Source organism: Rossellomorea pakistanensis (assembly GCF_016908495.1).
Lineage (GTDB): Bacteria > Bacillota > Bacilli > Bacillales > Bacillaceae_B > Rossellomorea > Rossellomorea pakistanensis.
In genome coordinates this window covers 692,059-748,839 of record NZ_JAFBDZ010000001.1, presented here as the reverse complement: position 1 = coordinate 748,839, position 56,781 = coordinate 692,059, and the positions used below count along the sequence as shown (strand labels likewise).

The following is a 56,781-nucleotide window of genomic DNA, read 5'->3' as shown; positions in this document are numbered from 1 at the left end:
ATGTTCTTTTATCAGGTGGAGATGGGTTACTAATCAATGATAAAATTCTAGAATACATCCTCAAGAATTTACGAGATATTCCTCATGTAGAAATCATCAGAATCGGAACAAGAGCACCAGTTGTTTTCCCACAGAGAATCACAGAAAATCTTTGTAATATATTAAAAAAATATCATCCTGTTTGGTTAAATACACATTTTAATACTTCGATTGAAATTACAGAGGAGTCTAAAAAAGCTTGTGAAATGCTTGCAGATGCTGGTGTGCCTGTCGGAAACCAAGCGGTTATCCTAGCGGGAATCAATGACAGTGTCCCAATCATGAAAAAGCTAATGCATGATTTAGTAAAAATTCGAGTTCGGCCTTACTATATCTATCAGTGTGATTTATCGGAAGGAATTGGTCATTTTCGTGCACCTGTTTCAAAGGGGCTTGAAATTATTGAGGGCTTAAGAGGCCATACTTCCGGTTATGCAGTACCAACCTTTGTGTTAGATGCACCTGGTGGGGGTGGGAAAATATCACTTCAGCCTAACTATATCATCTCGCAAAGTGCTGATAAGGTAGTACTTCGAAATTTTGAAGGAGTGATCACAACCTATCCTGAACCAGAAAACTATGTAGCTGGTAAAGCGGATGCATACTTTAATGAAATCTATCCAAACACAAATGAAAAGTATAAATCATCTGGAATCTCAGGATTGATGAGAGATGAGAAACTCTCTCTAGTCCCAGAAGGGTTAAACCGTATCGATCGTCGAGAGAAATATCAGCAAGATTCTGGACATTCATCATTAAAGGATTTTAGAGAGAAGCGAGATCAATTAAAAGAGAAAAAACATAAAGCATTCCTTGAAAAAATCGAAGAAAATCAGCAAAAGGAAAAAGCAAATGAATAAGATTGTCTCTTGTGAATGGTGTAGTAGTCTTTCTGTCGAAAAAACCACAGGCTCTGTTTTTTGGGAGCTTCCAGATGGCACTAGGGCAATCGAAATTGAACAAACGCCAACTTTTCAATGCAAGGAATGTAATATGGAGTATCAGCCTGAAGAGATTGTGAGTGAGATTGAAGATCAGCTATACCTTATAGATACATCGAAAATAGGGAAAGTCATAACACATGAAGAATTAATGAAAATACCAAGGTTTCTTAAAAAAAATTATTTTCGTTTTTAATGATTCATTCTCTATAATTGTCAATTTTCCTTTACGAACGTAAAAACTTTCGCTATCCTTTTAGAAAAGATGATGGATAAGGTAGGCGTTTGGAATGAGAAAATCATTTTATCACTTTTTAATGAAATATCGTCAGCCGACAGTTAAGGATGAACTTACTGCATTTGCTAATGAAGCATATGAGGATCATGGTTTTCCTAAACAATCTTCTCAATATCATGAAATCAGTTCTTATTTGGAGATGAATGGCCATTATTTAGAGAATATGTCCATTTTTGATGAGGCCTGGGATCGATACCTTACTGAGGAAAAATAAGAAAAGCTAGAAGACCAATAGGTGACCATATGGTTGTTTAATACCTTTCAAGAAAATTATGAAGGGTACAAACGATCATTGGTCACATTTTTTATTTAATCAATCTTTTAAATTCATCAAATGTGAAGGTCATAATGGCATTCCTCGAATTGAATTCAGCCCTGTTCATCTGACTGAGAGCCGTCCAGCTCCAGCGCCAAGCCCTTCGAGACATAAGCCAAGCCATAAAGGAAGGGAAAAGGCACCCTTCCTTTATGGCTTGGCTTATGCATGTCGGGGCTGTTTGAGGCGCTTCCGCTTTTGAGTGTAAATGGTTAATAAACTAATGAGCGTTAAAGAACTATCTGCATATTATATAAAAAAGGGAAATAAAGGGGACAGGAGGAAATGAAGAAGAATAATCCTAAATTTCGTATAGGTGATACAGTCGTTGTGACAATATATGGAACGGTAGGTAAGATTACGAATATAAAACAACTCGATGGAGAGTTTTTATACGAGGTTAATGAAAGTGAAGGGCTTTTTAAAGAATATTGTCTTGTTCTATTAGAGGATTATGAAGGGCATATATTTGAACAGGAGCAAATTGATATAGAATATCATTTTCTTTTCGGGGACCTAGTGAAGGTTAAAGGATATGAACAAGATCTATTTAAGGTTGTAGGATTTAGAACAGAAATCTGGAGATATAAAGATGATGCCTGGGAGGATGTCATTTACGAATTAATGAGAATTCATGATGGTGAGTGGCTTGAAGCTGATGAAGATGAACTTACATTAATAGCTGATAGTGAGCAAGCCGATGCCTACATTCAAAAGTATGGATTTGTGTTTGCCACCCCGAAACCTAAAGCACAGAATTTATTGTCTTCTCCAGTAAAGCATAAAGGTTCTTGGGTAGATCGACAACTGGATCTTTATAATGATTATAAAACTCTCCATCGAATGTTTAAAGACACTAAATATAAGAAGAAAATGCAAACGATTTTGGAACAATTAAAAAACTACTCTGAAACGAAATCTAAAATTAGAGAAAAAGAGTAACGGTATAAATGAAAACTGGAATGGTTAGTAAACAAAAGGAAATAAACAGAAAATGAAGGACCTTCTCCATGCCCTTTATAATCATTCCCTCTGCATTGTTTAAGTCCTTCTCAACTGCCTTTATTATCGTCATACCCATTTTTTCATCCTCCTAAATAGATTATGTTTCATTCTATGCTCGTCCATGTTTGTTTATGAAAAATTATTAAGGCTTGCATATATGGTTTATTAGCATCATAAATTGAATTACAAAGGGGGCGATGTTATGCGTGAAATAGAAGTTTTTATTGATACAGAAGAAATTGCAGAATTTTTCTATCAAGAACTAATGGAACGTGGATATGTTCCTTCTGAAGAGGAACTAGAAGAGATCGCCGATATCACTTTTGAATATCTAATATCTAAAAGTATTATTGCTGAAGATTGGGAAGAAGAGAATTTGTGAACCTTACAGAATTCCTTCTACATACAGCCCATATGAAAAAGAAAAGGCTTATGTCCAAAAGGTTCGAGTACAAAAGCTGGAACCTGATAACCCAATCCGACTGTAAATACTCCAAACTTTTATACTTTCTTTTTAAAGAGTCTACCCCCTCTCCACTAAATCTAGACTTAGGGAGAGGGGGTAGGCTCTTTTAGCAGTTCGGATTATTTTTGTTTTGTATTTACACTTATAAGGGTTCTTGATTGTTTCATTTTTTATTTAACCAATTATTCTTCCTTGACTACCTATCATAAAATAGAGAATTATATTAGTGGTCAGAATGTTACTATGGTTGATAAAATAAAAATTGTAACTTTATCTAATAATGAAATAATTTCAGATTTACTCTCAAGATTGAAACCATTACGTCTTCTCATTCGTATATTCTTATATATCCTTTAGGAGGTTTAACAATGTTAAAAAAAATAATGAAAAAAGTCCTTAGCAGCAGCCATCGTTATTCGAGCAGTGATCGTAAATATAAATACAAATCTCATAAGCACAAGCATTACGGTCATCATCATTATAAGAAGAAGTATAAAAGCCGTAGTTTTTCTAGCTTTTACAGTAGTTAAAATTCATTAGGGATGATTACATCAATTTGGAAGGGTCTAATCAATAGTTTTGAAAAAAAGTATTCCTACGGTGATGCTATTGATCATTACGTAGTAGTGAAAGAGTTAGGGAAAGGGAGCTACGGGACTTCATATTTAGTAAGAGATAGGAATACGAAGCAAAGGTATGTACTTAAAAGGTTAAGACCATATAAACGCTTTTTTAATAACGGTCAAAATTTTATAGAATATGAAGCGAGTATACTCCGAAATATATCCCATTCTTCCTTTCCTTCCGTTTTTTCACAAGGAGTGGAAGGGAAATCACCATATTTTGTAATGGAATATAAAGAAGGAAAAACATTCGAAACTTTAGTATTTAAGGATAAAATGTGCTTTGATGAAAAGAGCTCAGCTCAAATTGTTTTAAAATTAATCAAGCTAGTTGGTTTCATTCATGAAAATGGATATGTTCACAGAGATTTGAGATTACCAAATATTATCTGGAATCAGGAAGAATTATCAATCATAGATTTCGGATTATGTACACGTATCCAATCAACTTCTCATATAGAAGTTCATAAGCAAAAGGACTATATGCGGGAAAGAGCAGTAACCAGTGATTTTTACGCATTGGGGCATTTTTATTTATTTCTACTCTATTCTTGTTATCATGATTTTGATCTAAAAGAGAAGTCTTGGGAGGAAGAACTAGATATTTCTTCTCGAACTCGACAAGTGTTGAGAAAATTACTTGGAATTGAGGAACCCTATAAAGATTACAAAGAAATCATAACCGATCTAAGTAGGTGAATTCCTATATTTATCCTGAAAAATTAATAAGTTCACCCAAGGAGGAAATAGCCATGTCATTCTTTAACAAGGTATTTGCAAGTATTGGAATTGGTGCTGCTACAGTAGATACTAAATTAGAAAAGTCTAATTATTTTGGAGGAGAAGAAGTCAACGGTGTTGTCATCATAAAAGGCGGAAATTCTGAGCAGCATATCGATTCAATCTATTTAACTTTATATACGACCTATATTCGTGAATCTGATGATAAAAAATATACGGATTATGCTCCAATAGAGAAGGTAAGAATATCGGAACCTTTTACCATTTCTTCGAATGAACAGAAAGAATTGCCTTTTTCATTTCAGATGCCATTTGATACACCAGTCACATATGGGAATACGAGGGTATGGGTCGCAACCGGACTTGATATAAAGAATGCAGTAGATCCTAAAGATAAGGATTATATTGAAATCCTTCCCAATAAGCTAACAGAAACTGTCTTAAGTTCGATTCAACAGTTAGGGTTTAAAATTAGAAAAGTAGAGTGTGAGCAGGCACCTAGAAGATTTCGTACTCATTATCCATTTATTCAGGAATTTGAATTTATCCCGATTAATGGTGAGTTTAGATCAAAACTAGATGAAGTAGAGGTGATTTTTCTCTCACAAGATCAAAACCAAGCAGAACTATTATTACAGGTTGATCGAAAAGCTAAAGGGCTAAAAGGGTTGCTCTCAGAAGCACTGGAAATGGATGAATCATATGTGAGGCTGTCAGTTTCAAATTCGGATATTCCGCAATTGGCAGAGAAAATCCGAGCCTCAATCCAACGATTTTCATAAATAATTTGTTTCTTCGACAAAAGCAGTCTTTTTTTGATGAAGGATTCGACAAAGCGATTATTTAATAATATAAGTACTACTTATTTGGAGGGGTACTTATGCCATTGCTTGAGAGAATCATTCGTCCTAGAGCATTTGTGAAAAAATATGATATTACCATATTTCAAACGCCTCATTACGGACAAAGTAAAGGTTATAAACAAGTGTATCGGACAACACAGGAAGGAAATACACATTCAGCTGTCCTGAATGAGGTTTTCCGGAGATTTAACGTTCCAGACCTAATGCCTGATAATTATCAGGCACGATACATCTCGACTGGAGATATTGTCTTTATTGATGAGGGCAGGAGGGGACATTTTTATTACAAGCTAATCTCAGGGGGATGGCAAAGGGTTAATCGAGTTCTTATTAGATAGCTGTATTAGTAGTTAGTCTTTAGTCATAAGTCAAGCCTCAGATAAGGGGAAAAAGTCCCCTTCCTCCGAGGCTTGGCTTATGATTGTCAGGCCTGTTCAAGGCGCCTCCGCTTTTCTAGTTACAAGTTACTTCCAGGGCTGTTTTTACGTTTTACAGCAGATTGTTCTTTGCCATGTGCTTCTTTTTCAGCAATGATTCCTTCAGCTGGAATATGATTATTTTTCTTAGGTGCATTGATTCGGCTTCGATGCTTTTTACCCATACAAGATCCTCCTTACTTTTTTATAATTTTTCCCGATCACTTTTTGATGAGCTTGGTTTTGTTCCTGAACGTGATGAAGGATTTGTTTCATTAGCATGTTGAACAGCTTGTTGTAATTTTTTACTATTATTATTTTTACCCATTTTTTGAACTCCTCCTGATTCAAGTAAAAATACACGAAATTAAGAGTTAGAAATACTTTAATAACCCTCATTTTATATTGTGACCATCCTTTAGAGATTCATGCCCCTGCTTCATTGCATTGCAATGTAAAAAAGATTACAATGATTCATGCAGGATGATGACCTTATCCACTTGAAATTTGACATACTTAGGAGGAAAAACTATGAGTATACATATTGGTGCGAAAGAAAATGAAATTGCTGAAACGGTATTATTACCAGGTGATCCTTTAAGAGCAAAATATATTGCAGAAACATTTTTAGAGAATCCTGTTTGCTACAATGAAGTTCGTAATATGTTTGGTTATACAGGTACTTATAAAGGAAAAAGAATTTCTGTTCAGGGAACAGGTATGGGAGTGCCTTCTATCTCCATCTATATCAATGAGTTAATGCAGAGTTATAATGTGCAAAATTTGATTCGTGTAGGAACTTGTGGTGCTATACAAAAGGATGTAAAAGTAAGGGATGTTATTTTAGCGATGACAGCATCTACAGATTCTCAAATGAACCGTTTAACGTTTAATGGTGTTGATTATTCACCAACAGCAGACTTTAGTTTATTAAAGAAAGCATATGATGCTGGTGAAGCAAAAGGGCTTAACTTAAAAGTCGGAAACGTCTTTACCGCAGATATGTTTTATAATGATAACGCCGAACATGAAAAATGGGCTCAATATGGTGTTCTTGCCATTGAAATGGAGACAAGCGCGTTGTATACACTTGCCGCTAAATATGGCAGAAAAGCATTATCTGTTTTAACTGTTTCTGATCATATCTTAACAGGCGAAGAAACAACTTCGGAAGAAAGACAGACTACATTTAATGAGATGATAGAAGTTGCTTTAGAAGCAGCAATTAAAGAATAGGTCATGAACAAGAGGCTGGTTCCCTGTGGATCGGCCATCTTTTTTTGTCAGAGCCTTTTTATTATAGGAATAAAATTTGTGAAGTTTATCCTGCTTACATCATTTGATTAACGTGTTATGATTAAGGATGGAACAAAATAGAGAAAAAAGGTGACATTATGAAAAAGGCTATGATTCTTTCTGCAACAACTCTACTTCTTCTTTCAGGCTGTCAACAAGTGGAAGAATGGACGGATAATTTAATGGGAGAAAAAGAGCAAGCAGAAGAGCCTGTAAAACCAAAGCAAGAATCTAAAGAACAAGTTGAAGAAAAGGAAAAACCAATAACGAAAGAACCTGAGGAAACCGTACCGCCTGAACTTCAGCTCCAGGAGCAATATTTTAATGACGTTCAAGTGGTCGATGGTAAGAAAATGATTCAAAACCCTCAAAATGTTTTGGCGCTCGTTAATAAGGAATTTGCACTAGGGGAATATAAACCCAATGATCTAGTACGTCCAAATGTACCTTTCGTTTTTGGAGAAAAAGATCTTGAGAAAGCACACCTACGTAATGAGGCGGCTAAGGCTCTTGAAAATATGTTTAATGAAGCAAAAAAACAAAATATTTATTTAACGGCTGTATCAGGATATCGCTCATATGATTATCAAAAAATGTTGTTAGAGAGAGAAATTGCTCAATTCGGAAAAGAAAAAGCCGTATTAGCAGTCGCACCACCCGGTCAAAGTGAGCATCAATCAGGACTGGCAATGGATATATCAAGTCAGAGTAATGACTTTAAAATAGATGAAGCATTTGGAAAAACAAAAGAAGGAATATGGTTAAAAGAGAATGCTCATTTATTCGGATATATTCTTCGTTATCCACAAGGGAAAGAAGATATTACACATTATCAATATGAACCATGGCACTTCCGGTATGTTGGTAAAGATGCAGCTAAAGTCATCTTTGAAAATGATTGGACTTTAGAGGAATATTTTCAAAATGTGAAAAAAATATAAAACTAACCAGTTTTGGTTGGTTTTTTATTTTTTCGACAAACAAAATATTAAAGAGTTAGAAAATTAATTTATGATAAATTGTTTCTTCGGGAATTACGCATGATAAAGAGGATTAGGGATTTTTCTTTTACTAAACTTAAAAAGCTGATAAAATAAAGAAGTTGAAAAAGATACATAGAATGGAACCTGCATCTAATAAAGAGGAGTACTTGAACAAGTACTCGCAATGAAAGTGGTGAAAGATTTGGAAGAAGATAACCAACAAAGTAACCAGAAACACGATCAGCCCCCTTCTGGTTTTATTAAAATGAAAAAGTTTCAATTCGTCATGCTCATATTCGTTCTCGTTTTTGCAACTGCCGGGATTACTACTTTTGCTTTAGCATTCGGTGATGAAAAAGCTGTAAATGTCGGTGTCACGGAAAGAAGTGAATTTGATAAGCTTTATGAAGCCTATGATTCCTTAAATAAAGAGTATTATAAGGAACTTGATAAAGAAAAGCTTGTAAATGGGGCTATTAACGGAATGCTTGATTCGCTTGAAGACCCCTACTCAGACTACATGAACAAAGAAGAGGCTAAGAAATTTAATCAAAGTATTAGTTCTTCCTTTGAAGGAATTGGTGCTGAGATTCAAGAGCGGGATGGCACTATCGTGGTTGTATCCCCAATCAAAGGTTCTCCGGCAGAAGCTGCAGGATTGAAACCGAATGATAAAATAATCGAAGTTGACGGAAAGAATATTCAAGGAATGAGCGTCACTGATGCAGTACTGCTCATTCGAGGTGAAAAAGGGACAGAAGTCACTCTTACAATCCAACGACCTGGTAGTGAGGATACAACACAAGTTAAGATTACTCGTGATGAAATTCCGTTAGAAACGGTGTACCCAGAAATGCAGGAAAATGGAATCGCCAAAATTCAAATTACGAGTTTTTCAGATGATACCTATGATGAACTTGTCAAAGCGATTGAACAAATGAAAAAAGAAGGGATGAAGGGCCTAGTTCTTGATTTAAGACAAAATCCAGGTGGATTATTAGATCAAGCCATCAAGATTTCAAACCTTTTTGTTCCTGCAGGGGAACCTATTCTTCAAATCGATGATAACAAAGGATCAGTTGAAAAGGTTATGGCGGAAGAAGGGAAAAAAGTAGAAGTTCCCGTTGCAGTTCTTATTGATAATGGAAGTGCAAGTGCTTCTGAAATATTGGCAGCTGCTGTAAGTGAAACAACAGAAATTCCTTTAGTTGGAACGAAATCCTTTGGAAAGGGTACAGTTCAAACAGCTGAAAACTTCTCTGATGGATCCAATATGAAGCTGACGTCAGCAAAATGGTTGACACCTAATGGTAATTGGATTCATGAAAAAGGAATTAAACCCGATGTTAAAGTAGAATTACCTGCTTACGCTAAATTACCATTCTTAAATCCAGAAAAGGATTTAAAGAAATCTGCCGTATCAGAGCAGGTAAAAGCGGCAGAGGAAATGCTGAAGGCTTTAGGATTTAATCCAGGAGATGTTGATGGATTCTACGACGAAAACACTGTAAAAGCAGTCAAAGAATTTCAAGATAAAGAAAAGCTTGAAGTTACAGGAGTTCTGAAGGGTGAAAGCACATTGAAGTTAATGGATCTCCTCAGAAAGAAAATGGTTGAGGATGATCCCCAAGTGAAAAAAGCAGTAGAACGTCTTCAAGAAAAAATCAAAGGAAAAAAAGAATAACCAATATACTTTTAATAAGCCTAATGAGATCAAGCACCAAGATGCTTCCCCATTAGGCTTATTTATTTTGTCAATATGGGGCATCTACCAATACTTATTCTTTCTAGTATAGATAATCGGTAATTGACCGAAAATGATTACTAATGATAAGAAGAATGAGGTGTATTAGCTTGAAGCGAATAAGATTACTTATTCAGATGGCAGCTGCGATATGGATTCTTCAAAGTTGCTCACCATTATGGGGTGACAGTTCATCACAGGAAAAGATACCTGAAAAAGATTCAAAGGAGTCTTTTGAAACAGATAAAGATCTAAAAAGCCCGTTTCCATTATCGCTTGCCCCTGAGCAAGAGCCTATAAAAGTATTAATCATTGGCTCTGATCACCGTCAAAACGATGCGGCTCGTTCTGATACCCTCATGGTTGCACAATATCACCCCCCACAACAATCTCTAAAAATACTTTCAATCATGAGAGATACATACGTGTACATCCCAGGGTATGGTAAAAGTAAAATTAATCATTCCTATTCTTGGGGCGGGGAAGAACTTTTAAAAACAACAATAAAGGAAAATTTTAATATTACCATTGATCACGTTGTCAATATAGATTTTGAGGGGTTTGTTGAGCTAGTTGATTCGATGATTCCAGGTGGGATAGAGGTTTCGTTGACAGAGAAGATGATTAATTATTGGGATTGGGATAAACAACCGGGACAACAGAGACTTCATGGTGAAGACTTATTGCAGTATGTCCGTTTTCGTGGAGATGAAACTAACGACTTTGGACGTGTAGATCGCCAACAGGAAGTAATGAAAAAAATTCAAGAAGAAGTACTAGGGAATATAAAGTCAGGTGATGGTTTGAAAACGGTTATAAATTTAATTAAAAAAGGAACGAATGTTGTTGAGACAGACATGCAAATCCATGAACTCATTCCCTATGGTGCCTCAACCATCGTCAATCCGATACAATCTGTTGAAACCTTAAGGATTCCAGTACGTAATAGCTATAAGGATGTACTAACAAACAATGCAGGATTAGTGCTTCAAATTGATAAAAATCAAAATGTAGATGCCATTAAACAATTCTTTTATTAAACCCCAAGAATATTCTAAATAGGTGTTTACAATGAACTAGTAGGTATAAAATTTCATTCTTTACTATCAAGATTTAAATATCCTTCAATTCTTGTTTTTTTTCTGTTGATTAATTCACCAATGTAGTCTTTGTAAGGACTTTTTTCTAGAGATTGAAATTCTAGGAAAAGTCCTTTTAATTGTCGGAAATGATCTTGCAGGGAGATTTCATCACTATCTGACCCACCTGATTGAACTTTCCGTAGGATTATTTCGACAAGCTTATCATTAGAGGCCTCCATCGTTTTCGTACCTTGCCTAATATAAATAGATCCGTAACGTAATTCTCCGCGGTTAACGATGGATGTATAAGGAACGTATTTGGGATCATACTCAATAATTAATACTTGGAACCTTTTAAATCTTAAATCCGCGTGTTCATCCTTGGAGAATATGAAATCTTCGGTGCGGTACTTTAAATATTTTGGTAGTAGATGGTGTAATTTATTATCAACATCAGCTTTATCTAAAAAGCTTTCCTCTTTTAATCCGACCCAGTCAATGGACCCCAAGTCATTTTGTCTTACTCCTATGATAATACATCCACCGCCTGAGTTAGCAATCGCGAGTATATGCTTAGCCATTTTTGTCCATTCAATCCACATCATTTTAAAATCAAGGTAATCGGTTTCACCGGTATTGCTTTGCCACAATTGTTTAAAAGACTCCTTTGAAGGGTTATTTAAAAATATTTTTAGATGTGCCGGAACAACTCTCTCATAATACATAATGGTCCTCCTAAACCAATAAGTACTTTAAGCCATTTCTTGTTATGATCATTGTATGCTACTTTTTCTTCCTATAATAAGAGATTCGATATTTTTAAATTGTTGTATTGTGATGATGATTCGAATAAAATGAGCAAATAGAGAGTAGGAAAGGAAGGGAAGAATGAAAAAAGAAGTCTATCTTTTATCTGGCTTTTTAGGAAGTGGAAAGACAACTTTATTGAAGAAATTTCTATTATCTTTAAAAGTAAAAGGGTTAAAGCCAGCAGTGCTTATGAATGAACTCGGGAAAACATCAATTGACTCAAATGAAGTGGATGATGACACACCATTAAAAGAATTACTAGATGGTTGTATTTGTTGTACGATACAGGAAAAATTAGAGTCACAATTACAAGAGTTATTACTAAAAGAAGACTTCGATGTGTTAGTGATTGAAACTACAGGAGCTGCTCATCCAGTAGAAGTTGTCGATTCTGTACTTTCACCGTTATTCGCTCAACATCTTTCCTTTAAAGGAATTATTACGATAGTAGATGCATTTCAATGGAAGAACCGAGATCAATTTTCACCGCAAATTCTACATTTAATGAGAGAGCAAATTCGTCATGCAAATTTGATTATCTTGAATAAAGCTGATTTATTACCAGAAATGGAGCTAGGAGCTATTGTATTTGAACTCCAGCAACTCAATGAAGCAAGTAGGGTATTATTAACAAATTATTGTGATGTATCAATGACGGAGATCCATCAACTAGTAAGAGAAGAAAGAGACGTTAACCATAGGAAAGCATCCATCGGAAAACAGCTTTCTTTAACGGCATGTGTACATACATTTGAGAATAAAATTAATTTAGAGGAGTTTGAAGAATGGTTAAGGAAACTACCTTCTACAATATACAGAATAAAAGGGTATCTGCCGGTTGTCGGGAAAAAGTATCCTTACTTGTTTCAATACTCCTATGGAATGCCATATTACATGCCAGAACAAATCAAGATGCCAGCTAATTTAGTCATCATTGGTGAAAATCTACATAAACAAGAAATTCTAGAAGGACTCAAAGGTTTAGAAAAATAAATACGGGGGATTGTAATGGTCTTTTTGTTCTTTACCTTAACGATGATATTTTTGATAGCAGGGGTTCTAGGGTTCATAGTTGGTGAAACATCTACTGAATATATGATCTCGGGTGTCATCATCTTTGGCGGATTATTGCTCTTTATTTTAACTGTTTACCATTATAGGAAAAGAAAATCTAAAAATAATGGTGATGGAGCGGGTTGGGGTGATTGTGCCTACTCCATTCCTGATTGCGATTGTATCTCCGCTAAAGGAAAAAAAGGCATGGATTGCGATTCTTTAGATTGTGATTGTACTCCAGATTGTTCTCCTTAAGCAAAAGGTGTAAATGATGAAAGAATTCATACTTGATATCTTCACACTTCGATTTATGCCATGTCATCGAATAAAAGAACGCTCCTTAGTACTGAGGGGTAAACAGTTCCCTGTCTGTTATCGTTGTATGTTCTTGCTAATTGGAATGTTATGCGTTATTCCTATTCTATACTTTAGGATCATTTTCTCATTAGATCTCGCGATTCCTTCATGTGTAGCGTTAAATATTCCGATGTTAATGGATGGATGGACACAAAGAATGGATATAAGAAGAAGTAATAACCTGCTAAGGGCAATTACTGGGTTATGTGCAGGTTTGGGGCTATCCATACTTTCTGTCTCGACTGCTTATTATGGAATAAACACACTTTTTATGTTTCTTAAGTAAAGCTTGACGAAAAAGAATAAATAGCATAAACTAAATTTAGTTAACTAACTTAACTATTCGTCTTGCTAAGGAAAGGTTCGATAGTATTGAAGGAAATGTTTCGACTCGAAAGTTTATTTCGGTCTCTCTTTCGTTTAATGAAACAAGATTTAAAGAAAATATATGGACAATATTTTTCAAGTGGAGAATTTATGGTGTTAAAGCATATTTCTGAAAAAGGTGCCATGAAAGCATCCGATCTCTCCAAGCTAATGGAGGTTTCAGCCAGTCATATTACAGCTGTAACAGATGCATTAGTGGAAAAGGATTATATCACAAGACAGCGATCAAATAGTGATCGTCGTATTGTAGAATTAGCCCTTACTACTAAAGGGGAGGAAATGCTTGATTTTTATAACCAAAAGAAACTTGAGTATTTCCAAGAAACCTTTAAATCTTTTTCAGAAGATGAAATAAATCAGCTCATTCGTTTATTTGAAAAAATTTTAAAAAAGGGTTAGAACAATGCAAGGGATGATCATTCCTAGTTGAATGATCACCCTTTTCTTAATATTAAAACTTAAGTTAGTGAAATTTTAATCATATGAATAGAATTGGGGAGAGAAATAATGGAGCATCTCGAACAAAGGAAAAAAATCTTGATCATGGTTGCTATTATGTCTGCCATGTTGTTTGCAGCTTTGAACCAAACAATCGTAGGGACTGCATTGCCACGAATTATTTCTGAACTAGGTGGAATTGAATACTATAGTTGGGTATTCACCATCTTTATGTTAACAAGCTCAGTAACAGCCATTCTCGTTGGAAAATTATCAGATATGTATGGAAGAAAAATATTCATTCTAATAGGAATTGGCGTGTTTACACTTGGGTCATTATTAAATGGACTTTCAGATAGCATCTTCCAATTGATAGCTTTTAGAGGAATACAAGGATTTGGCGCAGGTATGATTATGTCTACATCCTTCACGGCTGTGGGTGACTTATTCTCACCAAGGGAACGAGGAAGATGGCAAGGGTTAATGAGTAGCGTTTTTGGGTTAGCAAGTGTATTCGGTCCTACATTAGGGGGATGGATTGTTGATAATGCCGAATGGCACTGGGTTTTTTGGGTGTTCTTACCGTTTGGTGTCGTTGCTTTTGCAATGATTTGGAAGCTCTTTCCTTCCCAAACAGTCGTAGAAAAGAAGAAAGTCGACTATCTAGGATCAGCTATGCTTTCACTAACAATTATACCACTTTTACTCGCCTTTACTTGGGGGGGAAATGATTATGAGTGGCTATCTTTCCAAATTATCAGTTTATTTGCAGGTACGGTAGTTGCTCTTATTTTATTTATTATCATTGAAAGAAAAGCAGCGAATCCAGTATTACCACTTCATCTATTTAAGAATCCAGTATTTACGCTATCAAATATCATTGGCTTCATTCTTGGTGCTGGTATGTTTGGGGCAATCATGTATATGCCTTTCTTTATTCAAGGAGTTATCGGTACTTCAGCAACAAAGTCTGGTCTTGTCATGATGCCGATGACATTAAGTATGGTTATTGCTAGTGCGTTAGGTGGTCAGCTCATTACGAGGACAGGTAAATATAAAATGATCGCACTAAGTGGATTATTTATTATGGCAAGTGGAATGTTCTTGCTTTCTCTAATGAGTACAGCAACGACGAATATGATAGCGGTGTTGAACATTATTATAGTAGGAACTGGACTGGGGTTAAGCTTTCCTGTGTTTACCCTAACAGTCCAAAATGCAGTAAGTCACCAATATTTAGGTGTGTCAACAGCTGCCACTCAATTATTTCGTCAAATTGGGGGAACTGTTGGAGTAGGAATTATGGGAACCATTATGAATCATTCACTTTCAGCCAAGATGAAGGAAGAGTTCTCTACTATTGAAGGGTTGGGATTTGCTAGTCAAGGAGCTTCCCAGCTGAAAGAATTACAAAATCCACAGAATCTTATGGACCCCGCTAAACTTGAAGATATTAAAAATAGTTTACCTTTAGAAATGCAAGAAATGTTCGGACAATTTGTCTTATTAATAAGAGAATCATTAAGCTATTCTTTAACAAATGTATTTTTAATTGGAGCCTTTATTTTAATTACTGGTTTTGTATTAACGTTCTTTATGAGGGAAATACCATTACGGACTTCTAATCAAGAAGAGTCTAACGAAACAAGACGCCAAACTATCCAAAAAGTTGAAGCGAAATAAAGGTCGATTTTTTTAATGAACCAGAAACGTAAATTTAAGAGAGTGTTTTATTGCTTTTAAATTCATTTGTTTCTGGTCCATTAATTACTTTTGATAAAGAAATTGTTATTGGATTTAGTGTTGAACGAAGTCTTCAGGTTTGCCATTTACTCCTTGGATATTTAAAATGTTGAACCTCCAAGGAGTTTCATTTTATACTAAGAATTAGCTCCAAATTGTTTGAATGTTCTTTCATCCTCGACAAGGCCACAAGCACCACATTGAACTTTATAGTCTGGTCCATTATACGTAATATGGAAAGGATCAATATTATCTTGATCATATTGTTGAATCACTTCACCAGATTTCGGGTCCATTTTCACACTCTGTGATACTTGCTGTATGATATTGAATCTAGAACGATTTGTCTTACAGTTTGGACAACAATATGGTGCAGTCATAGAGAATCACCTATCTTTCATAATAGTTATTACTATTATGAGTATATTTAATTAGAATTATGTAAAGGAGAAGGAGACTTTAAAATGAATGACGATAAGCTTTTACTACAATCCTATAATCAACTTTGGAATAATCGAACGCTACCTATAGATACACAAGCACCACTTACGGTACTTCTTGATGCGATTACAAGAGAACTATTAGATGAAAATAGTCATCCAAGAGTGAGAAAGGCAAAAGAAGTGAAATTTTTCTTCGCGATTAAAAGAATTTCTGCTTCAGCTTTACCATCGGAGGTAAAGTTACAATTAATTAATCTACATATTCAGGTTTTAACTCAACTGCGCGAATAATAGTATCCATAATATGGGATAAATACACTCGGATTTAGTTAAATTGCTGTTTTATCTGACACTTTAATGTAATAATTGTTATAGAACAATAGGCTCAAAAAACTTGTCAATCCTAATTTACTGGTAGTTAATTACTGCTAAAGAAGGGTTTTTCCAATATTAGAAATGTAAGCAATATATACTAGTACTCTCGTAATCCTTTATTTAAAAGGGATTAGTGATAGATAGCTAGTTTTTTTATTTTCAGAAAATAGAAGTCTCTTTAATTTTCCAAAATCCTCCGTAAATGTGACAAAAGATAGATGATATGATGATTGTGCACCAAGAAAACAACAAACTTTTCAAGGAGGAATTCAACCTTATGAAAAAGAAAATGATTATTTCAACAGCAACAGCATTAACATTATTAGCAGCACCATTTGCAGGTAGCGCGGACGCTGCAGGCAATGAGAAAATAGATTGCCAAACAAAGGTTTATACCTATAAATATAATGGGAATTCTGAAGAAATGAATAAGTGGGTTCAGGATATTCTATCAAAATATCAAACCCAATTACAGGGGAATGGACAAGCTCCTCAACAAGAAAAACAAGCACCGGTAAAGGATCAAGCGCCAAAAGCTGAAGCACCGGCACCTAAGCAAGAAGCGCCAAAAGCTGAAGCACCAGCACCGGCACCTAAGCAAGAAGCACCAAAAGCTGAGGCTCCGGCACCAGCTCCAGCAAAAGAGCAACCTAAAACAGAACAACCTGCAAAAGCAGAATCACAAAATAGTCAATTAAGTCAATTCGAACAACAAGTAGTAGAATTAACAAACCAAGAACGTGCAAAGCAAGGCTTACCTGCTTTAAAGGTAGATACTGAATTAAGTAAAGTAGCACGTGAAAAATCTAAAGATATGCAAGCTAAGAACTATTTCTCTCATACGAGCCCAACTTACGGTTCACCATTTGATATGATGAAGCAATTTGGAATTGAGTATAGTTCTGCTGGAGAAAATATTGCAATGGGACAACGTTCACCAGAAGAAGTTGTCAATGCATGGATGAACTCTGATGGACACCGTAAAAATATCATGAGCTCTAACTTTACACATATTGGTGTAGGATATGTGGAGAATGGTAACTACTGGACTCAAATGTTTATCGGAAAATAATAGTTTGATAGTGAGAGCTCCTTCTCAGAAGGGGCTCTTTATTATATTTAAATTTTAATTAATAATATTTTATTTTTAGATTATGTAATGAACATTAAAAAATACATAGTGCCTTAAATTTCTTTCATAATTCACTTTACATGACTAGTCAATTCAATTTTATGAGTATTTTTCCAATTTATTGTCATGTGAAATGGAAATAATTAAATAAAATTGATTCAACAATCGTATTAAATCCAATTTTAAGGAAAATTATTTGCATTATTGTTAAGGACTTTTTACTATAAAGATAAGAATGTTGTCTTTGGAGAGGATACGAGTGCCAAGTAGAACAGTATTAATTACAGGTGGAGCTAAAGGGATCGGAAAGAAAACAGCAGAAATGTTTGCACGAAAAGGATTTAATTTAGTCATTAACTACCGGAACAGTCAGAAAGAAGCAGAAAAATTTGTGAAATCCTTACACTCACTTTATAAAATCGAATGTGTTACTGTTCAAGGAGATATTTCTTCACCAGAGGACTGTGAAAATATTGTAAAAGAATCTGTTAAATCCTTTCAATCAATAGATATACTCATACATAATGCAGGTCCATATGTGAAAGAGAGGAAATCATTTGATCAATATTCATTAGAAGAATGGCAGTACATGGTGAACGGAAACTTGAACAGTGTTTTTTACTTAACAAAGTTGATCATTCCATATATGAGAAGCAAAAAGTGGGGGAGAATTATTACGGTAGGATATGACCGTGTTGATCAAGCCCCTGGCTGGGTCTATCGTTCCGCATTTGCCGCAGCAAAAACAGGAGTTGCCTCACTAACAAGGACAATTAGTATTGAGGAAGCGAAAAATGGCATTACCGCTAATATGGTATGTCCAGGTGATATTGTAGGAGAGTGGAAAGAAGAAACGATAGAAAAAGCACATAACCATCAAGATGAACAGACTCCAATTGGCCGCCCGGGAACTGGAGAAGACGTAGCAAGAACGATCGGTTTTCTATGCTCGGAAGACTCTGATTTCATCACAGGCAGTATTATTCCTGTAACGGGAGGAAAAGATGTATTGGGGAAGGTATTTCATCACATGGATGAGGGATAGTTGACAAAGGGCAGCCGTATGGGGCTGCCCTTAATAAGAAATAAAAATCTTGAAAACATTATTGTTAGAAAAGGATCTTCTAATCCTATTCCTTAAATAAAAGGAGAGAATACTGCTTCAACTTATCTTATCTGCAATGTCTCTGCTTTTTCTTTGAATTTGGATTAATCGTACTGATAATGTTATAGCCCCTGCAGTTAAACCAGTTGTTAAACCAATCCAATACCCATAAGGTCCAAAATCAGTATAGTTCGCTAAGATATATCCAAAGGGTAGCCCTATAACCCAATAAGAAATGAGGGCCATAATAAAAGTGACATTCACATCTTTATAGCCTCGTAATGCACCTTGTACAGGAGCTTGGATAGCATCAGATAGCTGAAAGAAAACTGCATATAAAAGGAAATGAGAAATCAGGGAAATGACTTCAGGATCATCAGTATAAATGGATGACACCGGTTCTTTAAACACCATTAAACCTACCCCATAAGCTAGAGCCAATCCAATTGCTGTCAAGATTCCCATTAGACTATATATTTTTGCATCTTCAATTCTTTTAGCCCCGACTTCAAAACCAACTACAATCGTTAGAGCCATTGAGATACTTAAAGGAATCATATACAAAAAAGAAGCAAAATTAATGGCTGCTTGATGGGCAGCTATTATAGCAGTGCTATAATTACTCATAAATAATGTAACTGCCGAGAAGATGCTTACTTCAAAAAAAATAGACAGTCCGATTGGTACCCCAATAGCAAAAATTTCTTTCCATTTTGAAAAAGAAATGGGGTGAAGCTTTCGAAAAATGTAATACTTTGCGAATGGTCGATTCTGATGAACGACCCAGGCAGCAATAAAAGAGATTATCCAATAAGTTATAGCAGACGCATATCCAGAACCAACTCCTCCAAGCTCGGGAAAGACCCATTCACCAAAAATTAAAACATAATTAAAAAATACATTAATGGGAAGTGACAATAACGTAATCACCATTGAAACTCTCGTCATCCCTAATGCATCGATAAATGAACGGAGAACATTATAGATAAATAAAGGAATCATTCCAAAGGAAAGGGCGACCAGATATTCCCTCGCAATATACCTAACGCGATTCTCAATATTCATTCCGTTTAATATAGGATCTAAAGCGAATGCTCCAATGATTAAAATCAATACAGCTAGAAAAATCCCAGCATATATTCCTTGTACAACTGAAAATGGAACCTCTTTTTCCCGATTTCCACCAATTAGCTGAGCAACAATCGGAGTGATAGCGAGTAATATTCCGCTTAAACCAGTAAAAACAGGCACCCAAAGGGAGGATCCAATGGCCACCCCTGCAAGATCTGTTGATGAATACTTACCTGACATTACCGTGTCAAAAAAGGTCATCGAAAACATCCCAAGCTGTGTCACTAAAATTGGAACTAAAATAATTGAAAATTGTTTCATTTTTTCTGTCATCGAATTTGTTTGTCTCATAGAACGATCTCCTTGCTGGTTGAACAATGAGAGAATTATATCACATTCATCCTTAAAAAAGGTGAATGAACTCTGTTTCTAAAATTGAAATTAAATTCAATCCAATTATACGTTGCAAACTATGAATTAATAAGAGCAAATAGAATATAATTAGAAGAAACTTTGTTATGGAGATTAGATATAAACAATTTGTTGTGTATGCCATTTTTGGCCGAAAGAGCATTTAAAATCTTCTAAAATTAGATAAAAACATAGGTGAAACATCCTGATCTGAAATTTCCTCTATTTAAAATGAAAAATCAGTGTATAATGGGAAAGGAATCTTTACAGATAGGAGATTTATCATGAAGAAACATATATTATTTACTGGTGGAGGTTCGGCAGGACATGTAACCGTTAATACTGCGCTCATCCCTTACTTTCAAAAAAATGGCTGGAAAACCTTTTATATAGGATCTAAAAATGGAATTGAACAAGAAATTATCACCGAGCAATTTCCAGATATTCCATACCATGGAATATCTAGTGGGAAATTAAGAAGATATTTTTCAGTGAAAAACTTTTCCGATCCATTTAGAGTATTAAAAGGATTAATGGAATCCTTAAAAATTATCCGAAAAACAAAACCGGATATCATTTTTTCGAAGGGAGGATTCGTTTCTGTTCCTGTTGTAATGGCAGCAAAAATGAAAGGAATCCCTGTTGCGATCCATGAATCTGATGTCACCCCTGGGCTTGCAAATAAATTAGCTATTCCTTTTGCAACAAAGATCTTTACAACATTTCCTGAGGCTCTCCAACATACTCCTGAAGAAAAATCAATATGTGCAGGAGCGATTATCCGCGAAGAGCTTTTCAATGGGAATCCGGCGGCTGGAAGAAAAATAACAGGATTTCATAATCTTAAACCTGTATTAATGATTATGGGTGGTAGTCTAGGTTCACGGAAAATCAATGACGCAGTCAGACAAAACCTTGATCATCTACTTGAACGCTATCAAGTCATTCACCTTTGTGGAAAAGGCAATCTTGATTCCTCCCTCCAAAGGGACGGATACCTTCAATACGAATATGTTTCAAGTGAATTAACAGATTTTCTAGCTATAACGGATATGGTGATTTCTCGAGCTGGCTCAAATTCAATTTTTGAATTCCTTGCCCTTAAGAAACCAATGCTACTGATCCCTCTCTCTAGAGAAGCGAGTAGAGGAGATCAAATTTTAAACGCCAATTCTTTTGTTAAACAAGGATTTGCACTCAAGCTTGAAGAAGAGGAATTATCCCCACAATCATTTCTTCTAAAATTAGAGGAATTAGAAAATAACCAAACACAAATTAAAACAGCGATGGAAAGTGGACTTGATGCCTATACAATCGATGACATGTATCAAGTATTATCTAAGATGTCCCTTTCGTAATTCATCATAACTATCCTTTTTGTTTCATATGTTTATTGAAATGAGAAGGAAGGAGACATAGCACATGGCTTATCCGTACTCAAAAGGTTGGTTTATTAAGGAATTAAAGAATGCGGGCATTACTCATCATCCTGTTGAAAAACGAAAGCTTGAAAATTATAAAACTCATATCATTCGAAGCTTATGGATGGAGAAAGTAAAAAACCAACAGAGTTAATCCTTAAATATGACTTGCACCACATCTTAATGATTGAATGAGGGTGTAAGCTTTTGGGTGGAATCAAAATTTCATAATAAAAAGGAACTGACATTTAAAGGTTATAGCCTAATAGTGGCTGTGAAATCTAAAAATGGGGTCAGTTCCTTTGTATATTTATGCTTCCAAAGCTTGTTCTTCTTCCTGGGGAGATTGATATAAGTGCCATGTATATAAATCTTTAGGGATTTCATACAAATTATAAATATCTCCATTTGCATTTAATTTTTCATAAATGGCTGGTCTTGTCTCGTTCGCTTTTATAACATACGGAAGTTTTTCTGCAGCTTTTTGAGAACGAACATTCTCTTTGCGAATCCTCATAAAGATCGTTTCCATATCTAATTCATAAAATAACTCATGAAAAAATGCATCTTTTGCGGGCTTGTTGTAGCCTTTTCCATGAAATGGTTTTCCTATCCAAGTTCCTAGAAAGCCAGATTTATTTTCGATATCAAATAAATTGATAGTTCCAATAGGATTTCCCCATTCGTCCAAAATCGTTCTAGAAATTAATTCTCCCTGTTCTTCTGCCTCAATCGTTTGTTTAGTCAGGAAAAGAAATTCTTCATAAGAATAGGCTTTTTGACGTACAAAAGGGAAGACATCAGGGTGCACCATTTGATCGTATAGAGTGTGACACTCTTGTAGATCGCGTTTCTTGATCATATGAAACCCTCCTTGAGGGCAGTCTCGTAGCGTTCGGTTCTACCCTCGAAATTTTTTAAAGTTGCATAAAAAATTTCGGGGTGGGAATCGAACCCACTAAGACCAGTCAAGAAACTGGTGGCGCACCATTTGCCTTCCCTCCATTACATAGCCAGATATATAATAATTAACGGCGTTTTGTAGTATATAATGGGATTTATATTTTACCCTCGTATCATACAAGAAAAATGACAAAAAGAAAATAGGTAAAATGTAAATTTTTCTTGAAAAAAATCTCCATTTTTCTACATGTTTTGATAAACGACCTTTCCGTTAATTATCGTAAGCTTTGGCTTGGCCATAAAATGAAACGGGTGATGATCCCAAAGAACTAAATCTGCATCTTTTCCCACTTCAATACTCCCTAAACGATGGTCTAGGCCAAGGTTTCTCGCAGGGTGAATCGTTACCCCTGCTAATGCTTTTGCCTCTGATAAACCTTCGCGAACAGAGATGGCTGCAACAATATTTAAGTATTGAATTGGTGTGTATGGGTGATCGGTTGTGATCGATACCTCGACACCATTTTTCGTTAGTTCCTGATAAGTGACCCAGCTTTTATTCTTTAATTCTACTTTTGAGCGTCTAGTAAAAGTAGGTCCAACGGTTACTTTAAGGTCAAGGTCTTTTAATTGATCAGCAATTAAGTGACCTTCTGTACAGTGCTCAATTCGTAAGTCTAAATTGAATTCTTTTGCGAAACGAACAGCAGATAAGATATCATCTGCCCGATGAGCATGAATTCTAACTGGAATTTCACGTTTCAAAGCTTTTACTAGTGGAGCAACCCGGAGTTCATCTGGGTTATCACAGTATTGCGCTTTAAAAAAAGCCTCTCTAAGCATCCCCATTATTCCCATTCGAGTAATAGAATCCTTGTTACCAGCACTATGCATTCGTTTTGGATTTTCACCTAGAGCAAGTTTAAGACCAGATGTTTCTTTTACAAGCATAGAAGCAATATTTTTTCCATGAGTTTTGATCACAGCGGTTGTCCCGCCAATAACATTGGCACTACCTGGCATAACATTGACAGTAGTTACCCCTAATTTGAGTGCATCCTGAAATCCAGGATCAAGAGGGTACACTCCATCAAAGGCTCTAACATGAGGAGTCATAGGTTCGATGGATTCATTCGCATCATTTCCAGCCCACCCTGTTCCTTCATCATATAACCCGAGATGTGTATGTGCATCAATAAAACCAGGTAATAAAATCTTCCCTTGGCAATCGATGATTTTTGCCCCTAGAGGAACTTCCTCTAAGTAAGTGGTCACTTTTTGAATTTGTCCATTATGGATCCATACTTGTCCATTAGAAATAACGGAAGAAGTAACGGGATAAATTGTGGCATTGATTAATATAAGAGTGTTCATTTGGGTTCCTTTCTTATCTAACGGTTTAATTGTTATTTTTTAAACAAATCATTATAAAAAAAGAAGATCACTATTAGAACACATAGATAAAAATCAAGTCATTGACTCTTTGTCCGGTTTTTAAAGAGATGATATAAAAGGTAGGTTAAAGTGACCCCTGATGCCATTAATGCAATAGGTTTAATATACTTTATGCCGACACTTTCAATTTGGTTCCAATGTGTTCCTAATTCCATACCGACTAATAGAAAAAGAATGGTCCAAGGAATCATGGCAGCAATGCTATAAATAAGAAAGAGTGAGAATTTCATTTTACAAACTCCAGCAGGTATGGAAATGGCATGGCGCACAATCGGAATGAATCTAGCAGTAAAAATGACGACATTTCCATACTTTTCGAACCATTTTTCAGACGATTGCAGATGTTTTTCATGAATAAAAAAGTATTTACCCCATTTTTCAAAAAATGGTCTTCCACCATAAATCCCTAACCAATAGAGAAATAATTGTGCCAATGTTCCACCTAAGACTCCAGCTATAAGTGCAGATACAAACCCAATTTTTTTAGTGGAAATTAGAAACCCACCATATGCTAATACAATTTCACTCGGTATGATTTCAATCATTAAACCGATGGCAATTCCAAAAATACCTAGATCGGATAATGCTTGGAGAATTTCTAGTAGAAAATCATGACTCATGTAAAGCTCTCCCTTCTAAAAGGTACCTGTCCATTGCAAAACCAAAATGATAATCCCTAATGCCCATACATAATAAGAAAATATCTTTAAAGTATGTTTTTTTAAGAAATTGACCATTGTCACGATGGCAAAATATCCAAAAATGGCAGCTGACGCTGTTCCAATCAAAAGGCTAGTGAAGCTGATTGCTTCCGTACTACCTGTAAATAATTCTTTGCTTTGTAAAACAATTCCACCTAAAATAGCCGGGGTGGACAAAAGAAAGGAAAAATAGGCAGCGGTTTGACGATCAAGCTTTCTTATTAAGCCAGCTGCTATCGTTAATCCAGATCGTGATAATGCAGGGAAAATGGCAGCGGCTTGAAAGCTTCCGATTACAAAAGCATCCTTATAGGTTATTTCGTCAAGCTTTTTAAAGCCATCTTTTACACCATCAGCCCAATACATAATCGCGCCAGTAACAAGAAACTCCCAGCCAATGGTTGTTCCAGATTTCGATATGGTATCAAAAAAATCTTCGAATAATAGCCCTATTATAACGGCGGGAATGGTTCCAATGATTAATACAAAAGATAGCTTGCTAAATGGATGTCTAATCATGTAAAATAGCTCTTTCTGATAAACAACAAAAATAGCCAGCAATGTACCGATGTGGAGCATCGTATCAAGAAATAGTCCAGCATCGTCTAAACCAAATATATGTCTGCCGAGATAGAGATGTCCTGTACTTGAAATTGGGAGAAATTCTGTAAGTCCTTGAATGATCCCTAATATAAAGGCTTCGATTTTCGATAACATGTTTTACAACCCCTTTTAAGACAATCCTTCCTTACACATATATTCAAAATTTTATAGAGAAGAACGGATATTTTAAGGGGAAATCAATGATATTTAAACAAAATATTAGGGGCATATATGAAACTTTTTGTGAGTATCGTCGTATATATAGTAAGAAAAGATGAAAGGAGACAACCAGAATGCCAACAAAAGATGAAAGACTCCTAGCGGCCGTTATCTATATCATTAGTTTCTTTACTGTGTTTATTGGTCCGATTATAATTTGGTTAGTTAAGAAAGACGATTCAGAGTTTATCGATTACCACGGGAAAGAATACTTGAACTTTTTAATCTCCTATTTTGTATATGGGACAGTATGTTGGATATTAACTATCGTTCTTATTGGGTTTGTCCTACTTCCAGTAGTAGGAATCCTTGTATTCATTTTCACAATCCTTGGAGCCATCAAAGCATACGAAGGCGAACACTACCGAATCCCAACCATATTTCGTCTAATCAAATAACAACGCTTTAACACTTTACTACAATGAGGGACGGTTCTCGATCGCGTTAACGCATTAACGCGATCGAGAACCGTCCCTTTTTTGAAATTTTTTGCTAGAATAGAAATAATAGGAGGGGGTTTATATGGTAAGAGTTGATAATAAAGAAAGATTGCTGAAGTTGATGCAGATACTTAAAGAAGAAACGGATGAAGAAAATGAATTAACATTAGATGATATTATTGATAAATTCCAGAATATTTATGGGTCTGATTTAAAATTAAACAAAAATTCACTTAAGGATGATATTGAACATTTAATAGAATCCCATTTTGATATTACAATTAACCAAGAAAAAGACGGACTCCCGAAATATTATAGTCATCAGTATCGACTATTTGAGCTTTACGAACTGCGAATGCTTATTGATGCGGTCGTATCCGCTCGTTTTATAACAAAAGAAGAAACTAAAGGTCTCATTAGGAAAATTAAACAATTAACAAGTGTCCACCAAGCTAAACAACTCCAAAATGAAATTTTAATAGATTCCTCTGTAAAAAGTGAGAGTCATCTTGTTCGGTTAGCCATTCATGATTTACACCAAGCGATTTCAGATCGGAAAATTGTCACTTTCCAATACGGACGTTATGATATGAACAAGCAGTTTCAATTAAGCCATGATGGTGAACTTTACAGGGTAAAACCATTGGCACTTACATGGGCAAACGATTTTTATTATTTACTTGCCTACTTTTATCAAGAGAATGAAATACGACATTATCGAATTGACCGATTAAGAAGTGTTCAGATTACCGAAGAATCGTTCCCTTTTGAGGCATTTGATGTAAATAAATATGTTCATTCTACTTTTCATATGTTTGCTGGATCAGAGCAGTGGATAAAAATTCGCTTTAAAAATCATTTAATCAACCCGATCATTGATAAGTTTGGAAAGCAGGTTGAAATTAGAAAAGATAACGAATCTCACTTCGTTGTAACAACTAAAGCCAGGATCAGTGATGGGTTAGTAAGCTGGATACTTAATTGGGGAAGTCAGGCAGAGGTTCTATCTCCTTCGACACTTGTAAATCAAGTCAAGCAAGAAATTAATAAAATGAAAGATATTTACAAATAAAGAGGAGTGGCCGATTGTCTGCCCTCCTTTTTTCAGAAGTGATTACAGGAAAAAGGAAGTTTTCAATTGAATACAAGTTAATCATAAAATATAAAAAGTGCATCTTCCTATTGATAGGAGGACTTATTTAGGTAATGGAGAATATTGTATAAAATTGAAGGTGGAAGTCGAAGATGTACTGCTTAACTGAAAAAGTGAAAGAATTAATTACTAATGCTGAGATGATTGCTGTAAATCAGGATCTACATGTTATTACTCCTTTGGATCTGTTTTTAGGAGCTGCCTATGTAAAAAAGGGAACCCTTCTTGAAATGTATATTCTAATCGAAAATCAGCTCGGAAAATTAATAGACTACCGTAAGAAACAACATCTGAAAGCCAATGATTATCTTACCCACAAAGATTTTTCAATCCCTATGACTGGAGAAACAGAAAAAATTTGGAAGCGCTCATTAGAAATTATGTCAAAATACAGACAAATCTATTTATTTGAATGAAGGGCATATCATAAAAGCGATTTATGAAAGTGAAAAAAATTCATGGATGAAACGACTTCCAACTGAGAAAATATTAGCTTCCATAACAACAGCAAGAAATCTGTCTGTTGAATTAACCAAATTTGACAGTAGCTTTTCTATAAAATCACCCACTTTAATTAGAAGAGCAACTGAAGAAGATAAGCATCTTCTATTATCTTTTATAAAAGAAAACTTCGGTAATGGGTGGTTGGAGACGATAGAGAATGCTTTTATACAAGCAAAAATCCCGTTATTTCTTGCAGAAGAAAAGGGAGAGATCATAGGAGTCTCGAGTTATGATGTATATTTACATAAAAAAGGTTTGTATGGACCAATGGGTGTCTTAGAAAAATCTAGAAATAATAATGTAGGTAAGGGACTTCTGTACACTGCCTTAAAGGATATGAAGGATCGTGGTTACTATTATGCAATCCTTGGTGAAGAAGGGCCAATTGAATATTATGAAAAAGTCTGTAATGCAAAACTAATTACATACATTTAAGGAGAAGTGATGGGACGAAATCGTGCAGGAATCATTCTAGTAGAAAATAAGAAAATGGCTCTAATAAAAAGAATAAAGAAAAATCAGACTTATTATGTTTTACCAGGCGGGGGGTTAGAGAAGGAGGGATCGTATAAAGAAGCCGCTATTCGTGAAGCAAAAGAAGAATTAGGAATAGTTGTTGAGATTGATGGTTCGGTACGTGAGGATTCGGGTACCCATTGCTATTTTTATGTGAGAAAATATAGTGGTAAGTTTGCAACAGGGAAAGGAGAGGAATTCAGTAATCTCAGTCGTGGAGAATACTTTCCTTGTTGGGTAGACGTACATCAACTAGAACATATCATTATGTATCCATGAATAAATGGTTTAATAAGTTAAATTAGAGGTGACCTTAGATGATGCTAAAAAATACAGGCCTAGTATTAGAAGGGGGAGGAATGAGAGGGGTCTATACAGCTGGTGCATTAGAATTTCTTTTAGAAAATGATGTTGAATTCCCTTATGTTATAGGGGTTTCAGCAGGAGCATGTATTGCCGCATCCTATCTTTCTAAACAAAAGGGGAGAAATAAAAAGGTTAATATAGGATTTGCTAAAGATCCAAGGTATCTATCGTGGAGAAATTATTGGAAGAATCGTGAATTATTCGGAATGGATTATGTCTTTGATGAAATTCCAAATCGAATTATTCCATTTGATTACGAGACATTTCATAACGGTGAAAGTGAATTTGTGATTGGTACGACGGATTGCAAAACAGGGAAGGCTGCATATTTTACGCGTAATGATTACAAAGAGGATGTATTAACCCCCTTAAGAGCTTCAAGTTCACTACCATTCGTTGCTCCGGTTGTTGAGTTTCAATCCCGATTTTTACTTGATGGTGGAATTAGTGACCCTATTCCTATTCATAAAGCGATGGCAGACGGGTTTAAGAAAAATGTAGTAATATTAACCCGGAATAAGGAATATAGAAAAAAGCCTTCCAAATTTGTTTCTTTACTAAGGAGAAAATATCCAGACTATCCATATTTAATAAATACAATGATAAACCGATTTAATCTATATAATCAAACCCTGGAGTTCTTAGAAGAGGAAGAAAGGAAAGGGAATGTATTGATTATCAGACCAATACTACCATTAAAAGTCAGTAGAATTGAAAAAAACCCTAGAAAGTTAGAAGCATTATATCAACAAGGGTATCAAGATAGTAAAGTACAGTTTAAAAATCTTCTTCAATTTGCAAATGAGAAAAAAGCTATTTAATAGATTTATTCGTTTAAGGGGCTATCCTATAAAGGGTCCTGAACCACTATGGTTGTCCAAATATAGAAGATGTTTCGAAGGTTTCTTCTAGATCATTTGAGTTGTGGTTCATGACACCTTTGTTTGGGATGGCCCCTGAATTATTTTAATACCCCATCTCTTTTATAAAGGTTACTTTCGCCAAGATTGGTGTTTTCGAATAAGAATAGAAACCCGTAAGGATTAAGGTTTCGAGGCATCTTTTCGTTAAATGTTTCATTAGTATTGAATGAATTAATATGTGTTTGATTGAAGCCAAAAAATTTACGAAAGAAGCAATTATAAAAATACCTAATAAGTACTAGCAGATTGATTTGAATCATATTAATCATATAACGGAATAAAAGGGGCTGTACATTCATGAACTTATATAGACTGTATTCCTCTATTGCTAGCGGAAAACTATATGTTGGAATCGGATTGCAATTATTAGGGGTCATAACCTTTATCGTATCTAGGAGTGAATGGGGAGAAATCTCCTTAGTATTGATCGTTTTAGGTGCCGCTTATATAGTAATGTACTTTCTGTTCGAAAAAGAAAAAAATAGAGTTGCAAGTATTTGTAACCCTTGTGAGGACTCATCAATAAATTTCTTAATTCTAGCAAAAACCAATAAAAATTCATTGCACTTACTAGAATCAAATGGTAATAAAAATATGTCATTTTTCCATCGTCAGAATCGAAAAGCAACTCTTGAGAGTGACTACTTTGAAAGGGTTTTATTAAGAAAGAAAAATGACCATATCTATGATTGTCAATGGGGTACTTTTTCTGAAGTTTTTACTTTTGAAAAAAGAAATAAAGAATGGAAATGGAAATCACCCAATCAATCGACTGTTTCCCTAAAGAAATATCGTGATAGCTGGGAGTTACGTTTTGGTGATGAAAAAATTTTGACCTACCGAAAAGGATGGTTACCCACTTCTTTTCAAGATAAGTTTGACCCTTCTAGTGGATTGATTCAAATAGATTCAATCGGAATTATAAACAAGGAGCCATGGCTTTGGATTCTGTTTCTGTCCGTTTTGGATGAGTATTATTTAATATGAAAATTATCCGATTATTTCATCTCCTTTAGGGAAAATAATAAAAGAGTCATTAAAAAGGAGATGTGAATATGAACGCAAATTATAAAGAATGTATTCAAGCTTGTTTGTCCTGTTTAGAGGCATGTAACGTCTGTTATCATGCCTGTTTAAAAGAAGATGAAAAAATGGCGAAATGTATAGAATTAGACCGAGAGTGTGCGGAAATTTGCAGCTTTGCTGTCAATGCCATGCAAAGGACCAGTATTTTTGCAAAACAAATCTGTGCACTATGTGCAGAAATCTGTGATGCATGCGGGACAGAGTGTAAATCACACGATCATCAGCATTGCCAAGATTGTGCAGAAGCTTGCTTCAGATGTGCTGAAGAATGTAGGAAAATGTCGGCTTAATACAATAATTGCTTTCCAAGTTAGGGAAGGATTATATTAAGAAATGAATGAGTCTCTTAATGTGGGAGGTTAATAATTGGCAAATGTAAGTGTCTAGCTCATCGAAACATACGTCAAGCCACCAGGGGGAGGGAAATGTACCCGCCATTGGCGACTAACCTTTTCCAAGGCATTTGCTGAACAAACTTTTCTTAGTCAAATAATATAAAAAGTAATGTCTGAAACAAACCCGAATGTTATAGTTTTATTTCCATCTATCGCCCAATAATGTTAGATTTAGGAACGTAGTAAGAGCATTATCGAAAAAAAATAAAAAAATCAGAGCAAAATAGTGAAATGTGTAAGAAAACTATGATAATATAATATAAATCGAATAGGATATCCTTCGGGGCAAGGTGAAATTCCTTACCGGCGGTGATGAGATGAACAATATCTCTCAGTCCGTGACCCGGCATTCGTAAGAGTGACGGTGGATTTGGTGAAACTCCAAAGCCGACAGTGATAGTCTGGATGGGAGAAGGATAAGGACACGCGTTTGAAAATAATCATTTCATACGCTTATTAAATCATGCCTGAATCTCCCTGAGTTGTTTATGACTCAGGATTTTTTTATGAAGGGAGGTATATACATCTTGGATCAAAAAGAATACATGGAACTTGCGATCTCCCTTGCTCGTTCGACCCAAGGACAAACATCTCCTAATCCTGTTGTTGGAGCTGTTGTCGTCAATAATGGAGAAGTTGTAGGTATGGGAGCTCACTTACGAGCCGGAGAAGCACATGCAGAAGTAAATGCGATCAATCAAGCTGGAAGCCGTGCAAAGGGAGCGGATATTTATGTTACCCTTGAGCCCTGTTCACATTATGGGAAAACACCACCGTGTGCTGATCTTATCATTGAAAAAGGGCTAAAGAGAGTAGTCGTTGCAAGTACCGATCCAAACCCGTTAGTTGCTGGTAAAGGTATTGATAAGCTGATGAAGGCAGGAATTGAGGTCGAAACAGGAATATGTGAAGAGGAAGCATTACGTTTAAATGAACACTTTTTTCACTATATCCAAACCGGGACTCCGTTCGTTACTTTAAAAGCCGCCGTAACCCTAGATGGGAAGACAGCTTCTTATACTGGTGATAGCAAATGGATTACATCATCACAATCTCGATTAGACGTGCACAACGACCGTCATAGGCATGATGCGATTCTCGTTGGCATTAATACTATATTACAGGATGATCCCCTTCTTACAACCCGATTGCCCCAGGGTGGAAAAAATCCCATTCGAATTATTTTAGATACTCATTTAAAAATCCCATTTGAAAGTCAAGTTATAACAGATCTCTCAGCTAAAACCGTCATTATATGTGGGTCGCAATATAAGCTAAATCAAAAACAGAGGTTAGAATCTGTAGGTGTTGAAGTGATACCACTTTCTTCATCAACGATTTCGGTTATTGAGGTATTAAAGATATTAGGAGAAAGAAATGTAACCTCCCTTTACGTTGAGGGTGGTTCAACTATTCACTCATCCTTTTTAAAGGAAAAAGCCTTTCAAAAGTTAATTATGTATGTAGCACCTAAGCTGGTTGGTGGAATAAAAGCTATATCCGCTTTTGCTGGGGATGGCTTTTCAACGATTGCAGAAGCAACGTCCCTAGAATTTCAAAGTGTTGATAAAATAGGATCGGATCTTAAAATCGTGGCGACCCCTAAACATGAAGGTGGGTGAACAATATGTTTACTGGAATAATTGAAGAAATCGGAACAATTAAAAATATGAAGCAATCCTCTAAGTCTATGGAGCTTTCCATCCAAGCTAATAAAGTATTGGCTGACGTAAAAATAGGTGACAGTATCTCAGTAAATGGCACCTGCTTAACGGTTACGGGTTATTCTCAGCATCAATTTGAAGTAGATGTCATGCCAGAGACCTTTCAGCATACATCATTGAAACAATTATCGGTTGGTACTTCCGTTAACCTTGAAAGAGCAATGGCTGCGAATGGCCGATTTGGAGGTCATTTTGTCACAGGACATATAGATGGTATGGGTACGATCGTAACAATGAAGACGGTCGAGAATGCCGTATATATTAAAATCCAATTACCTGAAAGCATTTCAAAATATTTTATTGAAAAAGGTTCCGTAGCTGTAGATGGTACCTCACTAACCGTTTTTGGAGTAGAAGGAGATATGATTACGGTTTCTCTCATTCCTCAAACGAGATTTGATACGATTCTAGGACATAAAAAAATAGGCGATCTTGTAAACATTGAGTGTGATATGATGGCAAAATATTTATATCAATTTTCGAAAGGGAAGGAAACAACCTCTTCGATCAGTAAAGACTACTTAAGAGAAAATGGATTTCTATAAGGAAGGGGAGGTACATCATGTTCAATCGCATTGAAGAAGCGCTAGAAGATTTGAAAGCCGGAAAAGTTGTCATTGTAGTGGATGACGAGGATCGGGAGAACGAAGGAGACTTCATTTCCCTTGCTGAAAAGGCGACTCCAGAAATTATTAACTTTATGGCAAAGGAAGGAAGAGGGTTAATCTGTACTCCCATCACTCCAGAAAAGGCAGAAGTACTTGAACTTTATCCAATGACTGATAAAAATACAGATTCTCATGGCACAGCATTTACAGTTAGTGTCGATCATAAGTCAACAACAACGGGAATTAGCGCATTCGAACGGTCTACAACCGTTCTTGAATTACTTAAGGAGTCAGCCAAGCCAAATGATTTTAAACGACCAGGACATGTATTTCCTCTTGTAGCAAAGCCAGGTGGTGTTCTTAAACGAGCAGGGCATACTGAAGCCGCGATTGACTTAGCGAGATTATGTGGAGCTGAGCCTGCTGGAGTCATTTGTGAAATCATGAATGAGGATGGAACAATGGCAAGGGTTCCTGAGCTCATAAACATGGCTGAAAAATTCGATTTAAAATTGATTACGATTCAAGACTTAATTGCCTATAGAAGAAAACAGGAACAACTTATACAAAAAGAGGTTGAAATCAAATTACCTACTGAATTTGGAAACTTTAAAGCTGTAGCCTATACAGAATTACTAACAGGACAGGAGCATGTGGCATTAGTAAAAGGTGATATTGATCCTAATGAGCCCACATTAGTACGTGTTCACTCTGAATGTTTAACAGGGGATGTATTTGGTTCATTCCGCTGTGATTGTGGTCCCCAACTTGAAGCAGCACTATCTCAAATTGAACAAGAAGGTAGTGGAATATTACTTTATATGCGCCAAGAAGGAAGGGGAATTGGGTTAGTTAATAAAATGAAGGCTTATAAATTACAGGAGGAAGGTCTAGATACAGTAGAAGCCAATCATAAACTAGGGTTTGCTGATGATCTAAGGGATTACGGAATTGGTGCTCAAATTTTAAAAGATCTTGGAATTACGAAAATGAGGTTACTAACAAATAACCCGAGGAAAATTGCTGGCGTGAATGGATATGGCTTAGAAGTTGTTGAGAGAGTAGCCATTCAAATGCCTATTAAAGCAGAAAACGAACAGTATTTAAGGACGAAGCATTCAAAATTAGGACATTTACTCAAATTTTAGGAGGAACCACAATGAAAACAATTTATGAGGGAAATTTAGTAGGGACAGGATTAAAAGTTGCGATTGTTGTATCTAGATTTAATGAGTTTATCACAAGTAAATTATTAGGTGGAGCAGAAGACGCCCTTATTAGACATGGTGTAGACGAAAAGGATATAACGGTGACATGGGTCCCTGGTGCATTCGAAATACCAATGGTTGCTAAAAGGCTTGCTGCATCGAAGAAATACGATGCAGTCATTACATTAGGAACGGTTATCCGTGGTGCAACTGCTCATTTTGAATATGTCAGTGGAGAAGTAGCTAAAGGAGTAGCAAATGTGGGACTTCAAGAAGATGTACCTGTCATTTTTGGAGTACTAACAACAGATACCATTGAGCAAGCAATTGAAAGAGCGGGAACTAAAGCAGGGAACAAGGGCTGGGAAGCAGCAGCAGGAGCGATTGAAATGGCCAATCTAATGCGTCAAATATCCCAATAAAACTCAGGTAAAGGCTTGAAGTGGGCCATTTTTATATGAAATATACTGGGGAATTCATAAACTATGAATCGACAAAATTCGGGTCGTGCCTGGCACGGCCCGAATTTTTCGTGTGAATTTATCTTTTCAAATGTGTTTTCTTCTGATAAAATAGATTTTTGTGGCTGGGACCTTTTCGGTCATCCAGCGGGTAGGGAGAGGGCTATGTTCGTAAGGACAGATATAAATGAAAAAAGTAGGAGGAATCTTTCGATTAAGCGAGCATAATACAACAATTAAACAGGAGGTCATGGCAGGTGCAATTGGTTATTTCACCATCGTCTATATTATTGCAGTTAATGCGATGATCCTTTCTGAAGCAGGTATTCCTTTTGAAGGTGCAGTAATGGCGACTATTCTCGCAACCTTTGTAGGTTCATTATTAATGGCTTTTTGGGCAAATGCTCCGATTTTATTAGTGCCGGGAATGGGAATTAACGCTATGTTTACGTATACCATTGTTCAATCAATGGGCTTTACTTGGCCGGAAGCGTTAGCCGTTGTATTTATATCTGGAATATTGTTTATGGTGATCGCATTTACAAAGTTATCGAAGATTTTATCAGAGTCTATTCCAAAAACACTTAAAGAAGCGATCACAGTTGGTCTTGGAATGTTTTTACTTCTGATTGGACTTGAAAAGGGTGGATTAGTGGAAAGAGGATCGAATGCGATTATTGCCCTAGGTGATATTAGTGATATAAAAGTCATTGCAACGATTATAACCTTTCTAATCACGATTTTCCTGTTTATGAGAAATGTAAAAGGACAGTTTCTGTGGAGTATAATTTTTGGAACTTTGCTCGGGTTATTGTTAGGCATTGATCCAAAGGATACTGGAACAAGCTTTAACTTATCAGACTATGCAGCAGTTTTTGCAGGAGTATCATTTGATAAGCTATTGTACCTACCGTTTTGGATTGCTGCTTTTTCCGTTACAATGGTTCTCGTATTTGAAAATATTGGGCTGATTCACGGTCATTTAGATATGGTAGGTCAACCCCAAAAATATTCTAAATCCTTCCAGGCTAATGCAGTTTCTGCGACTGTCTCTGGTATTTTTGGTACAAGCCCGACTGTGTCCACTGTTGAGAGTGCTGCCTGCATGACAGCAGGAGGAAGAACAGGGCTTACAAGCTTAACAACAGGTATACTATTTTTAGCATCCATTTGGTTTATCCCTTATTTAAAGTGGATTCCAGATCATGCTATTGCACCAATCCTGATGATCATTGGTGGCCTTATGATACAGAATGTGAAAAACATGGATTTAAGAGACCTTTCAGAAGCCTTTCCGGCAATTTTTATCATAGCGATGATTCCATTCACCTATAGTATAGCTGATGGGATTGCAATTGGATTTATATTATATCCAATTTTAAAAATTGCAAGTGGAAAAGCAAAAGATGTAACGACTCCACTTTATATTATTGCATTCTTATTTTTAATAAATTTTGTTGTACATTCTATTCATTAAGTAAAAAGAGACCTGTTTAAGGTCTCTTTTTTTCTATCAAATTATTACTATTTCATCTGAATTACTAAAGAACAAAACAAATAGACTTTATCAATGTTTATTGCTATCCTAGTACATATTACATAATATTTCGACAAAAATCAGGTCTATGGAATGGTTGATTGTTAATAAGCTAGGAGGAACGATATGGAGGTATTTGTTGCCAGGCAGCCTATATTTGACGATAAAGAAGAAGTAGTAGCCTATGAGCTTCTGTATAGGAAAAATGATATAAATGAATTTCCTGAAATTAATGGAGATTAAGCAACAGCAGATGTCATAATTAATAGCTTCCTAAATATCGGAATAGACTCATTATCAACAGGAAAACCGTGCTTCATTAATTTTACAGAAAGATTATTGAAATGGCGAGTTCCGACCTACTTTAAGCCAAGAGAGATTGTGGTAGAAATTCTTGAAACAGTTGAACCCTCTCAGGAAATTGTAGATAGTTGCATGGAACTTAGAAAGCTTGGCTATAAAGTGGCTCTTGATGATTTCATATTTAATGATAGTAATCCTTTTAGTCTGGAATTAATGAAACACGCTGATTATGTGAAAGTGGATATCTTAAATACTTCCAAAGAAAAAAGAACCTCAATCGAATCGAAACACTTGCAAAACAGTTATATATAAAATTATTAGCAGAAAAGGTAGAAACTAGAGAGGTATTTGATGACGTAAAGAAAGATGGTTACAGATTCTTTCAAGGGTTCTTTTTTAGTAAGCCAATCATTATGTCCACCCACGATGTCCCGACCTTTTTCCATTCATATTATGATGTCATTCAAAATCTCGAAGTATCAGAACCAAGTATTGAACGGATCTCAAAACTTATAGAACAAGATTTATCATTATCCTATAAATTATTAAAATTAATCAATTCTCCTGCTTACCGGCTAAAACATAAAATAGAAAGTATTAGACAAGCCATCGTTCTTTTAGGCTTACTAGAAATACAGAGATGGATATATGTACTTGCAGTCAGGGAACAAACCGGAATTAGAAATCAATTATCGGAAGAAGTGATTAAACTCTGTTTAACACGTGCAAAAATGTGTGAGCTGATTGCCTCAAAAATGTTTTCCTTACAAAAATCTCACAGTTTTTTTCTGATAGGGATGTTTTCATTAATGGATTCCATTTTATCACTCCCAATGGAAAAAATATTAGAAGACCTTCCGTTACAGGATGAAATTTGTGATGCATTAAAAGGGAAACAGAACAGTATGAAATATGTGCTTGATCTCGTAGTAGCTATTGAACAAGCGGGATGGCATGAGGTAAATTTCATTAATCAAATGTCTAAAATTAAGTAAGAATGAGGTGGCTTCCTTTTATCATGATGCCTGTTTATGGTCAGAAAGTCTACTAACAAATGAATGGATAGAGAGTTCTATAGAGATTCAACATTAACCCTTAGATTATTTAATAGTCCCCAGGTTCCAAAAAACGCCTTTGAGGTTTTATATATCGTTTAAGTTCGACAGCGATCAGTCTTCTTAGGTGATTGGATTTGATTTTTCGGGCGATATCACTAGGGGAAGGGAAAATACCTATCTGATTAAACTTGACCCGAATGGTATCTTGAAAGATGGTTTTGTTTGCCTCTGAGAGTATAATGGTATGAACAGTAACAGTCATGGATTGTAATTCATCTTTTAATTGTATAACATCTTTAACTTGAAACCGAAATTTGTAAGACTCCTGCATATGAACACCACTTTATTATTTTTAAATAAGTTAATCAATGGGAAAGGTGAATGAACACATTACCCAAAAAATTAAATATAGAGTATCTTGTGTTGATTACTCAACCTAAAATTATATCATTCTAGCTTTATTATTTGGTTCCTTATAATAAAATAAATGTTTATTATTGTAAAGAGTAGAACTTTGGTAATTTTATATAGTAGTTGAAGATGAGGCTTGATTGTGGCAAGCTAAAAATGAAATGAATAATATAATAGATATACGAAGGTTCACACTGAAACGAAATAAATTTTTTAAATGTTGGTGGGAGGATTCAAGATGCAAATATCATTAACGAAATGTCATGGATCGGGTAATGACTTTTTACTAATAGATGAAATAAGTAATAACTATTTCTTCACCGAGGAAGATCGACAAAACTTAAGCATCGCACTTTGTGACCGCCAATCAAAAATTGGGGCGGATGGAATTCTTTTTGTTTTGAAGAGTGAAAAATGCGATGCAAGGATGCGTGTCTTTAACTCTGATGGTTCAGAGGCATCCATGTGCGGAAATGGACTGCGATGTGTGGGAAGATTTGTTTGCGAATTATTTAATAAAGAGGAAATCGTAGTTGAAACAATGAAAGCAGATCTTGCGGTTACAAAAACCAACCCGATTTTTGCTGAGATTCCAACCTTTAATGTTGAAATATCACCTGTTTTATTTAGCTTAGAGAAATTACCGATGAATATTGATAAAAATATCCTTATTAATGAAAAGGTTCCAGAAATATCAGATCGTCTATTATTTTCCGCTGTTGCTGTTCCTAATCCGCATTTGATTAGTGTCGTTGGAATTGAGCAAATTGTTTCTAATGAGCAAAAATGTATTTCGGAAACAGTGAATGGTCCGAATAATCTTTTTCCCGATGGAGTGAATGTAAGCTTTGTTCATCCAATTGATAAAGGATCTATCTATGTAAGGACGTTTGAAAGAGGTGTAGGTTTTACAAATGCTTGTGGAACCGCAATGTCCGCTTCAAGCCTTATTACCTGTCTGCTTGAGCTGAACGAATTTGAGAACGAAATTGAAGTTTATAATAATGGAGGCAAAGTGCACTGTCTTGTCCATAAAGAAGGAGAAACAGACTTTCAGATTGAACTAATAGGTAACGCTACTTATCTTTACAAAAGCGATTTAGAAATAGACGTGAAAAAACCCGAGGATTTCCTAATTATTAATAAAACGGAATATCAGGAAGAATTACAATATAAAGAGCTTCAACAACATGCTAAAGAAATGGTTGAAGGCAAAATATTGTTATCGAGATGAGTTTTAACGGAGTTTGATTCTAGTAACACGAATCATAATCACAGCATTCCTCTTATATAGATGTTAGATTTTAAAACCATCTGTTAAAACATGCTCATAAAGGAATAAGTCAAGCCTTAAAAGAATGGGTTTCCCCTTGCTTTTAAGGCTTTGTTTTCTTTATCAGGCGCTAGTTGTCAAGAATTCTAGGTTAGGGTTTAGAGTTCAAGGATCCTCATTGATTTTTTAAAAAAAGAAGGATTTCATTAAAAGGTTGTTGCTCTCTGGCATTTTCATATGTCTCCCATGGACATCCTTTACATTTTAGCCTCTCAAGAACGTTCTCTATCGTAAATATCTCTGGACGTAAATCAGGTACTACTTCTTCCCAAAACAATGGAGTTGCCACTAACCCATCTTTATTTCCTCTCATGGAATAGGGGGCTATAATCGTTTTTCCTTCTGCGTGTTGGATGTAGTCTACATATAGTTTTCCATTTCGTTTTTTCTTTAACCGTTCAATTGTGCATTCCTCAGGAAAGTTTGCTGTTAAATAGTGTGCAATAAACTCCGTAAAAGAAGAAGTATCCTGCCATGTAAATCCTTTAGGGAGCGGGATGTATAATTGGAGCCCCTTATTTCCAGATGTTTTAACAAAGGAAATGAGCTTTAACTGATCAAATAATTTTTTCATCTCACCTGCAATTTTTACAGCTAAATAAAACTCATTTCTAGAAGGGGGATCCAGATCAAAGACTACCTCTTTTACATCTGTTTGATTATAGGTTTGAAATGGTAGATGAAACTCAATCGCCAACTGATTTCCCAGCCACATAAATGTACGGAGGTCATTACAAATAATATAGCGAATGTCTTCTTCTAACTTGGTTAGAACAAAATCTGGTGCATATTCTGGGCAATTTTTTTGATAGAAAGACTCTCCGTACATTCCATGAGGGAACCGTATGACCGTTAACAATCGATCTTTTAAAAAGGGAAGGAAATAGGGAAATACTCTCCTTAAATAACGAACATAGTCAAGCTTTTGAATAGGTGGTGTCTCCCAAAGCGGCTTGTCTGGATGCGTAATTTCTACCGCTTCAGGGATTGAAGCCTCATCCAATAGCATTTCCTCAATTGTGCATTCGTATGGAGATAAATCAAATAAAAATTGATGAAAATGTGGTTCTCTGAGTTGATGATCAACCCATTCCAAATAATATATTTCAACACAAATGCTTGGCTTTACATGAATAAAGTCGTTTGTTTGACGCTCGCCATTTTCCTTAATGATCTTATTTAAAGCTTGTTTCTCTTCAGGAGAAATCCCGAAATAAAACTGACCAATGCAGACAATGACCTCTTCGTTGAAGACTCCTATAGAGTAATAACCATTACTAATATCTAACGATGTAATGAAGCATTTGACTCTTTTCCAATTTTTCATTTTTACCCATGTAGTGGTTCTTTTTCCTTTTTCCCATGGGCTTTGAATCATTTTTGCTATAATCCCTTCACCTTCAAAATCAAATACCTTCCTCTGAACTGAAGCATGGTCTTTCTCATAAGGAACCATTTGAATTCTGTTTTCGTTTCCCATTTTAGGTTCTAAAGGGATTCCGACTGATTGACACCATTTCTTTAATCTTTCTTTTCGTACTTTAAAAGGAAGTTTTTCTAAGCTTTCTCCAGAGTACTTAAGTAAATCAAATGCTAAATAGGTACACGGCCGTTTGTTAGCCATGTCAACAATTTTCTTTTGATCTTTCATTCTTCCTCTCACTTGAACTGAGGAGAAATCACTTTTATACTGATTTTCAAGAAGAACAATCTCACCATCCAAATAAATAGGTAATGATCCGTTATGCTCGGAAATAAGACTCTGAACAGTTAATAGAATTTCAGGGAAATGATGAATCAATTCTTTTCCATTTCGACTTATTAGCCTAATTTCATCTGGGGAATGAATCTCTAATAGCCCTCGAAAACCATCGTATTTAATTTCATATGCCCAATCGGCTTGTCGGCTGGGCTTATCAAATATTAACGTTGGAAGCATCGGTTTCATTTTAGTATCACCACACAAACATCTCTTTTACTTAATTTGTCCAACTAAGCATAATCTATTTTCCAAATGTTGATTTGCATGAAATTCAAGTCTCTAATCCAAAATGAACATAATAAAGGATTTATCATAAGGAGTTGAAAACGATGCACACCATTTGGAAAGGGAGTATCAGCTTTGGGCTGGTCAATATTCCAATTAAACTTCATGCTGCTACAGAGGACAAGGATATAAAGCTTAGGTCACTTCATAAAGAATGTCATACACCCATTAAATATGAAAAGGTATGCCCTGCTTGTGAAAAAGAATTAGAATATGAGGAAATTGTAAAAGGCTATGAAATGACAAAAGGTAAGTTTGTGGTGTTAGAAGATGAGGAATTAAAGGAACTAAAAAAGGGTAATGAAGAGAAAGCAGTAGAGATTGTTGATTTTATAAAAATGGAAGAGATAGATCCTGTCTTTTACAATCGTAGCTATTTCATCTCTCCAAATGATGGCGGGAAAAAAGCCTATTCGTTACTACGTAAAGCATTAACAAATTCCAAAAAAGTTGGAGTAGCGAAAATTATTATGAGATCAAAGGAACAGCTTGCTGTTGTTCGAGTTTTTGAAAATACGCTGTTAATGGAAACCATTCATTTTCCGGACGAGGTTCGATCATCTGGAGATGTACCAAATGTACCCGCTGAAAATGAAGTCACAGATAAAGAATTAGATACAGCGATTATGCTAATAGACCAATTAACAACTGAATTTGAACCCGAGAAATATCATGACGAGTATCGGAATCGTCTTATGAAGTTAATTGAATCGAAACAAACAGGTGAAAAATTTGTCACGCCTAAAGCAAAACAGCCGAAGGAAAACGTGACAGATTTAATGGCTGCACTGCAAGCCTCCATCGATAAATCAAAACCTAAGGAAGAGACGAAAAAAACGAAGACAACAAAGAAAAAGAAAAGGACTTCTGCCAAAAAAGCACAATAATTTGAATTAAGAGGAGAGGTATATTGGAAAAGGGAACAAAGAAGAAGTCGATTATAATCGTTATATGTTTGGCTTTATTACTTGTTTTTTCGTGGGGATTTGTAGAAATAGTGGACGAGCTGCAAGAAAATGAAATTGAACTATTTGATAACAAGATCATTAATGTCATTCAACAAAATATTTCGCCACAACTTACTCTTTGGATGAGTAGAATTACTTTTTTAGGTGGGGTGAAATGGCTTACCATTCTTACAGTTTTAGTTGCTATAGTTTTATTCATTATGAAGAAATCACCACTTGCTTTTTACATGATCTTGACGGTTTCCTTCGGAGGAGCATTTAATTGGTTTCTAAAATGGATATTTAAGCGTCAACGACCAGATATTCAACCACTTATAGAACAAAGTGGCTATAGCTTCCCAAGTGGTCATTCTATGGGTTCTTTTATTTTTTATGGTGCTTTGGCATTTGTTTTATTTCGATTGTTTGATTATCTTTGGTTAAAAATAGTTACATCTGCTTTATCTCTATTACTTGTATGTTTTATTGGAATTTCTCGCATTTACTTAGGAGTTCATTATCCAAGTGATATTATCGCTGGTTTTACAGCGGGTGGAGCTTGGCTCGTACTATCGATCTTTATTTACCATTTAATTCGCACTAGAGTACCGAAGATGTTAGAAATATAGCTTATATAGGAACAGTAACAACAAGAGAGGGACCTAATAAGGCACCTCTCTTGTTTAATTAATATAAATTAAAAATGTATGGGCCAATAGATGTTATGTAAATAAGAAAATATATGCCCATGAAATAAAACGCTCCCCCAAAGGTACCCCATTCAGGATTTCGCCCCCACTTCCAAATAATAGCTGAAAGGATGGTAATGACAATTAAAATGATCCAACTGCTTCCCGAAAAAGTAAAGTAGGAAGGAGCCATAGAATAAAAATAGTGATTCATTGCTTTTTCCATATAAGTAAATGGCATGATCGCAAACAGGGTGATCGATACATATTCAACCCAGTTAATGTCATCCTTCTCAAAAATATTTGGTTTCGTCATATAAAGGACAATTAATAAGAGTAAAGAAGGGAGGACCCAATAAAATGAAGTCAAAATGGTGATCAAGCTACTAAATAGCATCAAGAATGTATTGTATCCAGCTTGCTTCCAATCAAGACTTGTTAGTTGTTGACTTTCCTCGATTACATTTGAATCTTTTGAAGCCCCATACAGCTCGTATATGTCGCCATCATAGTTCAACCAAAGAATAGAGTCCTTGTTTACTTTAAGAGGAAAATTGGTGACATTTTTAGTCGAGTTAATAGGCTTTGCCTTTACTTCAAATCCAGCTACTAGCTTTCCATAATAAACATTTATAGCGTTACTATCTCCAATTCGCTGACCTTCAGCGGTAAATAGTAAATAGCTTTCATCACCTTCTTTGACAACCTTAACACTTTGAGGCGAATCAAGCTTTGAACCGGTTTCTTTATTTAGCATGGTTATTTCTTTCGGAGAAGCTTTTAAATGATTCAGTTTCGATAAATCAAGATCGATTCTTCCTAAGCTATAAGAAAGGGCTCCCTGTGTTCTTTTTTTCGTACTGTAGATGATTGATAGTTGATTGTTTTCTGTCAACACAGAAAGACTGCCGATATTATCATTTGTTGATTTGTTTAATGTCGAAATGGAGTTCTTAGAAACTTCACCTTTAGGATCGATATAATATAATTCTACTTGTAGATCATTAACGGCATGCTGCACGATCATGCTACCATCGCTACCGTAAGAAACATCACTTATTTTTTGCTCAAACATATGTAAAACTTTACTTTCAAATGATTTTACATTTAAAGAAGATAATTCACCATTTTTCCAATAGCTGACTTGATTTTCTGAAGTACTAATCCCTGTTACACTATCATCTATTATCGTTTCCTTACCTTTATTAAATAAGATTAGTTGATCATTTTTAAGATATACAAAAGATTCTCCATTAGACCAAAAAGGATTTCCCCGTGGAATTGTAACGGGTATCTTACCAATGTGCTGAACCTTTAATCCATCAGAGACTCTATAATGCTGAACCTGATTTTTATCTGTAAGGAAAATCTCGTTTTGACTTTGATAAATAATTGGTTTTTCCTTTGTTTGAAACTCTTGTGGTATTGAACGACTCCAATTTTCATTCGGTAGTTTCGTTATTTCTTGAAGCTGATGAAAAAAAAGTGCAAAGATGAAAAATACTACAATTAAAATTGGAAAACCGACCGCCTTTAATTTTCCTTCCATATTACCCTCCTATTTAAGCTAATTCTCTTTATCAACTTAGAATTTTACCACAATTTCAATAAATTTACATTATAACTTTTTAAATATTTTTAATACTTTTGAAATAGGTTGTATTAACTGTAACCATTTTGCACAAACAAGGAAAGAGCTAAGGTGCAAAGAATATATTGTAATGAGAAGAAAAAGAGTTTTAAGGAGGAGGAAAAAATATGTTTCATCCAGATCAATTAATGACCTTTACATTATATTCCTACTCTCATATAGCTGCTCTTATGGTTTTTCTAATGGTTTTATTAATAATGATTTGCTCTTTTCAAAAGTGGAAAAATCAAAGGGGAGAAAAAATCATTGGATGGTTACTGTTTTCACTATTAGCGGGAAGTGAAATATTCTATCAAATTTGGGCTATATCTTATGGTGTTTGGGACTCCAGAGAAACCCTGCCTTTACATCTTTGTTCATTCAGTACTTTTTTTGGAATATACTTATATTTTAAGAAAAATAATATATTGTTTTATTTTTATTTCTATATAGGTTTTATACCACCTATCCTTGCTTTAATTACACCTGATTTACTATTTGAATTCCCGCACTTTCGATATTTTAAGTTCTTTATTCAACATATGGCGATCCCGTTAATGGCCGTATTTCTGTTAATAACTAGAAAGTACACTTTATCATTTAAATCAATTATCTATGGAGTAATTACCTTAAATTTAATGATTTTTCCTATTGGGCTAATAAATAGGTGGATCGGATCAAATTATTTCTTCCTAGCAGGACCTCCAAAAGGAGATACTGTACTTACCTTTTTCGGGAAAGGAATCGTATATTATATAAATCTTGAATTTGCTGCCTTTCTATTATTTTTTATTAGTTTTCTTTGTTCCAAATGGATTATAAAATTTCAATCAATGTTAGAGCAGGGTGTTAATGTTAGGACTTATAAAGAATATGATAGATAGAAGAAAAGGGTGGACCGGTATAGGTCACCCTTTTGGAGTAGCATTATAAATTTTATAGTTCATCAAATCCATTATCAACGACATTAACTTTAGTATATTGTCTAGATTTTTGTTCGAAAAAGTCAGTTTTTCCTAGATCTACTTCTTCATATGCTTTAATCCATTTAAATGGATTATGTCGAATCTCAGGATACGGCTTCTCAAATCCTAACTGGTTAACTCTGATATTCGTATAAAACTTGATGTACTCCTCTACATCGTCAATATAAATTCCCTTAATTTTCTTCCCAATGACCGTTCTAGCCCATTCAATTTCTAAGGCTGCAGCTTTAGTAAAAGTATTTTGAACGAATTGAGCTAATTCATCAGTGTTTGTTCCTGGATTTTCTTCAACAACCTCTTTAAAGATTTTCACAAATAAATCTACATGCAATTGTTCATCTCGATTAATATAATTAATCATTGTACTTGTTGCAACCATTTTTTGTTGGCGTGCAAGGTGATAGAAGAAGGCGAACCCTGAATAGAAGAATAGCCCTTCGAGAATCACATCAAAGACAATGGATTTCAAGAAATTTTCCACTGTTGGATCTTCAACAAATTCCCGATACCCATTCGTAATAAATTCATTACGTTGTTTAAGGGTATCCTCCGTTCTCCAATATTCAAATACTTCATCTTGCTCGGATTTAGTCACTAAACTTGAAAGTACATAAGAATAGGAATGGTTATGGACTACCTCTTGTTGAGCAAGGATAATCATCAACGCATTTAAACTTGAATCAGTAAGATAGTCAGCTACCTTACTGGCATAATCAGATTGAATGCTATCTAGTAAAGCTAATAATCCAATGATTTTAAGAAATGATTTCTTCTCTTCTTCTGGAAGGGAAGGGAATTGTTGTCGGTCACTAGACATATTAATTTCAAATGGTGTCCAAAAGTTCGCAAGCATTTTTTTATATTTTGGATATGCCCAGCTAAATCGAACATCATCCCAATTTAAAATGTTTGAGCTCTGGCCATTAATAATCGATGTAGAACGGTTTGGTGCATTTTGATCTACTAAAATCCTTTTTTTTATCAATGTTTTCAATTTCATCACAACTCCTTTAGCTTGAACAGGAATCACATTCTTCAAATGTGCTTGTTGAGGTAGAGCGTAAATAATAGGTTGTTTTCAACCCTGATTTCCATGCATGTAGATGAAGATTTAATAAGTCAATTGCTTTTATCGTATTATCTACATACAGATTAAACGATAGAGATTGATCGATATGTTTTTGTCTAGCACTGTTTTGGTCAATGCTCCAATGCTGATCTAAACGATAAGCTGTTTTGTAAAACCAAGTCGTTTCGCAATTTAAATCAGGTGCTGTAACAGGAATTTTATAATTCTTTTTCTCTTCTGAATAAAACTTTTTAAAGACCGGATCAATACTCGGCGTACTTCCAGCTATGATTGAAGTAGTGGAATTTGGTGCAACGGCCATTAAATAAGTGTTCCTCATTCCATTTTCCCTTACGTCTTCCATGAGACGAGCCCAAGGAAAAGGAGAGGTCGGGCTTTGGTGGTAACCACGTTTTATAAAATACTCACCAGTTTCCCAATCTGAACCTATAAAGGCAGGTGCACTTCCTTTTTCTTTTGAAAGCTCCATACTTGCTTTAATGGTAAGGAATGCAATTTTTTCATAAAGTCGATCAGCAAATTGAATGGCTTCACTGCTTTCCCATTTAATCTTCTTGAGTGCCAACAAATGATGCCAACCAAAGGTGCCTAATCCGATTCCGCGATATTTTTGATTGGTCAAATTCGCTTGGAGTACAGGGATCGAATTAATGTCAATGACATTGTCTAACATTCTTACTTGAATAGAGATCAGTCTTTCTAATACTTCTTCTGTAACTGCACGAGCAAGATTGATTGAAGATAAATTACAAACTACAAAGTCACCTGGTGATTTACGAATAATAATTTCACCATCATCCACTTTTTGTTCAACAACAGTGGTAACACTTTGGTTTTGAGTGATTTCTGTACAGAGATTACTAGAGTAAACCATTCCAATATGTGAATTTGCGTTTTTACGATTGACTTCATCACGGTAGAACATAAAAGGAGTTCCTGTTTCTAATTGTGATTTCATAATTCTTTTCATAATCTCGATCGCTGGTACTTTTCTTTTAGAAAGACTAGGGGTGTAGACACATTGATGGTACTTTTCTCGAAAGCTTCCGTTTCCTTTCGTTTCATCAAAATAATCTTCAAGTGAAAAGCCCATTACTTCTCTTACTTCATGAGGGTCAAATAAATACCAATCCTGTCTTTCTTCAACAGCCTCCATGAAAAGGTCAGGTAAACAAACTCCAGTAAATAAATCATGCGTTCTTAGTCTTTCGTCTCCATTATTCAATTTAACATCAAGAAATGAAAGGATATCCTTATGCCAAATATCAAGATATGTACAGATTGCGCCTTTTCTTTGACCGAGCTGGTCAACGCTAACGGCTGTGTTATTAAGCTGTTTCATCCAAGGAATGACTCCAGAAGAAGCCGATTTAAATCCTTTGATCGTACTACCATGACTTCTGATTTTGCCTAAATAGACGCCGATTCCTCCGCCATTTTTGGATAAATTCGCAATATCGGTATTGCTGTCGAATATTCCTTGTAAGCTATCATCAACTGTATCTATGAAACAGCTAGAAAGCTGTCCATAGGACTTTCCTGCATTAGAAAGGGTAGGGGTTGCGACTGTCATAAAGAGATTACTTAATGCCCAATAAGACTCCTTTATCAACTGAAGCCTATTTTCCTTACTTTCTTTTTGCATTAAAGTCATTGAAATAATCATCCAACGCTCTTGAGGGAGTTCAAAAAGTAAACCACTATGGTCTCGAGCTAAGTAACGATCAGCTAAAGTCTTAACACCGATATATGTAAACAATGAATCCCTTTCCGATTTCATTTCGTTTCCAAGTTCGTTGATTTCTTCTACAGAGAAATTTTCCAATAATCCAGGATTATAAATTCCTTTTTGTGTCAATGTTTCGATTAGTTTATGGAAAGAAAAATATGAACTTTGACTTGGTACACCTCTATTATTAGCTACTTCCCTATATAATTTAGATAAATAAAGCCGAGCAGCGACAAACGTCCATTGAGGTGAGTCTTCATTTAACAGTGAGAGTGAATGAAGAATACATTCCTCTGTCCAGTCATCCAATGATATGGAAGGGTTTTGATTTAAAATCATTTCACTTCTAGAATCTAATGATTCAATTGGAAGCTCTGTAAAATGATTGTTGATTTCATTAAGAATCTGGGAAGGGTCAGCAGTTCGGGTTAACATCGAAAATTCCTCCTAAAATAAAAAAATTCCACTCGGCGGTGAGTGGATAAAACGACAGAGGAATAATAAATATAGAGAGATTCTAACCTATATATTCACACTATCGTTTCATCTCCTCACACCCCGAAGAATGGTGAAACGTACAAATAGAGGTAGGTCTCCTGGCTTATGCTTCACTCTACTAAAGAACCTTCCCACAATGATATTCATTGCAGTGGTTATTCTCGTTCGTCCACATTAACAGTTGCGGGGACAGCTTCGGATTCGCACCGAATTCCCTATTAAGTTCACGAATGAACACCTGAATTTGTCGTGTCAACTTATGTAATTGTTCAAAAGAAAACCCGCTAAGAAAACCAGCGGATCAAGGATGAAACCTGTAGTGGACACAATATATAGAGTTCGATTCGAAGTGATAACCTATATATTGTGTAAATTAATTCTATCACATCGTCTTCAGAAAAATCAATAGAAAAGAAATGATTAAAAGTAGAAAAGATTTTTAAAATAGGTTGACATAGATTAATGATACATTTTATAATGATATTGAAAATCATTCTCAACAGTTAAATGATAACTGATCAATAAGAGATTCCCCCTCTTTCGGAGAATGGTTCATGAAAAACCCCCTTTTTGCCCTTGAGGTTGATCCATACAGATGGGTCAACCTCAAATTATGATTAGAAGGGATGGATCATATTGTTATTAAAAAAATGGTTTAAAGATTACTGGTTTTTTATCCTCGTTATGATCATCATCTCTACGTTTATCTGGTACGGAAGTATATAAGAGAAATCCGAATACATACTGAGTAAAGAATAATCGAAAATGGATTATTCTTTTTTTGGTTATTCTGTGATTGATTTTGATTGAAAGTGGAGTTTTATGATTGAATTCTGAAAGCCTTTGCAATATAATAAGTAGTGCAGATCCGTTTAAGGAGGATTCTATGTTAACAGAAGAAAGACATCGAATTATTTTAGAACAATTAAAAATAAAAAATGTCGTTAAGATAAATGAACTTGTTGAGCTAACAAACTCTTCAGAATCAACAATCCGGCGAGATTTAACCTATCTGGAGCAAGGGAAGTTTTTGAAAAGAGTTCATGGGGGTGCAGCAGGTTTACAGGGAAAGCTAAAGGAATTGACTGAATCTGAAAAAACAGCCAAAAACATTCAAGAAAAAATGAAAATTGCCCAGTATGCTGCATCATTAGTTGGAGAAGGTGACTGCTTATTTATTGATGCAGGTACGACAACCTACCATATGATTGATTACCTGCCAGAGGTTGAAGTTGTCATTGTAACCAATGGAATTAGTCATGTTGATCGTTTGTTAAAGAAAGGATTTAAAACCTATTTAATCGGTGGAATGATAAAACCGACTACAAAAGCGATGATTGGAGGCAGCGCTCTTCAATCACTTAACCATTACCGGTTTGATAAAGCATTTATAGGGATTAATGGGGTACATCATCAGTATGGATTCACGACTCCTGATCCTGAAGAAGCACAAATTAAAAAAGCTTCTCTTGATTTATCTAGAGAAGCCTTCATATTAGCAGATAGCTCAAAGTTTGGAGAAATTTCATTTTCAAAAGTTGGAGATATCGGAGAAGCAGTCGTAATCACGAATCAGCTTGAAGGAGATCAGATAGAAGCTTTTCAAAATCAAAGGACAATTAAGGTTGTGACATCATGATTTATACATTAACTCTAAACCCATCAGTGGACTATATTGCAAAAGTAGATGGTTTTGAAGAGGGTAAATTAAATAGAACGAAAGAAGAAACCTTTCTCCCTGGAGGAAAAGGAATTAATGTTTCAAGAGTATTAACAAGACTTGGGGTAGCAAATAAAGCTCTGGGGTTTGCAGGTGGTTTTACGGGAGACTTCATCCGTAGTTTCCTGAACGATGAAGGGGTTCTAAATCATTTTATATCAGTACCGACTCCATCCAGAATCAATTTGAAACTAAAATCTCAAAAGGAAACCGAATTAAATGGTAATGGCCCAATTATTCCAAATGAACATTTACAAGAATTATTTGTACAGATTCAAGAGTTAAACAATAGGGATACCCTTATCTTAGCTGGAAGTATTCCTAAATCTGTACCGTCTACAACCTATAAAGATATAGCTGAACTTTGCCAAAGTCGAGATGTTCGTTTTGTCATTGATGCTGAAAAAGGATTGTTAAGCTCAGTGTTAGCTAATCACCCTTATTTAGTGAAGCCTAACCATCATGAGCTTGGTGAAATTTATGGAACCAATATTGAATCCGTGAAGGACGCGATTCATTATGGACGATTAATGTTAAAAGACGGAGCGGTAAATGTAATGGTTTCAATGGGGGAACAGGGAGCAGTTTTCCTTAATAAAGATCATACACTTGTCGCTAAAGTCCCCAATCGAGCTGTTAAAAGTACCGTTGGAGCAGGAGATTCTACCGTGGCAGGATTTATGGCTTCAATTGATAAAAATCATTCGATGAAGCATGCTTTTCAGTTTGCGGTTGCATCTGGCTCAGCAACAGCTTTTTCACTGGATTTATGTACAAGACAAAAAATTGTGGAGATCTATGATGAAATAAGGATAGAAACAGGGGAGGGGCAGTAGATATGAGAATTACACAATTATTAACACCAGAAACAATTCTATTAAAAATTCAATCACAGTCGAAAAATGAGGTCATTGACGAACTGGTATCTGTTTTAGACCAGGCAGGTAAGCTTACAGATAAAGTAGAGTTTAAGACTCAAATTATGAATCGAGAAGAGCAAAGCACCACGGGTATAGGGGAAGGTATTGCTATCCCACATGCCAAAACAAAAGCAGTAGGAGAACCAGCTATCGTGTTTGGGAAGTCAGTAGAAGGTGTAAATTATGAATCACTTGATGGACAGCCTGCCCATTTGTTCTTTATGATTGCTGCAACAGAAGGTGCCAATCAAACTCATTTAGAAGCTCTAAGTCGATTATCGTCAATATTAATGGATTCTGAGGTGAGGAATCACTTAATGAACGCCATGACAAAAGACGAAATCATTTCTATTATTAATGAGCATGACAAAGAGGATGCCGAAGATATAGAAACGGATAGTAGTTCTGGTAAAGTTTTAGCTGTCACAGCATGCCCAACCGGTATTGCCCATACCTATATGGCCGCTGATGCTCTCAAGGCGAAGGCTAAAGAAATGAATATCGAAATCAAAGTAGAAACGAATGGTTCAGGTGGAGCCAAGAATGTTCTAACATCTGAAGAGATAGAGAATGCAACCGCGATTATCGTTGCAGCAGATACCAAAGTATCGATGGAGAGATTTAAAGGAAAACATGTGATTCAAGTGCCTGTTGCCGATGGAATTCGAAAATCAGGAGAGCTTCTCGATAAAGCCCAAAGGCAAGATGCCCCAATTTATAATGCAAATGGTGAAAAAGACGATTCGTCATCATCTGAAAAAGGGAGAAAAGGGTTAGGGATATACAGGCATTTGATGAATGGTGTGTCTAATATGCTTCCATTTGTTGTTGGTGGTGGGATTTTGATCGCTATCTCCTTTATTTTTGGTGCACAATCCGCAAATCCTGATTCAGCAGAATATAATCAATTTGCGGCAATACTTAATACCATAGGTGGCGCAAATGCATTTGCGTTAATCGTTCCTGTATTAGCTGGGTTTATTGCAATGAGTATTGCAGATCGACCAGGGTTTGCCCCAGGTCTAGTTGGAGGTTACATGGCTGCCAACGGAGATGCGGGGTTCTTAGGAGGAATCATTGCCGGATTTCTGGCAGGATATTTCGTAGTCTTCTTAAAATGGCTACTTAGAAACCTTCCAGAAGTACTTGATGGGTTAAAACCAGTTCTTATTTATCCTTTAATTTCTATTTTTGTTACAGGTTTTATCATGTACTTTCTTGTACAACCACTTAGCGTATTAAATTCAGGGATACAAGCATGGCTTAGCGGGCTTGGCACAGGGAATTTGATTGTCCTTGGATTAATTTTAGGTGGAATGATGGCTGTTGACTTAGGTGGTCCAATTAATAAAGCCGCATTTACATTTGGAATTGCTATGATTGAAGGTGGGAATCTAGGGCCGCATGCCGCCATAATGGCAGGTGGAATGGTGCCTCCACTTGGAATGGCATTAGCTACCACTTTCTTTAAAAACCGTTTTAATGAGTCTGAGCGTAAAGCTGGTTTTTCTTGTTACTTCATGGGGGCCTCTTTTATAACAGAAGGGGCAATTCCGTTTGCAGCAGCAGACCCTTTACGAGTAATACCAGCTGCGATTACTGGATCAGCAATTGCTGGTGCGTTAGCAATGGTATTTGGAATCGGGCTTCCTGCTCCACATGGAGGAATCTTTGTTTTCCCAGTTATTGAAGGGAGCATATTCCTATACTTTTTAGCTATTTTAATAGGTTCATTGATGACAGCTTTAATGGTTGGCTTACTTAAAAAGCCGATAAATAACTAGAATTGAAACCCCACTAAGTTTTAGTGGGGTTTTTTTATGCTCATGTGATAGTATGAAAAAAGTTCACCATATGAGCTTCGTCAAAGTATTCTCCATTGTACTTCATTGATCGTTTTTCGATTCCATATGTTTGAAAACCAACCGAAGTATAAAGGTTAACGGCGGCAGTATTTGATGATACAACAGTTAAGTGAAGTTGTTCCAACCCTAATTCTTTCGATTTCTTTATGACAGCTTGAAGAAGAGACCGTGCGATTCCTTTACCTCTATATTCCCCGTTTACATACATGGCCATGATATGTGCCTTATGCTTCATTTTTGTATGTCTTTCTAAAAGAAGAGTCACGACTCCTACAAGTGTTCCATTTTCCCAAGATCCATATGTAATACTTTCGTTTGACATTAAATTTTGTTTTGTTCTTTCTAATGGATCTTCCCTGTTTATGGCTTCTTCGTAAGTAGTTGCAAATGCTTCCCCATTTTGTTTTAATGCCTCTTGTCTCAAACGCCAATATTCTTTCGCATGATCACCACTCAAAATTGTTAAACTCAAAATATACCACCCCCATAAATTGTATTTAATTATAATGTGGGATTGAACACTAATCAATATAAAACAAAGTCTACAAGCACAAGTGTTTAATAATTTTTTAATAAAGTAAGTAATACTTAAAGGAATTAGAAGGAATTTGTCGAATTAAACTAGCGGTGATGAAAATGAAAATACAAACGTTTAAAGATGCTAAATCCTATTATCAAATAATGCATCCTTTTTTAATTGAAAATGAAGCTGAAAACAATTTAGCTCTAGGACTTCTTAATCAAATTATTGATGGAAAGTATCAAAATCCTTTTCTAGCTGTTGCATTAAGTGAAGAAGAAGTAATAGCAGGTTTTTTAATGACTCCACCACATAATCTGATTATTTTTGTTCGACCTGAGTATAGGCAAAATCATCGGGAAATAGCAGAAAAGCTTTTTCAATTTTTAATGGAGAATAAAATTATTGTCCCAGGATTGATTGGAGAAAAAAAGACTGTAAAGGATTTCACAATAATCTGGAAGCAGATGACGGGAAAGAAAAGTTATACTGCTATGAGACAAAGAATCTATCGATTAGATAAGGTGAACAATGTAAGGATCAGTGAAGGAAGCATGAGAAAAGCGACTGTTCACGATTTTGAGTTAATCTCAAAATGGATCATAGGGTTCATAAAAGATACAGGGGAATCGACGTTAACTCCAGAACAAGCGAGAAAAAGGGCTGAAGAAATGATTGAAAAAGAGAAATCTGTCTATCTGTGGGATGTGAATGGTAAACCTGTTTCAATGGCAAGAAGTGCTAGGAAAACAAAAAACGGAATAACAATAAATTTGGTTTACACTCCAAATGAGTTTAGGAAAGAAGGATACGGGACATCTGTTGTTGCTACATTAAGTAGAAAGTTACTAGAAACATATGATTTCTGTACCCTTTATACCGATTTAGATTACCCGACTTCTAACAAGATTTACATGGAAATCGGATATGTGCCTGTTTGTGATTCCACATTAATGAAATTTGAATGTGATTGGTAGGTGGAAATACGATGAAAATCATCGGACTTTCAATTGGTGAACCAAAAACGATTGAATATAAAGGGAAGCCGTTTACAACAGGAATTCAAAAAAGACAAGTAGATAAAGCATTCCTATCTTTTAACGGTTTTCAGAAGGATGGTGTAGCGAATACCGACTTTCATGGGGGGCCAGATCGCGCAGTTTGTGTTTACCCATATGAAAGATACCAGTATTGGAAGAGAATCTATGGTCGAACGCTTCCTATCCCAGCATTCGGCGAAAATTTAACTGTAGAAGGATTAACGGAAGATAAAGTTGCCATTGGCGATACATTTTATATTGGGGAGACAATCGTCCAAGTTACGCAAGGAAGAATCCCTTGTTCCACTATTTCAAAGAATAATCATGAAACCGATCTATTGAAAAAAGTAGTGGAAACAGGATTTACAGGTTATTTCTTAAAAGTAATTAAAGAAGGCTGGGTTACGATGAATTCATCTATTACCTTAGTAAACAGACTTGATGAGCAATGGGATATTTTATTGTGTAATGATATCCTTTTTCATAATAAAGGTAAAAAGGAAGATGTGGAAAAACTTAGTAAAATCAAGGAATTAGCTCCACAGTGGAATCGAGCACTACTAAAAAAATATTCCCTCTAAAAATTTTTTTCTTGACAATTTAAATTAATCGTCATAAGATGAATAACAAATAAAGAACGGAAGGGCATTGATGAAGAGTAGTACTCTAATTGGATCACTTCAGAGAGCTAGTGGTTGGTGTGAACTAGCGTGTTCCGTTAGAGGAATGGACTTCTGAGCCTCCGAACCAACGTAACGATAGTTATTATTAGGGTCGGCGAACGTCTCATCGATACAAGAGACAGGTATTAAAGATTTTTGCTTTGATACTTAAAGTGGGCTGTATTTACAGCCAACAAAGGTGGTACCACGGGGTCTCTCGTCCTTTTTATTAGGATGAGGGACCCTTTTTCTATACAAAAAAAATAATGTAAATCGCTGAATAAGAGGAGTAAGCCAGTTGGATTCGTTACAGAGAGCTAGCAGGGGTGAGAGCTAGCACGATACAGCTGGTTGAATGGACTTATGAGAGGTTGCCTGAAATTGAGTACGGTAACACGGCTTCCACCGTTAACTGGATAGGGTATCGGATAGAAGAATCCCGTACCCGAATAAGCGGGAAAGTATAGCTTTCCAATGCGAGGTGGCACCGCGAATCAATTCGTCCTCCATAAACACTAGTCATGTGTTTATGGAGGACTTTTTTATTTTAAAAATTTGGAGGTTCATAAAAGTGAAAATTAACACGATTCAAAGTGAAGTAAGGGTACTTGAAGGTGATCAGCATACCCCAATCTCCTTATATCTAAAGCTAAAAGGAAAAAAGAAATTTTTGCTAGAAAGCTCGTTAAAACATGAAAAAACAGGTAGATACTCCTTTATTGGAGTTGATCCTTATTATGAATTTCTTGCATGGGGGAATAAAATAGAACGAATTAATTTACAAACAAAGGAAGTAGAGAAAGAAACTGGAGATGTAATGGGGATTTTAAACACACTTGTTAGGGAAGACTTAACTCTTCCAATGGAGATACCATTTACTTGTGGTGGCGTTGGATACCTTGGATATGACGTTGTAAAAATGTTCGAAACCATTGGCGGGGACGAAGAGGATGAACTAGAAATGCCTGA

63 protein-coding genes, 2 riboswitches and 2 other annotated features (2 of these 67 cut by a window edge) are annotated in these 56,781 nt (G+C 35.6%); of the genes, 47 read left to right on the top strand and 16 right to left on the bottom strand.

From position 1 onward, the window contains the following. The 4 genes from kamA to JOC86_RS03670 all read left to right on the top strand — a co-directional run. A protein-coding gene (kamA, locus tag JOC86_RS03685) for a lysine 2,3-aminomutase (RefSeq protein WP_205168413.1) crosses the window boundary here: on the top strand, positions 1-899 show its 3' portion. 520 nt of this gene lie to the left of the window's left edge; 899 of the gene's 1,419 nt are visible here — the last part of the coding sequence; the start codon falls outside the window, past its left edge; it ends in the stop codon at positions 897-899. Continuing rightward, positions 892-1,176: a YokU family protein gene (locus JOC86_RS03680; RefSeq protein WP_205168412.1), complete on the top strand. Its 285-nt coding sequence runs from the start codon at positions 892-894 to the stop codon at positions 1,174-1,176. The genes kamA and JOC86_RS03680 overlap by 8 nt, the downstream gene beginning before the upstream one ends. Before the next feature lie 94 nt (positions 1,177-1,270). Continuing rightward, a complete protein-coding gene (locus JOC86_RS03675; protein ID WP_205168411.1) occupies positions 1,271-1,492 on the top strand; it encodes a YozE family protein in 222 nt (73 codons plus the stop codon). A gap of 387 nt (positions 1,493-1,879) precedes the next feature. Beyond that, positions 1,880-2,536 carry a hypothetical protein gene (locus JOC86_RS03670; RefSeq protein WP_205168410.1) on the top strand — a complete coding sequence of 219 codons (657 nt, stop codon included), beginning with the start codon at positions 1,880-1,882 and terminating at the stop codon, positions 2,534-2,536. Here the strand turns inward: JOC86_RS03670 and JOC86_RS03665 are convergent. Then, complete coding sequence (locus tag JOC86_RS03665) at positions 2,520-2,675, bottom strand: hypothetical protein (RefSeq protein ID WP_205168409.1); 156 nt, start codon at positions 2,673-2,675, stop codon at positions 2,520-2,522. The two genes, JOC86_RS03670 and JOC86_RS03665, sit on opposite strands and share 17 nt — an antisense overlap. A gap of 126 nt (positions 2,676-2,801) precedes the next feature. On the opposite strand from JOC86_RS03665, the gene JOC86_RS03660 reads away from it, so the two are divergent. The 4 genes from JOC86_RS03660 (at position 2,802) to JOC86_RS03645 (ending at position 5,630) form a co-directional block, all read left to right on the top strand. Continuing rightward, positions 2,802-2,981, top strand: a complete 180-nt coding sequence (locus tag JOC86_RS03660; RefSeq protein ID WP_205168408.1) for a YozD family protein — start codon at positions 2,802-2,804, stop codon at positions 2,979-2,981. A gap of 626 nt (positions 2,982-3,607) precedes the next feature. Further along, entirely contained in the window at positions 3,608-4,387 is a 780-nt protein-coding gene (locus JOC86_RS03655; RefSeq protein ID WP_205168407.1) for a serine/threonine protein kinase, read from the top strand. Between the two features lie 53 nt (positions 4,388-4,440). Continuing rightward, positions 4,441-5,211, top strand: coding sequence for a sporulation protein (locus tag JOC86_RS03650; RefSeq protein WP_205168406.1), 771 nt, complete (start codon positions 4,441-4,443; stop codon positions 5,209-5,211). Positions 5,212-5,309: 98 nt separating this feature from the next. Then, the gene (locus tag JOC86_RS03645) at positions 5,310-5,630 is read left to right on the top strand and encodes a YodL domain-containing protein (protein ID WP_205168405.1); all 321 of its coding nucleotides are present in this window, start codon (positions 5,310-5,312) and stop codon (positions 5,628-5,630) included. Positions 5,631-5,749: 119 nt separating this feature from the next. Here JOC86_RS03645 and JOC86_RS03640 read toward each other — a convergent pair whose 3' ends face one another. Together JOC86_RS03640 and JOC86_RS24920 are read right to left on the bottom strand one after the other, a co-directional pair. After that, positions 5,750-5,893: a hypothetical protein gene (locus JOC86_RS03640; protein WP_205168404.1), complete on the bottom strand. Its 144-nt coding sequence runs from the start codon at positions 5,891-5,893 to the stop codon at positions 5,750-5,752. A gap of 20 nt (positions 5,894-5,913) precedes the next feature. After that, positions 5,914-6,036 carry a hypothetical protein gene (locus JOC86_RS24920; RefSeq protein WP_275583363.1) on the bottom strand — a complete coding sequence of 41 codons (123 nt, stop codon included), beginning with the start codon at positions 6,034-6,036 and terminating at the stop codon, positions 5,914-5,916. A 203-nt stretch (positions 6,037-6,239) separates the two neighbouring features. Between JOC86_RS24920 and deoD the strand changes: the two genes are divergently transcribed. The 4 genes from deoD (at position 6,240) to JOC86_RS03620 (ending at position 10,771) form a co-directional block, all read left to right on the top strand. After that, on the top strand, positions 6,240-6,944 hold the full coding sequence (deoD, locus tag JOC86_RS03635) for a purine-nucleoside phosphorylase (protein ID WP_205168403.1): 705 nt from the start codon (positions 6,240-6,242) through the stop codon (positions 6,942-6,944). A gap of 158 nt (positions 6,945-7,102) precedes the next feature. Then, positions 7,103-7,945 (top strand): M15 family metallopeptidase, encoded by an 843-nt coding sequence (locus JOC86_RS03630; protein ID WP_205168402.1) that lies wholly within the window; start codon positions 7,103-7,105, stop codon positions 7,943-7,945. 226 nt (positions 7,946-8,171) lie between these two features. Further along, complete coding sequence (locus JOC86_RS03625) at positions 8,172-9,671, top strand: lmo1851 family serine protease (RefSeq protein WP_205168401.1); 1,500 nt, start codon at positions 8,172-8,174, stop codon at positions 9,669-9,671. 170 nt (positions 9,672-9,841) lie between these two features. Then, positions 9,842-10,771: an LCP family protein gene (locus JOC86_RS03620; RefSeq protein ID WP_205168400.1), complete on the top strand. Its 930-nt coding sequence runs from the start codon at positions 9,842-9,844 to the stop codon at positions 10,769-10,771. 53 nt (positions 10,772-10,824) lie between these two features. Here the strand turns inward: JOC86_RS03620 and JOC86_RS03615 are convergent, their stop codons facing one another. Continuing rightward, entirely contained in the window at positions 10,825-11,538 is a 714-nt protein-coding gene (locus JOC86_RS03615) for an AlbA family DNA-binding domain-containing protein (RefSeq protein WP_205168399.1), read from the bottom strand. Between the two features lie 163 nt (positions 11,539-11,701). Between JOC86_RS03615 and JOC86_RS03610 the strand changes: the two genes are divergently transcribed. The 5 genes from JOC86_RS03610 (at position 11,702) to JOC86_RS03590 (ending at position 15,544) form a co-directional block, all read left to right on the top strand. Continuing rightward, positions 11,702-12,616: a CobW family GTP-binding protein gene (locus JOC86_RS03610; RefSeq protein ID WP_205168398.1), complete on the top strand. Its 915-nt coding sequence runs from the start codon at positions 11,702-11,704 to the stop codon at positions 12,614-12,616. 42 nt (positions 12,617-12,658) lie between these two features. After that, a complete protein-coding gene (locus JOC86_RS03605) occupies positions 12,659-12,934 on the top strand; it encodes a hypothetical protein (RefSeq protein WP_205168397.1) in 276 nt (91 codons plus the stop codon). 16 nt (positions 12,935-12,950) lie between these two features. After that, positions 12,951-13,322, top strand: coding sequence for a DUF2085 domain-containing protein (locus JOC86_RS03600; RefSeq protein WP_205168396.1), 372 nt, complete (start codon positions 12,951-12,953; stop codon positions 13,320-13,322). 137 nt (positions 13,323-13,459) lie between these two features. Further along, positions 13,460-13,822: a MarR family winged helix-turn-helix transcriptional regulator gene (locus tag JOC86_RS03595; protein ID WP_239587364.1), complete on the top strand. Its 363-nt coding sequence runs from the start codon at positions 13,460-13,462 to the stop codon at positions 13,820-13,822. A gap of 108 nt (positions 13,823-13,930) precedes the next feature. Next, complete coding sequence (locus JOC86_RS03590; RefSeq protein ID WP_205168394.1) at positions 13,931-15,544, top strand: MDR family MFS transporter; 1,614 nt, start codon at positions 13,931-13,933, stop codon at positions 15,542-15,544. 197 nt (positions 15,545-15,741) lie between these two features. Here JOC86_RS03590 and JOC86_RS03585 read toward each other — a convergent pair whose 3' ends face one another. Continuing rightward, the gene (locus tag JOC86_RS03585; RefSeq protein WP_205168393.1) at positions 15,742-15,984 is read right to left on the bottom strand and encodes a DNA alkylation repair protein; all 243 of its coding nucleotides are present in this window, start codon (positions 15,982-15,984) and stop codon (positions 15,742-15,744) included. A gap of 84 nt (positions 15,985-16,068) precedes the next feature. On the opposite strand from JOC86_RS03585, the gene JOC86_RS03580 reads away from it, so the two are divergent. The 3 genes from JOC86_RS03580 to JOC86_RS03570 all read left to right on the top strand — a co-directional run bounded on the left by JOC86_RS03580 (position 16,069) and on the right by JOC86_RS03570 (position 18,599). Next, complete coding sequence (locus tag JOC86_RS03580) at positions 16,069-16,338, top strand: hypothetical protein (protein ID WP_205168392.1); 270 nt, start codon at positions 16,069-16,071, stop codon at positions 16,336-16,338. A 361-nt stretch (positions 16,339-16,699) separates the two neighbouring features. Continuing rightward, entirely contained in the window at positions 16,700-17,494 is a 795-nt protein-coding gene (locus JOC86_RS03575; protein ID WP_205168391.1) for a CAP domain-containing protein, read from the top strand. Positions 17,495-17,813: 319 nt separating this feature from the next. Further along, positions 17,814-18,599: an SDR family oxidoreductase gene (locus JOC86_RS03570; RefSeq protein ID WP_205168390.1), complete on the top strand. Its 786-nt coding sequence runs from the start codon at positions 17,814-17,816 to the stop codon at positions 18,597-18,599. Between the two features lie 117 nt (positions 18,600-18,716). Here JOC86_RS03570 and JOC86_RS03565 read toward each other — a convergent pair whose 3' ends face one another. Beyond that, a complete protein-coding gene (locus tag JOC86_RS03565; protein WP_205168389.1) occupies positions 18,717-20,081 on the bottom strand; it encodes an MATE family efflux transporter in 1,365 nt (454 codons plus the stop codon). Positions 20,082-20,425: 344 nt separating this feature from the next. Here JOC86_RS03565 and JOC86_RS03560 point away from each other — a divergent pair, with 344 nt between their 5' ends. Together JOC86_RS03560 and JOC86_RS03555 are read left to right on the top strand one after the other, a co-directional pair. After that, the gene (locus tag JOC86_RS03560) at positions 20,426-21,499 is read left to right on the top strand and encodes an undecaprenyldiphospho-muramoylpentapeptide beta-N-acetylglucosaminyltransferase (protein WP_205168388.1); all 1,074 of its coding nucleotides are present in this window, start codon (positions 20,426-20,428) and stop codon (positions 21,497-21,499) included. Between the two features lie 64 nt (positions 21,500-21,563). Next, positions 21,564-21,716, top strand: a complete 153-nt coding sequence (locus JOC86_RS03555; RefSeq protein ID WP_205168387.1) for a DUF2639 domain-containing protein — start codon at positions 21,564-21,566, stop codon at positions 21,714-21,716. 156 nt (positions 21,717-21,872) lie between these two features. Here the strand turns inward: JOC86_RS03555 and JOC86_RS03550 are convergent, their stop codons facing one another. From JOC86_RS03550 to JOC86_RS03535, 4 genes are all read right to left on the bottom strand, one after another. Beyond that, a complete protein-coding gene (locus JOC86_RS03550) occupies positions 21,873-22,424 on the bottom strand; it encodes a GNAT family N-acetyltransferase (RefSeq protein WP_205168386.1) in 552 nt (183 codons plus the stop codon). Positions 22,425-22,708: 284 nt separating this feature from the next. Continuing rightward, positions 22,709-23,839, bottom strand: a complete 1,131-nt coding sequence (locus JOC86_RS03545; protein ID WP_205168385.1) for an amidohydrolase — start codon at positions 23,837-23,839, stop codon at positions 22,709-22,711. 98 nt (positions 23,840-23,937) lie between these two features. Further along, a complete protein-coding gene (gene uptA / locus JOC86_RS03540) occupies positions 23,938-24,540 on the bottom strand; it encodes an undecaprenyl phosphate transporter UptA (protein ID WP_205168384.1) in 603 nt (200 codons plus the stop codon). A 15-nt stretch (positions 24,541-24,555) separates the two neighbouring features. Then, entirely contained in the window at positions 24,556-25,338 is a 783-nt protein-coding gene (locus JOC86_RS03535; RefSeq protein ID WP_205168383.1) for an undecaprenyl-diphosphate phosphatase, read from the bottom strand. 179 nt (positions 25,339-25,517) lie between these two features. Between JOC86_RS03535 and JOC86_RS03530 the strand changes: the two genes are divergently transcribed. The 15 genes from JOC86_RS03530 (at position 25,518) to JOC86_RS03455 (ending at position 37,662) form a co-directional block, all read left to right on the top strand. Further along, on the top strand, positions 25,518-25,841 hold the full coding sequence (locus tag JOC86_RS03530; protein WP_205168382.1) for a DUF4870 domain-containing protein: 324 nt from the start codon (positions 25,518-25,520) through the stop codon (positions 25,839-25,841). Between the two features lie 124 nt (positions 25,842-25,965). After that, entirely contained in the window at positions 25,966-26,955 is a 990-nt protein-coding gene (locus JOC86_RS03525) for a helix-turn-helix transcriptional regulator (RefSeq protein WP_205168381.1), read from the top strand. Positions 26,956-27,128: 173 nt separating this feature from the next. Beyond that, on the top strand, positions 27,129-27,452 hold the full coding sequence (locus JOC86_RS03520; protein ID WP_205168380.1) for a hypothetical protein: 324 nt from the start codon (positions 27,129-27,131) through the stop codon (positions 27,450-27,452). Then, complete coding sequence (locus tag JOC86_RS03515) at positions 27,445-27,975, top strand: GNAT family N-acetyltransferase (RefSeq protein ID WP_205168379.1); 531 nt, start codon at positions 27,445-27,447, stop codon at positions 27,973-27,975. The genes JOC86_RS03520 and JOC86_RS03515 overlap by 8 nt, the downstream gene beginning before the upstream one ends. 9 nt (positions 27,976-27,984) lie before the next feature. After that, positions 27,985-28,335: an NUDIX domain-containing protein gene (locus tag JOC86_RS03510; protein WP_205168378.1), complete on the top strand. Its 351-nt coding sequence runs from the start codon at positions 27,985-27,987 to the stop codon at positions 28,333-28,335. 41 nt (positions 28,336-28,376) lie between these two features. Beyond that, positions 28,377-29,243, top strand: coding sequence for a patatin-like phospholipase family protein (locus JOC86_RS03505; protein ID WP_205168377.1), 867 nt, complete (start codon positions 28,377-28,379; stop codon positions 29,241-29,243). Positions 29,244-29,642: 399 nt separating this feature from the next. After that, positions 29,643-30,332, top strand: coding sequence for a hypothetical protein (locus JOC86_RS03500; RefSeq protein WP_205168376.1), 690 nt, complete (start codon positions 29,643-29,645; stop codon positions 30,330-30,332). Between the two features lie 68 nt (positions 30,333-30,400). Further along, complete coding sequence (locus JOC86_RS03495) at positions 30,401-30,721, top strand: four-helix bundle copper-binding protein (protein WP_205168375.1); 321 nt, start codon at positions 30,401-30,403, stop codon at positions 30,719-30,721. 377 nt (positions 30,722-31,098) lie between these two features. After that, positions 31,099-31,247: riboswitch (FMN riboswitch) on the top strand. Between the two features lie 106 nt (positions 31,248-31,353). Then, positions 31,354-32,448 (top strand): bifunctional diaminohydroxyphosphoribosylaminopyrimidine deaminase/5-amino-6-(5-phosphoribosylamino)uracil reductase RibD, encoded by a 1,095-nt coding sequence (ribD, locus tag JOC86_RS03490; RefSeq protein ID WP_205168374.1) that lies wholly within the window; start codon positions 31,354-31,356, stop codon positions 32,446-32,448. A 5-nt stretch (positions 32,449-32,453) separates the two neighbouring features. Then, the gene (gene ribE / locus JOC86_RS03485) at positions 32,454-33,095 is read left to right on the top strand and encodes a riboflavin synthase (protein ID WP_205168373.1); all 642 of its coding nucleotides are present in this window, start codon (positions 32,454-32,456) and stop codon (positions 33,093-33,095) included. Positions 33,096-33,112: 17 nt separating this feature from the next. Then, the gene (locus tag JOC86_RS03480) at positions 33,113-34,306 is read left to right on the top strand and encodes a bifunctional 3,4-dihydroxy-2-butanone-4-phosphate synthase/GTP cyclohydrolase II (RefSeq protein ID WP_205168372.1); all 1,194 of its coding nucleotides are present in this window, start codon (positions 33,113-33,115) and stop codon (positions 34,304-34,306) included. A gap of 11 nt (positions 34,307-34,317) precedes the next feature. Then, positions 34,318-34,788, top strand: coding sequence for a 6,7-dimethyl-8-ribityllumazine synthase (ribH, locus tag JOC86_RS03475; protein ID WP_205168371.1), 471 nt, complete (start codon positions 34,318-34,320; stop codon positions 34,786-34,788). 226 nt (positions 34,789-35,014) lie between these two features. Next, the gene (locus JOC86_RS03470) at positions 35,015-36,304 is read left to right on the top strand and encodes an NCS2 family permease (protein ID WP_205168370.1); all 1,290 of its coding nucleotides are present in this window, start codon (positions 35,015-35,017) and stop codon (positions 36,302-36,304) included. Positions 36,305-36,622: 318 nt separating this feature from the next. Further along, entirely contained in the window at positions 36,623-36,979 is a 357-nt protein-coding gene (locus JOC86_RS03465) for an EAL domain-containing protein (RefSeq protein ID WP_205170015.1), read from the top strand. Between the two features lie 101 nt (positions 36,980-37,080). Continuing rightward, the gene (locus tag JOC86_RS03455) at positions 37,081-37,662 is read left to right on the top strand and encodes an EAL and HDOD domain-containing protein (protein ID WP_205168369.1); all 582 of its coding nucleotides are present in this window, start codon (positions 37,081-37,083) and stop codon (positions 37,660-37,662) included. A gap of 109 nt (positions 37,663-37,771) precedes the next feature. Here JOC86_RS03455 and JOC86_RS03450 read toward each other — a convergent pair whose 3' ends face one another. Next, positions 37,772-38,056 (bottom strand): hypothetical protein, encoded by a 285-nt coding sequence (locus tag JOC86_RS03450; protein WP_205168368.1) that lies wholly within the window; start codon positions 38,054-38,056, stop codon positions 37,772-37,774. 318 nt (positions 38,057-38,374) lie between these two features. On the opposite strand from JOC86_RS03450, the gene dapF reads away from it, so the two are divergent. Next, entirely contained in the window at positions 38,375-39,370 is a 996-nt protein-coding gene (dapF, locus tag JOC86_RS03445) for a diaminopimelate epimerase (RefSeq protein WP_205168367.1), read from the top strand. A 214-nt stretch (positions 39,371-39,584) separates the two neighbouring features. On the opposite strand, the gene JOC86_RS03440 is transcribed toward dapF, so the two are convergent. Next, on the bottom strand, positions 39,585-41,417 hold the full coding sequence (locus JOC86_RS03440; RefSeq protein WP_205168366.1) for a DNA ligase D: 1,833 nt from the start codon (positions 41,415-41,417) through the stop codon (positions 39,585-39,587). A gap of 143 nt (positions 41,418-41,560) precedes the next feature. Between JOC86_RS03440 and ku the strand changes: the two genes are divergently transcribed. Next, on the top strand, positions 41,561-42,403 hold the full coding sequence (ku, locus tag JOC86_RS03435) for a non-homologous end joining protein Ku (RefSeq protein ID WP_205168365.1): 843 nt from the start codon (positions 41,561-41,563) through the stop codon (positions 42,401-42,403). A gap of 23 nt (positions 42,404-42,426) precedes the next feature. Next, a complete protein-coding gene (locus JOC86_RS03430) occupies positions 42,427-43,092 on the top strand; it encodes a phosphatase PAP2 family protein (protein WP_205168364.1) in 666 nt (221 codons plus the stop codon). Positions 43,093-43,150: 58 nt separating this feature from the next. On the opposite strand, the gene JOC86_RS03425 is transcribed toward JOC86_RS03430, so the two are convergent. Continuing rightward, positions 43,151-44,701 (bottom strand): hypothetical protein, encoded by a 1,551-nt coding sequence (locus tag JOC86_RS03425; RefSeq protein ID WP_205168363.1) that lies wholly within the window; start codon positions 44,699-44,701, stop codon positions 43,151-43,153. Between the two features lie 209 nt (positions 44,702-44,910). On the opposite strand from JOC86_RS03425, the gene JOC86_RS03420 reads away from it, so the two are divergent. Continuing rightward, positions 44,911-45,666 carry a YwaF family protein gene (locus JOC86_RS03420; protein ID WP_205168362.1) on the top strand — a complete coding sequence of 252 codons (756 nt, stop codon included), beginning with the start codon at positions 44,911-44,913 and terminating at the stop codon, positions 45,664-45,666. Positions 45,667-45,718: 52 nt separating this feature from the next. Here JOC86_RS03420 and JOC86_RS03415 read toward each other — a convergent pair whose 3' ends face one another. Both JOC86_RS03415 and JOC86_RS03410 read right to left on the bottom strand, forming a co-directional pair. Beyond that, positions 45,719-46,768 carry a ribonucleotide-diphosphate reductase subunit beta gene (locus JOC86_RS03415; protein WP_205168361.1) on the bottom strand — a complete coding sequence of 350 codons (1,050 nt, stop codon included), beginning with the start codon at positions 46,766-46,768 and terminating at the stop codon, positions 45,719-45,721. Positions 46,769-46,778: 10 nt separating this feature from the next. Next, entirely contained in the window at positions 46,779-49,022 is a 2,244-nt protein-coding gene (locus tag JOC86_RS03410) for a ribonucleoside-diphosphate reductase subunit alpha (protein WP_205168360.1), read from the bottom strand. 134 nt (positions 49,023-49,156) lie between these two features. Beyond that, a riboswitch (cobalamin riboswitch) is annotated at positions 49,157-49,342 on the bottom strand. Positions 49,343-49,971: 629 nt separating this feature from the next. Here JOC86_RS03410 and JOC86_RS03405 point away from each other — a divergent pair. Genes JOC86_RS03405 through JOC86_RS03395 form a run of 3 tightly spaced genes read left to right on the top strand, consistent with a single transcriptional unit; the run spans position 49,972 to position 53,509 of the window. Beyond that, positions 49,972-50,724, top strand: coding sequence for a DeoR/GlpR family DNA-binding transcription regulator (locus JOC86_RS03405; RefSeq protein ID WP_205168359.1), 753 nt, complete (start codon positions 49,972-49,974; stop codon positions 50,722-50,724). Beyond that, a complete protein-coding gene (gene pfkB / locus JOC86_RS03400; protein ID WP_205168358.1) occupies positions 50,721-51,641 on the top strand; it encodes a 1-phosphofructokinase in 921 nt (306 codons plus the stop codon). Before JOC86_RS03405 ends, pfkB begins: the two co-directional genes overlap by 4 nt. A gap of 2 nt (positions 51,642-51,643) precedes the next feature. Then, a complete protein-coding gene (locus JOC86_RS03395) occupies positions 51,644-53,509 on the top strand; it encodes a PTS fructose transporter subunit IIABC (protein WP_205168357.1) in 1,866 nt (621 codons plus the stop codon). 40 nt (positions 53,510-53,549) lie between these two features. Here the strand turns inward: JOC86_RS03395 and JOC86_RS03390 are convergent, their stop codons facing one another. Next, positions 53,550-54,062, bottom strand: a complete 513-nt coding sequence (locus JOC86_RS03390; RefSeq protein ID WP_205168356.1) for a GNAT family N-acetyltransferase — start codon at positions 54,060-54,062, stop codon at positions 53,550-53,552. 158 nt (positions 54,063-54,220) lie between these two features. Between JOC86_RS03390 and JOC86_RS03385 the strand changes: the two genes are divergently transcribed. From JOC86_RS03385 to trpE, 3 genes are all read left to right on the top strand, one after another. Continuing rightward, a complete protein-coding gene (locus JOC86_RS03385; RefSeq protein ID WP_205168355.1) occupies positions 54,221-55,087 on the top strand; it encodes a GNAT family N-acetyltransferase in 867 nt (288 codons plus the stop codon). An 11-nt stretch (positions 55,088-55,098) separates the two neighbouring features. Further along, positions 55,099-55,731 carry an MOSC domain-containing protein gene (locus tag JOC86_RS03380; protein ID WP_205168354.1) on the top strand — a complete coding sequence of 211 codons (633 nt, stop codon included), beginning with the start codon at positions 55,099-55,101 and terminating at the stop codon, positions 55,729-55,731. 58 nt (positions 55,732-55,789) lie between these two features. Beyond that, positions 55,790-56,040: a binding site (T-box leader), on the top strand. 39 nt (positions 56,041-56,079) lie between these two features. Further along, positions 56,080-56,322: a binding site (T-box leader), on the top strand. 19 nt (positions 56,323-56,341) lie between these two features. After that, positions 56,342-56,781, top strand: partial view of an anthranilate synthase component I gene (gene trpE, locus JOC86_RS03375; RefSeq protein ID WP_205168353.1) — the start only. 991 nt of this gene lie beyond the right edge of the window; the window shows 440 of its 1,431 coding nt (coding positions 1-440); it begins with the start codon at positions 56,342-56,344; the stop codon falls past the right edge of the window.

What these genes read in the sequence shown, in the direction of transcription:
- JOC86_RS03680 (WP_205168412.1), top strand. Translation starts at nt 892, where the DNA reads ATGAATAAGATTGTCTCTTGTGAATGGTGTAGTAGTCTTTCTGTCGAA.
- JOC86_RS03675 (WP_205168411.1), top strand. Translation starts at nt 1,271, where the DNA reads ATGAGAAAATCATTTTATCACTTTTTAATGAAATATCGTCAGCCGACA.
- JOC86_RS03670 (WP_205168410.1), top strand. Translation starts at nt 1,880, where the DNA reads ATGAAGAAGAATAATCCTAAATTTCGTATAGGTGATACAGTCGTTGTG.
- JOC86_RS03665 (WP_205168409.1), bottom strand. Translation starts at nt 2,675, where the DNA reads ATGGGTATGACGATAATAAAGGCAGTTGAGAAGGACTTAAACAATGCA.
- JOC86_RS03660 (WP_205168408.1), top strand. Translation starts at nt 2,802, where the DNA reads ATGCGTGAAATAGAAGTTTTTATTGATACAGAAGAAATTGCAGAATTT.
- JOC86_RS03655 (WP_205168407.1), top strand. Translation starts at nt 3,608, where the DNA reads ATGATTACATCAATTTGGAAGGGTCTAATCAATAGTTTTGAAAAAAAG.
- JOC86_RS03650 (WP_205168406.1), top strand. Translation starts at nt 4,441, where the DNA reads ATGTCATTCTTTAACAAGGTATTTGCAAGTATTGGAATTGGTGCTGCT.
- JOC86_RS03645 (WP_205168405.1), top strand. Translation starts at nt 5,310, where the DNA reads ATGCCATTGCTTGAGAGAATCATTCGTCCTAGAGCATTTGTGAAAAAA.
- JOC86_RS03640 (WP_205168404.1), bottom strand. Translation starts at nt 5,893, where the DNA reads ATGGGTAAAAAGCATCGAAGCCGAATCAATGCACCTAAGAAAAATAAT.
- JOC86_RS24920 (WP_275583363.1), bottom strand. Translation starts at nt 6,036, where the DNA reads ATGGGTAAAAATAATAATAGTAAAAAATTACAACAAGCTGTTCAACAT.
- deoD (WP_205168403.1), top strand. Translation starts at nt 6,240, where the DNA reads ATGAGTATACATATTGGTGCGAAAGAAAATGAAATTGCTGAAACGGTA.
- JOC86_RS03630 (WP_205168402.1), top strand. Translation starts at nt 7,103, where the DNA reads ATGAAAAAGGCTATGATTCTTTCTGCAACAACTCTACTTCTTCTTTCA.
- JOC86_RS03625 (WP_205168401.1), top strand. Translation starts at nt 8,172, where the DNA reads ATGAAAGTGGTGAAAGATTTGGAAGAAGATAACCAACAAAGTAACCAG.
- JOC86_RS03615 (WP_205168399.1), bottom strand. Translation starts at nt 11,538, where the DNA reads ATGTATTATGAGAGAGTTGTTCCGGCACATCTAAAAATATTTTTAAAT.
- JOC86_RS03610 (WP_205168398.1), top strand. Translation starts at nt 11,702, where the DNA reads ATGAAAAAAGAAGTCTATCTTTTATCTGGCTTTTTAGGAAGTGGAAAG.
- JOC86_RS03605 (WP_205168397.1), top strand. Translation starts at nt 12,659, where the DNA reads ATGATATTTTTGATAGCAGGGGTTCTAGGGTTCATAGTTGGTGAAACA.
- JOC86_RS03600 (WP_205168396.1), top strand. Translation starts at nt 12,951, where the DNA reads ATGAAAGAATTCATACTTGATATCTTCACACTTCGATTTATGCCATGT.
- JOC86_RS03595 (WP_239587364.1), top strand. Translation starts at nt 13,460, where the DNA reads ATGAAACAAGATTTAAAGAAAATATATGGACAATATTTTTCAAGTGGA.
- JOC86_RS03590 (WP_205168394.1), top strand. Translation starts at nt 13,931, where the DNA reads ATGGAGCATCTCGAACAAAGGAAAAAAATCTTGATCATGGTTGCTATT.
- JOC86_RS03585 (WP_205168393.1), bottom strand. Translation starts at nt 15,984, where the DNA reads ATGACTGCACCATATTGTTGTCCAAACTGTAAGACAAATCGTTCTAGA.
- JOC86_RS03580 (WP_205168392.1), top strand. Translation starts at nt 16,069, where the DNA reads ATGAATGACGATAAGCTTTTACTACAATCCTATAATCAACTTTGGAAT.
- JOC86_RS03575 (WP_205168391.1), top strand. Translation starts at nt 16,700, where the DNA reads ATGAAAAAGAAAATGATTATTTCAACAGCAACAGCATTAACATTATTA.
- JOC86_RS03565 (WP_205168389.1), bottom strand. Translation starts at nt 20,081, where the DNA reads ATGAGACAAACAAATTCGATGACAGAAAAAATGAAACAATTTTCAATT.
- JOC86_RS03560 (WP_205168388.1), top strand. Translation starts at nt 20,426, where the DNA reads ATGAAGAAACATATATTATTTACTGGTGGAGGTTCGGCAGGACATGTA.
- JOC86_RS03555 (WP_205168387.1), top strand. Translation starts at nt 21,564, where the DNA reads ATGGCTTATCCGTACTCAAAAGGTTGGTTTATTAAGGAATTAAAGAAT.
- JOC86_RS03550 (WP_205168386.1), bottom strand. Translation starts at nt 22,424, where the DNA reads ATGATCAAGAAACGCGATCTACAAGAGTGTCACACTCTATACGATCAA.
- JOC86_RS03545 (WP_205168385.1), bottom strand. Translation starts at nt 23,839, where the DNA reads ATGAACACTCTTATATTAATCAATGCCACAATTTATCCCGTTACTTCT.
- uptA (WP_205168384.1), bottom strand. Translation starts at nt 24,540, where the DNA reads ATGAGTCATGATTTTCTACTAGAAATTCTCCAAGCATTATCCGATCTA.
- JOC86_RS03535 (WP_205168383.1), bottom strand. Translation starts at nt 25,338, where the DNA reads ATGTTATCGAAAATCGAAGCCTTTATATTAGGGATCATTCAAGGACTT.
- JOC86_RS03530 (WP_205168382.1), top strand. Translation starts at nt 25,518, where the DNA reads ATGCCAACAAAAGATGAAAGACTCCTAGCGGCCGTTATCTATATCATT.
- JOC86_RS03525 (WP_205168381.1), top strand. Translation starts at nt 25,966, where the DNA reads ATGGTAAGAGTTGATAATAAAGAAAGATTGCTGAAGTTGATGCAGATA.
- JOC86_RS03520 (WP_205168380.1), top strand. Translation starts at nt 27,129, where the DNA reads ATGTACTGCTTAACTGAAAAAGTGAAAGAATTAATTACTAATGCTGAG.
- JOC86_RS03510 (WP_205168378.1), top strand. Translation starts at nt 27,985, where the DNA reads ATGGGACGAAATCGTGCAGGAATCATTCTAGTAGAAAATAAGAAAATG.
- JOC86_RS03505 (WP_205168377.1), top strand. Translation starts at nt 28,377, where the DNA reads ATGCTAAAAAATACAGGCCTAGTATTAGAAGGGGGAGGAATGAGAGGG.
- JOC86_RS03500 (WP_205168376.1), top strand. Translation starts at nt 29,643, where the DNA reads ATGAACTTATATAGACTGTATTCCTCTATTGCTAGCGGAAAACTATAT.
- JOC86_RS03495 (WP_205168375.1), top strand. Translation starts at nt 30,401, where the DNA reads ATGAACGCAAATTATAAAGAATGTATTCAAGCTTGTTTGTCCTGTTTA.
- ribE (WP_205168373.1), top strand. Translation starts at nt 32,454, where the DNA reads ATGTTTACTGGAATAATTGAAGAAATCGGAACAATTAAAAATATGAAG.
- JOC86_RS03480 (WP_205168372.1), top strand. Translation starts at nt 33,113, where the DNA reads ATGTTCAATCGCATTGAAGAAGCGCTAGAAGATTTGAAAGCCGGAAAA.
- ribH (WP_205168371.1), top strand. Translation starts at nt 34,318, where the DNA reads ATGAAAACAATTTATGAGGGAAATTTAGTAGGGACAGGATTAAAAGTT.
- JOC86_RS03470 (WP_205168370.1), top strand. Translation starts at nt 35,015, where the DNA reads ATGAAAAAAGTAGGAGGAATCTTTCGATTAAGCGAGCATAATACAACA.
- JOC86_RS03455 (WP_205168369.1), top strand. Translation starts at nt 37,081, where the DNA reads ATGTCCACCCACGATGTCCCGACCTTTTTCCATTCATATTATGATGTC.
- JOC86_RS03450 (WP_205168368.1), bottom strand. Translation starts at nt 38,056, where the DNA reads ATGCAGGAGTCTTACAAATTTCGGTTTCAAGTTAAAGATGTTATACAA.
- dapF (WP_205168367.1), top strand. Translation starts at nt 38,375, where the DNA reads ATGCAAATATCATTAACGAAATGTCATGGATCGGGTAATGACTTTTTA.
- JOC86_RS03440 (WP_205168366.1), bottom strand. Translation starts at nt 41,417, where the DNA reads ATGAAACCGATGCTTCCAACGTTAATATTTGATAAGCCCAGCCGACAA.
- ku (WP_205168365.1), top strand. Translation starts at nt 41,561, where the DNA reads ATGCACACCATTTGGAAAGGGAGTATCAGCTTTGGGCTGGTCAATATT.
- JOC86_RS03425 (WP_205168363.1), bottom strand. Translation starts at nt 44,701, where the DNA reads ATGGAAGGAAAATTAAAGGCGGTCGGTTTTCCAATTTTAATTGTAGTA.
- JOC86_RS03420 (WP_205168362.1), top strand. Translation starts at nt 44,911, where the DNA reads ATGTTTCATCCAGATCAATTAATGACCTTTACATTATATTCCTACTCT.
- JOC86_RS03415 (WP_205168361.1), bottom strand. Translation starts at nt 46,768, where the DNA reads ATGAAATTGAAAACATTGATAAAAAAAAGGATTTTAGTAGATCAAAAT.
- JOC86_RS03410 (WP_205168360.1), bottom strand. Translation starts at nt 49,022, where the DNA reads ATGTTAACCCGAACTGCTGACCCTTCCCAGATTCTTAATGAAATCAAC.
- JOC86_RS03405 (WP_205168359.1), top strand. Translation starts at nt 49,972, where the DNA reads ATGTTAACAGAAGAAAGACATCGAATTATTTTAGAACAATTAAAAATA.
- pfkB (WP_205168358.1), top strand. Translation starts at nt 50,721, where the DNA reads ATGATTTATACATTAACTCTAAACCCATCAGTGGACTATATTGCAAAA.
- JOC86_RS03395 (WP_205168357.1), top strand. Translation starts at nt 51,644, where the DNA reads ATGAGAATTACACAATTATTAACACCAGAAACAATTCTATTAAAAATT.
- JOC86_RS03385 (WP_205168355.1), top strand. Translation starts at nt 54,221, where the DNA reads ATGAAAATGAAAATACAAACGTTTAAAGATGCTAAATCCTATTATCAA.
- JOC86_RS03380 (WP_205168354.1), top strand. Translation starts at nt 55,099, where the DNA reads ATGAAAATCATCGGACTTTCAATTGGTGAACCAAAAACGATTGAATAT.